This is a genomic window from Olsenella phocaeensis (assembly GCF_900120385.1).
GTDB lineage: Bacteria > Actinomycetota > Coriobacteriia > Coriobacteriales > Atopobiaceae > Olsenella_I > Olsenella_I phocaeensis.
Genome location: NZ_LT635494.1, coordinates 1,383,466 through 1,439,840, shown reverse-complemented (window position 1 = coordinate 1,439,840; position 56,375 = coordinate 1,383,466). Strand labels below are relative to the sequence as shown.

The window sequence follows — 56,375 nt, the reverse complement described above, 5'->3', positions numbered from 1 at the left end:
GCGCGGCTCGAGCGCCGCTCCTTGGCGCAGCAGATGACAGTGATCGTCGAGGAGCACTTCGCAGAGGGGCGTGTCCTCCGTGAGCGGAACCGCCACATCGAGACCCCCGAGCTCGAGAGCCTAGGAATCCGCATCGAGGGGAATCGCGAGGAGCGCAGGGCGAGGCGCCGGCTTGTTCTCGAGAGGATTCGCTCGCGCGTCTGCTTCGAGCTCCCGGATGGCTTTCCCAACGCTGCGGAACTCGTGAGAGAGGACCGTGATACCCGATGATCGTGCTGGATTGCTCGGCGGCCGTGGAGATTGCCCGAGACAGTGCTGAGGGCAGGGCGCTTGCGGGACTGATGCATGAGGACGAGACCATTGTCGCGCCCTCCCTCCTGCTGGTAGAGGCGAGCAACGTCGCCTTCAAGTATTTCCGGGCGGGGCTGCTTGACAGGGCTGGTGCCCTGGCGCTTCTCGAAGACTCTCTCGCGCTCGTGGATGGCTTCGCGGACATGGCGGTGCTCGCCCGTGAGGCGCTGGGCGAGTCCATGAGGCTGGGCCATCCCGCCTACGACCTCTTTTACCTGGTGCTCGCTCGTAGGCTCGGGGCAACGCTCTTCACCTTGGACAAGGGGCTCCTGTCACTTTGCGAGGAGTGTGGCGTCGACACTGTGCACGAGCTGCCGACTGACGGGGAATGAGGCCAACCGTGCGGATTGGGCATGGGGTTTGCCAATGTGTCCGGGGCGGGGGTTAGACTCTTACGGACGCCACCGACCTCAGGAGTGCAATGCCCAGCTTCGACGAGTTCCAGACCAGCCTCTTTGGCAGTGACCTTACGACCGCGCCCGTGCCCACGATGCCGGCGCATCCCGCCCGGCCCGATGCTGCGACAGCCCCCGTGGCTGCCGATGCGGCCCGTGCCGCGGAAGAGCCCGCCTGGGTCCCGCCCGCGAACCCCCGCGCCGCGCAAGGCGGCGTGGACCTCGCGGGCCTCAACCCCGCCCAGCGCAGGGCGGCGGAGTGCACGAAGGGGCCCCTGCTGGTGCTCGCTGGTGCGGGGTCGGGCAAGACGCGCGTCCTCACCTTCCGCATCGCCCACATGATCCAGGACGAGGGGGTGCGACCCTGGCAGGTCCTGGCCATCACCTTCACCAACAAGGCTGCGGCCGAGATGCGCGAGCGCCTGGGCAAGCTCCTGCCTGGTGGTACCCGCGGCATGTGGGTCTGCACCTTCCACGCCATGTGCGTGCGCATGCTCCGCGAGGACGGCGAGCGCCTGGGCTACCGGGGCAACTTCAGCATCTACGACGACGACGACTCGAAGCGCCTGGTCAAGTCCATCATGTCGGACCTCGACATAGACCAGAAGCAATGCCCGCTCCCCGCCATCCGCTCGCTCATCAGCAAGGCGAAGAACGCGCTCGTCTCGCCCGACGAGATGGAGGCGCAGGCCAAGTCGCCCGTCGAGCGCGCGGCCGCTCGCGTGTACCACTCCCTCGAGCGCCGCCTCGCCCGGGCCAACGCCATGGACTTCGACGACCTCCTGGTCAAGACCTTCGAGCTCCTCTCCAAGTATCCCGAGGTGCTCGACTCCTACCAGGAGCGCTTCCGCCAGATCAGCGTGGACGAGTACCAGGACACCAACGGCGTGCAGTACGCCATCACCAACCTCCTGGCGCGCAAGTACAAGAATCTCATGGTCGTGGGCGACGACGACCAGTCCATCTACTCCTGGCGCGGCGCCGACATCCAGAACATCCTGAGCTTCCGCAAGGACTACCCGGGGGCCACGGTGGTGAAGCTCGAGCAGAACTACCGCTCCTGCGGCCACATCCTGAGCGCCGCCAACGCCGTGGTGCGCAACAACTCGCGTCGCGAGGCGAAGCGCCTGTTCACGGATGGTGGCGATGGCGAGAAGATCGAGGTCTTCCAGGCCTCCGACGAGCGCGACGAGGGACGTTGGATCGGCTCCGAGATAGAGAAGCTGCACGACCAGGGCACCAGCTACGACGACGTGGCAGTCTTCTACCGGACCAACGCGCAGTCGCGCATCCTCGAGGACATGTTCCTGCGCGCGGGCGTGCCCTACAAGATCGTGGGTGGCACGCGCTTCTTCGACCGCGCAGAGATCCGTGACGTGATGGCATACCTCAAGCTCGTCGTGAACCCCAACGACGACGTGAGCGCCCTGCGCGTGGTCAACACGCCGAGGCGCGGCATCGGCAGCACCTCGATCCGCAAGATCCAGCAGTACGCCGCCGAGGAGGGCATCTCGTTCTTCGCCGCCGCGGAGGCCTGCGTGGACGAGCCTGGCATCGTGGGCGCAAAGGCCCGAGGCGGCCTCGCCCAGTTTACCGGTGCCATCGAGGTCGCCCGTCACTTCTCGGGCGACCTGGGCGACGTGGTCCAGATGATCGTGGAGCGCTCGGGCCTCATAAAGGCGCTCGAGGCGGAGCAGACGGTCGAGGCGGACAGCCGCGTAGAGAACATCAAGGAGTTCTTCGGTGTCGCGCAGGAGTTCGACGAGACTCACGACGACGTCACCGAGACGTTGGAGAGCCTGCGCCAGCTTCGCGAGGCCGGCGCCCTCGACCTCGCCGGTGCCCCTGACGTGTCGGCGGACCAAGCTCCCGCAGCTGCCGTCTCTCTGTCCTCTGACAGTGAGTCGCCTTGGCGAGCGAGCGAAGCGAACGTCGAACTGCCAGAAGACAGAGAGATGCCACCTGCAGCCGCGGAGAAGCTTCCCGTCCTCATGGAGTGGCTCGCCCTGCGCTCCGACCTCGACTCCCTGGCGGGCCAGTCCAGCGCCGTCACCATGATGACCGTGCACTCCGCCAAGGGACTGGAGTTCCCCGTCGTCTTCGTGGCCGGCCTCGAGGAGGGCATCTTCCCGCACCGTGCCCATGAGGGGGACCCCGAGAGCATCGAGGAGGAGAGGAGGCTCGCCTACGTCGCCATCACGCGTGCGGAGAGGCGGCTCTATCTCACCTATGCCGCGACGCGCAGGACCTTTGGCTCGGTCTCGACGAACCCACGCAGCCGCTTCCTGAACGAAATTCCCGCGGAGGACGTCCATGCCACCGGTGTGGGCTCCTCGGGCTTCAGCGGCGTGGGCTGGGAGAAACGTGGCGACCGCCATGGAACCTACGGTTCCGGACGTGGCTCGGAGGTCTACGGAGGGCACGTCTTCGGCTCGCGGACCCGTTCGACCGGAGGCTCTCCCGCGGCCCGTCCCACGGGTCCTGTGCCGATCCAGCGCGACCGCGCGAAGGCGGCCGAGAGCTTTGCCCCCGGGGACCGCGTCTCTCACAAGACCTTTGGTCCCGGCGTCGTGAAGTCCGCCTCGGGGGACACGATCGAGGTCTTCTTCAGCCGGACGGGCAAGACAAAGAAGCTGATGAAGGGCTTCGCTCCCATCGTCAAGATCGAGGGCTAGCAGCTCAGGCGCCCAGCAGCTCAGGCGCCCAGCAGCTCGAGGGTCTTTCGCACGATTGCCGCGCAGTCGTGGGCGGCCTTGCGCTCGAAGCTGGGGTAGTCCTGCTGTGCCGAGCCGTCCGCCTTGTCGCTGATCGCACGCACGATGGCAAAGGGGATGCCGTTCAGCCAGCAGGCATGCGCGATGGACGCGCCCTCCATCTCGCAGCAGTCGGCCTGGAACTCTTGGACGATGTGGTCCTTCTGGCTTTGGCCGCTCACGAACTGGTCGCCCGAGGCGACTCGTCCCTCTATGCAAGAGATGCCCAGGTCAAGTTTGCTTACGGCGCGAGCCACGGCAGAGACGAGCCCCTCGCTTGCCGGGAAGGCCACGACGGGGAGGCCGGGCACCTCTCCCTTGGCGTATCCCAGCGCGCTCACGTCCATGTCGTGGTGGACGGCGTCGTGCGAGACGAGGATGTCTCCGATGTCGAGGCGGGCGTTGAGCGAGCCGGCGACGCCGGTGTTGATGACGTGCGTGACGTCGAAGCGGACCGCCAGGGCCTCCGCACAGACGGCTGCGTTGACCTTGCCCACGCCGCAGCGCACCACCACGACGGGAACACCTTCGAGAGTGCCCTCGTGGAACTCCATACCCGCGAGACTCGTGACCTCGTCGTCCGCGATGCCCGCGACGAGACTCTCGACCTCGACCTCCATGGCGCCGATGATTCCGACCTTCATGTGCGGCTCCTCCCTGCCATGCCGTGCGATTTGGCTTTCTTGTGCTCCATTCGTCGACGTCACGGATTCTAGGCCTTCGAGCGGAGTTTCGTACGAGCGTCCGGGGCTGCCGGGAGCGCCCAGTGCGTGTTGGCAGTCACCGACGACGTCCGACGCGCGCCATGCGCTACTGGTTACGCCCGACGCGCGCCATGCGCCATCGGCGGCGTCCGGTGCGTGCGAATTTCGCTCGACAACGTCGAACGCGCTTTGCGGCAATCGCCCAACTGGGCAAACGTGACGCTCTCGGGCGCATTGGACGCTTTCGGCTGCATTCGGCACACGTTGGGCGCCGTCGGCGGTACACGGCACGCATCGGGCGCCGTCGGCGGTACACGACACGCGTTGGACGTCGTGGGGAGAAACTCGCGCGTGTCCGACGTTACGGAACGACGCTCGTGCGCGCTGGGCGTCGTCACCCGTGCTGGAAGCCCGGACGTCGTGGTATGCGAAACGAATCCAGGAGGCGCTCGAAGTAGTCTGCGTTGCAGACGTCCGCGAACGAGAAGCGAACGACCCTTGCCGACCGCGTGAGCCTCGACTCCCTCAGCCTCTCTGCCGAGAGCAGCTCGACGGCGTCTCGTCCCTGCGTCATGGCCGGATCGACGTACTTCTGCCGTCCGTCGAGTTCACCGACGACCATGCTTCCGTCCGAGAGCCTCCACAGGAAGTCGACGCGGCTACCTTTGCCAGTGAGAGGGTCGACGAACTCCACCTGCAGTTCAGGTACGACGAAGCCGAGCTCTATCATCCGCGCACGGGCGATTGACTCGCCACCACTCTCGGAACGGGGGTCGGCATGCGAGAGGGTGAGACGCGCCTGCCTGATGCCGCGCCGTCCGGCGCCAAGCCGGCCGAGGGCCTTGTCGAGTGAGTCCGTATGCGATTCCAGGCGCCGCAGCGTCGCGTCAGCTACCGCCAGACCGTCTCCGAAGTCCATCGAGAGAAGGCAGTCGACGGCACTTCGCTCCAGGGAGGTCACCCTGATGCCCGAGGCGAACGTCGTTTCTCCAGCATCGGTGGCGTGCCATCGCACGAGGCCGCGGGAGTGACGCCCGCTGCCAAGGTGGCAGACGTGTACGTGGGAGAGCTGTCGGTGGGACACGGGGAGGCCGTGAGCGAGTGCGGCGGTCGCGTCGCAGAAAGTCCAGTCAGGGTGCATTGCGCCGAGGGAGCGTGCGAGCCTCAGCTGTTGCTCCCCGATTCCAAGGGACTGCCATAGCTCGCTGCGGACGAAGACCCCCGGATAGGGGCTGTGCAACATGCCACTGTGCACGAGCCGTCCCATTGCCTCCCTGTCGGTTCTGCCGAGCATGCAGGCGAAGCGTCCGTCGCGATCCGCCTCGTCGAGCCGCGCGTCGATCCTGTTGAGGAAGTCCTCTCTCCTCGGCATGGCCCGTGTCCCCTTCACAACGTGTGATGCCTTTTTCTGGTCGGTCAGGCCCTGGGACTTGCCATAGGACCGTAACAACCACCGTACGTGGGGCACGCGCGGATTTAGGATACGGAATAAAACGTGCTTGCACGAGACTTGCATGCAGCTTGCACCAGACTGGTGTGCGACTTCGTGAGCTGCGGAAAGGCCAGGCTGAATGATGCGTGGCGTTCCTTGGCAAGGGAGGGTGGCGAGAATTCCGTGACGCCCGCCGTCCAAAGACGACCGCTGACGGTGCCCGGCGCTCGCCGTGGTGCCGTCGGCATGTTGTGAGTGTTTGCCACCTGCGCTTTCATGTGTCGTTCGGTCAAAAAGTGTCAGTCATCGTCGGCGCTCGGTGCGCATGAGGCAACTGACTGTGCTCAACGCGCGCCGCGCGCCGCCGAAAACGCCCGACGCGCGCCGCCCCCAACCGAGAGCGTCCAGCGCGTCTTATGTTCCACTGACGGCGCCCGATGCGTGCCGTGTACCGCCGACGGCGCCCAACGTGTGCCGAATGCAGCCGAAAGCGTCCAATGCGCCCGAGAGCGTCACGTTTGCCCAGTTGGGCGATTGCCGCAAAGCGCGTTCGACGTTGTCGAGCGAAATTCGCACGCGCTCGACGTTATTGGTGACGTATGGCGCGCGTCGGGCGCAGTCGGGTGATGCTTACGCGTGCTGGACGTAGTCGATGCAGCGAGGCACGCATTTGACGTTGCGAGGGCGATGCTCGCGCGCGTTTGACGTAGTGGCGGATGAGAGGCGCGCGCCGGACGTAGTGGCAGCCGAGAAGTGCGCACTGGGCGTCCTGGGAGGCATGACTTGAGCGCAGGAGACGGTCGAGTGCGCAATCTCCGGTGGCGCCAGGTCCTACGCTCCGGTGGGATAGCTCATGTGAGCCTCGTCGATGCCGCGCAGCGTCCCCTCAAGGTAGCGCCGTGCCCACCAGTGCGCCTGTGCGAGGTCGCTGTCGTGCCAGTTGCCGCACTCCTCGGGTCGGGCGCCGGGCACCTCGCCCTCGAAGCCCTCGATGAACTCGAAGAGCCTCGTCACCAGGCCAATCACGTCCTTGGACTCGAGCAGGCCAAAGAGCAGCAGGTAGAAGCCAGTGCGGCAGCCCATGGGCCCGAAGTAGACCACGCGGTCGGACCACTCGGGATCGTTGCGCAGGAAGGTCGCGGCGAGGTGCTCGACCGCGTGCGCCGCGGCGGTGTCCATCGGCGGTTCCCGGTTGGGCGCGGTGAGGCGCAGGTCGAAGGTGGTCACGTCCACGCCCTGCCACGAGTCCACGCGCGACACGTAGACGCCCGGCTCGAGCGTGAGGTGGTCGATCTGGAAGCTGGCGATCTTCTCCATGCTTGTCCTCCTTGCCGGGGTCGCGCCCACGGCTGCGATGTCGTTTCCAGCAGATGATATGCCAGGTGAGAGCGACGCGTCAGGCAAGGGCAGAACATCAGGCGAGAGTGGCGTGCGGCCTTCGCCGCGGCCTCCTGCCTACGTCATGCGTCGCGGGCGTCAACATCACCATGGCTCACAACGCCTAGGCCTGCCCGACCTCGGCCCGCGCGAGCCAGGCACGCCTCGCCAGCGCCCGCGCCAGGGTGTCCACGGCGGCCGCGGGCACAACGTCGTCGCGCACGTGGAGGTGCACCACGCCCCGTGCGCCAAACGGCGTGAGCTCCCCGAAGGTCAGCTCCACGTCGAACTCCGGGTCGAGCTGCCCTGCGAGCAGCGTTTGGGCCAGCCCGCGCACCTCCTCCGTCACGGCGTCCAGGTCCGCGCCCGGCGCGACCACGAGCGGCAGGTCGGCCACGGTCACCTGCCAGCGGGTCCTGCGCGTCAGCGCCGTCTTGTTGAGCACCGAGTTGGGGATGAGCTGGAGCTTGCCGTCCCGCGCGCGGACCATGGTGGACCTCCAGGTCACGTCCACCACCTCGCCCGAGATGTCACCGACGGTCACCTGGTCCCCGGGCCTCACCACGCGCGCCACCATGAGCCCCNTGCCCGCGGCCATTTACCTGGCCCTCAACTGGGGCGGCGCGCACCACGGCTGGGCCATACCCATCGCCACGGACATCGCCTTCGCCCTGGGCGTCATGTCGCTTCTGGGAGACCGCGTCGCGCCCGAGACCAAGGTCTTCTTCCAGACCCTGGCCATCGCCGACGACATCCTGGCCATCGTGGTCCTTGCGCTCTTCTACGGCCAGGCGATCGACGTGGGCTGGTGCGCGGCCGCGCTGCTCATGGTGCTCCTGCTCGCCGCGCTCAGCGGCATGAGGGTCTACTCCGCCAAGCCCTACCTGGTCGTGGGCGTGGGCCTCTGGCTCTGCATGTACAACTCGGGCATCCACGCGACCCTTGCCGGCGTGGTCCTGGCCTTCTTCCTCCCCGCCAAGTCCGACGTCAGGCTCTCGGGCCTCAGGGACTGGCTGGGCCACCAGGCGGGCAGCCTGGACGAGCGCTACGACGACTCGAGCCACGTTCTGGGCCAGCACGACTTCACCGAGGCGGCCGTCCGCGTGGAGAAGGTCATGCACCACGTGACCCCGCCCCTGCAGCGCGTCGAGCGGCTCATCTCGGTCCCGGTGAACTTCCTCATCCTGCCCCTCTTCGCCTTCGCCAACGCCCAGGTGCGCCTGGTGGGCACCGACCTCGGCCTGGTGCTGGGCGACCACGTGGCGCAGGGCGTCTTCCTGGGGGCCGTCCTGGGCAAGCCCCTGGGCATCATCCTGGTCACCTGGGTCCTGGTGAGGGTGGGCTTCGCCCGGCTGCCACGCCGCGTGAGCTGGGACCAGATCTTCGCTGTGGGCATCATGGGAGGCATGGGCTTCACCATGTCCATCCTCATTGCCGGGCTGGCCTTCCCCGACCCCGAGGAGGTCGTGGCCGCCAAGTGCGCCATCCTGGCGGGCTCCTTCGCGGCAGCGCTCCTGGGCATCGCCTTCGTGCGGGTGAGCGAGCGGGTGCTGGCGGCGCGCGACGAGAGNGACCATGGTGGACCTCCAGGTCACGTCCACCACCTCGCCCGAGATGTCACCGACGGTCACCTGGTCCCCGGGCCTCACCACGCGCGCCACCATGAGCCCCAGGCCACCCACCAGGTTGGATATGGTGTCCTGCAGGCCGAGCGAGACCACGAGCGAGGTGACGCCCAGCGCCGTGACGAAGGCGGTGGGCTCCACGCCGAAGACGGGCTTGAGCACTCCCAGGAGGGCGAAGGACCACACCAGCGCCCTCAGGAGGTTGACGAAGATCGACGCGGAGGGCACGTTGGAGCCGTCAAGCGCCTTGCGCGCGGCACGCACCACGAAGTGCTGCACCACTAGGGCGATGCCCAGCACCACGACCAGGAAGCCCGCCCTCGTGGCGAACTCCCCCAGGCCGAGGCCCAGCACGCTCGTCTCATCCAGAGCCGTCACGCCCGTCGCCTACGCCTCCTGCGCGCCCATGCCCACGAGATCCGGGCCGGTATGGACCAGAAGGTCGGCCGAGAGCTCGTAGCGCTGGACGGAGGCGACGTTGGGCACCTTCTCGCGGATGCGCGCCTCGAGGTCATCGAGCAGGTCCTTGGTGTTGATGGAGGCGCAGAGCCCGATGTGGCAGCGCTCGTAGCGGCCCGCCTTCTCGGCGCAGAGCTCGACCATGGTCGAGAGGGCCTTCTCCCATCCGCGGGCCTTCTTGGCCATGACGTAGTAGCCACCCTCGTCGCAGGTGAGCACCGGCTTGATGTTGAGCATGCTGCCTATGCGGTAGATGTGCTTGTTGATACGCCCGCCCTTGTAGAGGTACTCGAGCGACTTGACGGCAAAGAACACGTCGGTCTTCTCGGCCACGTCGGCGAGGCGGTCCCCCAGCTCCTCGTAGGGCGCGCCGGCCTCGATCATCTCGACCGCGCGCTCCACCACGAAGCCGGCCATCATGCCGATGGACTTCGTGTCGACCACGGTGACGGGGAAGTCCATGGACTCCGCGACCATGTGTGCCGTCTGGTTGGTGGCCGAGAGCGCGCTCGCGATGGTCACCACGACGGCGCTTTGGTAGCCGTCGTCGCGCGCCTGCTCGATCGTGGCCTGGATCTGCTTGGGCGACGGCAGCGAGGTGGTGGGAATCTCTTCGGCGAGCCGCCTCACGACCTCGTCGGGGCTTATGTCCACGCCGCTCTGGAAGGTCGAGCCGTCCGAGTAGATGATGCGCAGAGGCACCACCCGGACGTCGTGCACCCGGGCGAACGTCGCGTCGACGTCGGCTCCGGAATCGGTGATTACGGCGATGCGTTGATCGTTCATGGCGCCTGCGCCCTCCCGGGTCTGCGGCCTGCTGGGATGGGGCGAAGGAGACGTCGCCCTACGTCGATGGTAGGGCATGGGCGCGCCTCCTGCATGCCGCGGCGGCAGAGGGTTCCTCGCCTTGGGCGAGTGATGGAAACGGCCCCAGGCCCATCCGAAGGCGAGAGGGGCATGGGTAAGCTATAGGGACGGCCCCGCACGGGAGGTCGGCGCCAGCGGGCGCCGGGCCACGGGTTCAGACACGAACCAGACACGAACCAGACACGAACACGCATGCAGGGAGCGCAATGACCGACAAGAGGGAAGCGTCCGGCAAGAGGCACAGCGCAGCGGCGCTGCGTCGCCATCCGGGGATCATCAGGGAGCCGGCGGTGGTGAGGCGCCTCTCCCGCTCGAGCTCGATAGAGCGCATCACCAGCAACGGGACCATCGCCGCCGCCGTCATGGTCGCGGCGGCGCTGCTCGCCGTCGCCGTGGCAAACTCCCCGGCCTACCTGCTGGTGCACGAGTTCCTCGAGGCGCCGCTCGTCCTCGGGCTGGGCCCCGTCGTCGCCTCCATGAGCGTCGAGGCCTTCGTGAACGACTTCCTCATGGCCATCTTCTTCCTCCTCGTGGGCATCCACGACGTAGTCAACATTCCTGAGGTAAAGGGTATTCCTTTGCTGGCGGTCCTCAACCACATTGACGCCAAGGGCCCCCGTACCAGACGTATAGGCCGCCTTCGCCGCTCTATACGAAACCTTTGACGCAACCTCATTACGACGGATNCCTCGCCGAGGTCGTCGAGCTCATGCCCAGCGGGAGCTACACCCGCCCCAGGCTCTGCGACCAGATGAACTCGATCATCACCGCGCACGGCTGGGGGTCGGTCTACGGGACGGTCCAGTAGGGACGGCCCCCCGGGCCATCTTGGCCCCGGCCCAGGGTACGGGCGAGGGCCGCCTCCTTGGCCGCCGTCTCCGCGGCCGCGAAGGTTTCGCCTCCCTTGCCGATTTCCCGGCGCGTCCCGTGGCCCCGCCGGGCGGGGATATACTTCTTGCGCAGACCAGAGCCGAGGAGGAAGCCATGGCAAACGCCTACGAGCAGCTGATGGACGCAGAGCTGGATGCCGAGCTCGCACGCCTGGAGACGCAGGCGGACGAGACGGCCGCGCAGGGACTCAAGCTGGACATGGCCCGCGGGAAGCCCTCGCCGGAGCAGACCGCGCTCTCGCGTCCCATGCTCGACCTCGTCAGCTCCTCCACGCCCCTCGTGGACGGTGACGCCATCGTCGACAACTACGGCACGCCCGAGGGCCTGCCCTCCGCACGTCGCCTCGCGGCCCAGATCCTGGGCGTCGACGCCAAGAACGTCGTGGTCTCCGGCTCCTCGAGCCTCAACCTCATGCACGACCTCGTGGCCCACGCCTTCGTCCATGGCGTGGGCGGCTGCGAGCCCCTCTGCCGCCAGGGCGAGGTCAAGTGGCTCTGCCCCAGCCCGGGCTATGACCGACACTTCGCCGTCACGGCGAGCTTCGGCATCAAGAACGTCCCGGTGCCCATGGGCGAGGACGGGCCCGACATGGACCTGGTCCAGGACCTCGTGGAGGGCGACCCCACGGTCAAGGGCATCTGGTGCGTCCCCAAGTACGCCAACCCCACGGGCGTCACCTACTCCGATGAGGTCGTCCGCCGCTTCGCGGGCCTGAGGCCCGCCGCGCCCGACTTCCGCATCTACTGGGACAACGCCTACGTCGTCCACTGCTTCGAGGGCCGGGACGACGCGCTCCTCGACATCTTCGCGGCCATCGGGAAGGCGGGCGGGTCGCGCCTCGCCTATGAGTTCGGCTCCACGGCGAAGGTCACCTTCCCCAGCTCGGGCATGGCCTTCGTCGCCGCAGACGACGAGGACATCGCCGAGGTCAGGGCCGCCTTCGCGGTCGAGCGCGTGAGCTCCGAGAAGTTCTCGCAGCTGGCGCACCCCCTCTTCCTGCACGACCTCGAGGGAGTGAGGGAGCACATGGCCAGGCATGCGGCTATCGTGGGCCCGCGCTTCGCGCTGGTGGAGCAAAAGCTCCAGGAGGGCCTGGGCGGCATGGGCCTCGCCAGCTGGACCCACCCGCACGGCGGCTACTTCGTCTCGTTCGACGGCCCGGAGGGGTCGGCGAGGCGCATCGTCGCCCTCATGGGCGAGCTGGGCGTGAAGCTCACGCCCGCGGGGGCCACCTGGCCCTACGGCAGGGACCCCCGAGACTCCAACATCCGCATAGCCCCCACCTACCCCTCGCTCGAGGACCTCGGCCGCGCGCTCGACGTCTTCGTGCTCGCGGTGCGCCTCGTCTGTGCCCGGATGGAGGGCGAGAGGCGCGCCCGCTGATTGGGATTTGGGTCCATCTCAGGGTTTTGGGTAGAATCATGCGACATGCGTGTGGTCCCTTGGGGCCGCGCGCTAACCTCTTGTAGCAAGAATCCACCCGTTGGTCCCGGTCCCGAGGAAGGTCGCGCACATGGCACGCAAGCCAGGCCCCACAAGCAAGAAGCGCCTCGCCAAGGCGAAGCCTGCCGCCTCCACGGTCGGCGGTGGGGGCAAGGCCGGTGTCGCGGGCTCCCGTGAGCGCCGCGAGGCCCGCAAGAGGCGTGTCACCGCCATAGTGGTGGGGGCCTTCGCGGTGCTCATGGCCCTTTCCATGATGTTGCCCTCGCTCGCCGCGATCTTCTCGCCCGCGTCGTCCTCGAAGACCGCCGACGCCAGCCAGAGCCAGGCGAGCTCCGACTCCAGCTCCCAGGACCAGTCCTCGGGCGACTCCGCGACGGACTCCGCCGCCACCGGCATCGACGCCGTCAACGCCCGGTACCAGAAGGACGTGGACGAGCTCAAGGCCAGGCTCGACTCCGACCCCAAGGGCCTCGCCACCCTCCTCAACCTGGGCAACGACTACATGAGCTGGGCCTACGCCTCCAGCTCCTACGCCACGAGCGACGACCAGAAGGCGCAGGTCGCGGAGCTCTGGAAGAGCGCCATCTCCTACTATGACCAGTACCTCGAGCAGAAGGACTCCAACGTCGTGCGCGTCAACCGAGCCCTCTGCCAGCTTTACTCGGGCGACACGGACGCGGCCAGGGCCGCCCTCGAGGAGCTGACCGCCGCGCAGCCCGACTACGGTCCCGCCTGGGCCAACCTCGGCATGGTCTACGAGGCGGCCGGCGAGTCCGACTCCGCCAGGGAGGCCTACCAGAAGGCGGAGGAGAAGGACGCCAACGACGAGTACGGGGCCAAGAGCTACGCCCACAGGCGGCTTGCGGCCATGGATGCCGCGGCGAAGGCGGCCGACTCCGGCAGCACGTCCGGCAGCGGCACGTCCGGCCAGACCGGCGCGACGGGGACGAGCTCGGGCACCACGACCCAGGGCCTCTCCGACGTGCTCGCGAGCAGGTCAGGAACCAGCCTGTAGGACCACGAGCAGGGGCTTGCGGTCCCGCATCGACGAAGGAGCAGAGATGGGAATCTCCATTAGCAACAGCAGGAGGGGAGAGACGAGCGTGCTCTCCGTCGTCGGCGAGGTGGACGTGTCCAACGCCAACGAGCTGCGCGACGCGCTCGACCGCGCCATCGAGGAGGGCCCCGCGTCCATCGAGGTCGACTTCTCCGAGGTGCCCTACATAGACTCGACCGGCATTGGCGTGCTGGTCGGTGCCGCGCACCGCAGCGCCGACGCCAATGCGACGCTCAGCGTGACCAACCTTCAGAAGAACATAGCCCGCGTGCTCGCGCTCCTCGGCGTCGACAAGGAGCTCGGAGCGGGAACCCAGGAGTAGGGGGCCATCTTGTTTGGCATAGGAGAGACCGAGCTCGCGATCATCGTGCTCTTTGCGTTCCTGCTCTTCGGCCCCGACAAGCTGCCGGGCATGGGACGAACCATCGGCCGCGCCATCAGGCAGTTCCGCGAGGCGCAGGAGGGCTTCACCTCCGTGGTCCAGGCAGAGGTCATCGATCCCCTTAACGAGGCCATGGGCGACCCGTCCCAGGCGAGCAAGGCGCGCGACGCCCGCCGCTCCGCCCTCGACGAGGACTCCGACCTCGACGAGGACGCGGACGTCCCCTCCCGTCGCAGCACCGAGACCTTCGCCCAGCGCAAGGCCCGCCTTGAGGCGGAGCGCGCCGCGGCCCAGAAGGGGGCCGCGTCGGCTCAGGAGGAGCCCGTGCCCTCGGAGCCCGCGCCCGTCTCGCCAGCGGACGGGACCAAGGGCGAGGGCGCGACGGTCACCGGCGCCGACGAGGCGACGGCCACGTCCGAGGACGCTCCGGCCGTGCCCGAGGAGGCGCCCGCGAAGCCGGACACCTCCGCCGCCGCCCTCTATGCCATGAGGCCCCGAAAGCGCAGGGACGCTGACTCCAGCACGACCGTTCCCGTCCCCGATTCGGACGCAGGCTCCGACGCCGACGCGGCGGAACCCAAGGAGGTCTAGAGATGCCTATCGGACCAGCGCGCATGCCGCTCATGGACCACCTGGGCGAGCTCAGGCGCCGCCTCACCATCGTCGTGGTGTCGGTCCTCGTGACCGCCGTCGTGGTCTATGCCGCCACGCCCACGCTCATCGACATGATGATGGACCCCATCCGCTCCTCGCTCCCCGAGGGGACGACGCTCACCGTCCTCACCGTCCTGGGCGGCTTCACCATCCGCTTCAAGGTGGCCATGTTCTTCGGCGTGATCGTCTGCACGCCCATCATCGTCTGGGAGGCCATGGGCTTCTTCCTGCCCGCCCTCAAGGAGAACGAGCGCAAGTGGGTCGTGCCCACGGTGGGCGCCATGGTCGTCCTCTTCTTCCTGGGCATGCTCTTCTGCTACTTCGTGATCCAGAAGGCGGCCATCGGGTGGATGGTCGACCAGGCCATAGACTTCGCGGGCGTGATCGCGGACGCCGAGGACTACCTCAACATCATGATGCTGCTCGAGATCGGCTTCGGCCTCGCCTTCCAGCTTCCGCTCGTGATCTTCTACCTCTCGGTCCTGCACCTGGTCCCCTACAAGACCCTGCGCGAGCAGTGGCGCACCATCTACGTGGCGTTGCTCGTGCTCTCGGGCGTCGTCACCCCCGACGCCTCGCCCGTCACCATGGTCCTGATGTTCGCCGCGCTCATCGGCCTGTACGAGGTCGCGCTGGCCGTCGCCCGCTACGTGCTCATCGCGCGCGACGGCAAGGAGTCGCTCAAGTGGAGCCGCGAGGAGTACCAGGAACACAAGCTCGAGGAAGAGGACGCCTAGTTGAAGCTCGTAGTCACCGAGAAGAACGACGCCGCTCAGCAGATCGCACGCCTGCTCTGCACCACGGGGAAGCCCAAGGCCGACAAGGTCTACGACACGCCCGTCTATCGCTTCTCGCATGACGGGGAGGACTGGGTGACCATCGGCCTGCGCGGCCACATCATGCGCCCCGACTTCCCCGTGGAGCTCAGGTACAGCAAGAAGGACGGCTGGGTGGGCGTCACCAAGGAGGGCGAGGTCCTTCCCGCCCGGATTCCCGACAACCTGGCCCGCCCCCCCTACGAGAAGGTGCGCAAGCCCTTCACCAAGGAGGGCGTCGACGTCAAGGGCTGGAAGGTTGCCAGCCTGCCGTACCTGGTGTGGACCCCCATCCAGAAGGAGCCGGCCGAGAAGGGCATCATCCGCGCCCTCAAGAACCTGGCCAAGAAGGCCGACTCCATCGTGATCGGCACCGACTTCGACCGCGAGGGCGAGCTCATCGGGTCGGACGCCCTGCGCCAGATGCGCGAGGTGGCGCCCGACACGCCCGTGAGCCGCGCGCGCTACTCCGCCTTCACCAAGGCCGAGATAGACCACGCCTTCGAGAACCTCGTGGAGCTGGACCAGGACCTCGCGGACGCCGGCGAGAGCCGCCAGTACATCGACCTCATCTGGGGCGCCGTCCTGACGCGCTACCTCACGATGGCCCGCTTCGGTGGCTTTGGCAACGTGCGCTCCGCCGGCCGCGTCCAGACGCCCACGCTGGCGCTGGTCGTGGAGAAGGAGCGCGAGCGCGAGGCCTTCGTCCCCGAGGACTACTGGGTGATCTCGGGGCAGCTCGCGCCCCAGGGTAGCGCGGACGAGGGCGCCCGCTTCAAGGTGTCGCACGCCACGGCCCGCTTCAAGGACGAGGCGGCGGCAAAGGCCGCCTTCGAACGCGTCCGCGACGCCCGCGAGGCGACGGTGACCAAGGTGGAGAAGAAGAGCCACACCACCCGGCCGCCCGCGCCCTTCAACACCACCTCGCTCCAGGCCGCGGCCGCGGCGGAGGGCATCTCTCCCGCGCGCACCATGCGTCTGGCCGAGAGCCTCTACATGGACGGCCTCATCTCGTACCCGCGCGTGGACAACACGGTCTACCCCAAGTCACTGGACCTCAAGGAGGTCGTGAAGGCGCTGAGCGCCGTGCCACAGTATCGCCCCACCTGCACGAAGCTCCTGGCCGGAGGTCCCCTTCATCCGACCCGCGGCAAGCAGGAGACCACCGACCACCCGCCCATCTATCCCACCGCGGCGGCAGACCCCGACCGCCTGGAGGGCCCGGCGTGGAGGCTCTACAACCTCATCGCGCGGCGCTTCCTGGCCACGCTCGAGGACCCCGCGCTGAGCGAGAGCACCAAGCTGGGCTTCGACGTCGCCGGCGAGCCCTTCCAGGCTAGCGGCACCGTGATCGTGAAGCCGGGCTTCCGCGCCATCTACCCCTTCGGCTCGCGCAAGGACGAGCAGCTGCCCGCCCTCGCGCAGGGCGACGTCTGCGACGTGGTCGGGATGGGCCTCGACGCCAAGCAGACCGAGCCCCCCGCCCGCTACAGCCAGGGCCGGCTCATCCAGGAGATGGAGAAGCGCGGGCTGGGCACCAAGTCCACGCGCGCCTCGATCATCCAGCGTCTCTACGACGTGAAGTACCTCAAGAACGACCCCGTCGAGCCCAGCCAGCTGGGCATGGCGGTCATCGAGGCCCTGACCCAGTACGCGCCGCACGTGACGAGCCCCGACATGACGGCGGAGCTCGAGGCCGACATGACCAAGGTGGCCGAGGGCAGCGACACCCAGGAGGGCGTGGTCACGCACTCCAGGGCGCTGCTCGCGGGCATGATCGACGCCCTGATCGAGCACAAGGACGACCTGGGCGACGCCATCGCCGACGCGGTCACCGCCGACGCCAAGGTGGGCACCTGCCCCAAGTGCGGCCGCGACCTGGTCATGAAGAGCTCGGCCAAGACCCGCGGCAGCTTCATCGGCTGCATGGGCTGGCCCGACTGCGACGTGACCTATCCCGTGCCCTCAAACGTGAAGGTGGCGCCCATCGAGGGGGAGGCCGGCGTCTGCCCCAAGTGCGGCGCGCCGCGCATCAGGTGCACGCCCTTCCGCTCCAAGTCCTACGAGGTCTGCGTCAACCCCGCCTGCGAGACCAACCGCGAGCCCGACCTGGTGGTGGGGGAGTGCGCGACCTGCAAGGCTGCGGGCACCCACGGCGACCTGATCGCCCACAAGAGCGAGCGCACGGGCAAGCGCTTCATCCGCTGCAGCAACTACGACGTCTGCGGGACGAGCTACCCGCTGCCCCAACGCGGAGAGCTCCATGCCACCGGCGAGGTCTGCGAGCACTGCGGCGCGCCCATCGTCGAGGTGGTCACCCAGCGCGGCCCCTGGCGCATCTGCGTCAACATGGACTGCCCGGGCAAGGAGAAGAAGCCCGCCCGTGGCAGGGGCGCCAAGCGTGGCTCGGGAACGACGCGCGGCTCGGGCGCGCGCGGGAGCAGGGCCAAGAAGGGCTAGGAGAGAGGGACGACGAGGGGCGTGACGACGGCAGGACGGGAGGGGAGCCTCATGAGCCAAGCAACTTACGGGTCCGCGAAGGCCCCTGCCGTACCCGCGCGAGGCGCCTTCGTCAGCCTCGAGGGAATCGACGGGAGCGGCAAGTCCACCCAGGCGGCGCTCCTCGCCCGCCTCATGGAGGGGGTCGGCCTGGAGGTCGTGAGCCTGCGCGAGCCCGGCGGGACCCAGGTCTCGGAGAAGGTCCGCTCCATCCTCCTCGACCCCGCCAACGACATGATGGCGGACGAATGCGAGCTTCTGCTCTACGAGGCCTCGCGGGCGCAGCTCGTGCGCCAGGTCATCGTGCCCGCCCTCGCGCGGGGGGCCGTGGTGCTCTGCGACCGCTACTACGACTCCACCTATGCCTACCAGCACGGCGGGCGCGGATTGGACGAGGGCCTGGTCAGGCGCTGCAACGAGTTGGGGAGCTGCGGCCTTTCGCCTGACCTCACCCTGCTTCTGGACATCGACCCCGCTCTGGGCTTCGAGCGCGCGACCCGTGGCGGCGTCGACCGCATGGAGGAGGCGGGCCTCGCCTTCCAGAGGAGGACGCGCGACGCCTACCTGCGCCTTGCCACGGAGGAACCCGCGCGCGTGCGCGTGATTGACGCGCGAGGCAGCCAGCGCGAGGTCCTGGGACGGCTCGTGGGCGAGCTCGTCGCGCTCCTGCCCGCGCTTTCGGGGCGGGACCTGGAGGACCTGAACGTCCCCCTCCCCAAGGGAGGAGAGTAGCTTGGCCGCCCAGGGCAGGGACCCGCTGCAGCCGGCCGTCCCCCCCGCGCTGGAGGGGCTGGGCCAGCAGCCCCGCGTGCGCGCGTTCCTCTCCACCGCCCTCGCCGAGGGACGGCTGAGCCAGGCCTACCTCTTCCTGGGAGCCCCCGGCTCCGGCATGGAGGAGGCGGCCCTCTCCCTCGCGCAGTGCCTCGTCTGCCCCAACGGCGGCGACGCCAGCTGCGACGAGTGCATCCGCGTGGCCCATCACACCCATCCCGACGTGCGGCTGGTCTCTCCGGGAAGCGCCGGCGGCTACCTGGTGTCTCAGGTGCGCGAGCTCCTGGACGACGTCTGTCTGGCGCCGGTGCGGGCGAAGGCGAAGGTCTACATCGTCCAGAATGCCGGCCTCCTGCGTGACGCTGCAGCAAACGCCCTGCTCAAGACCATAGAGGAACCGCCCTCGGGCGTGTACTTCATCCTCATCGCGCGTTCTGCCGCGGCGGTCCTGCCCACCATCGTCTCGCGCTGCCAGCAGGTGCCGTTCCGCATCTTGGGCGAGGACGACGCCCTCCAGGCGCTCGCGGCGATTGACGGCGCCAGCGGTGCCGAGGCGAGGATAGCCCTCTCCGTCGCCGGGACCCCCGACCGCGCCGCCGAGTTCCTGGCCTCGCCCGAGCGCCGCCAGCTGCGTCGCCTCGTGGTGCGCAGCCTCGGCGAGCTGGGGCGCGATGACTCCTGGGACGTGCTCGTCGCCGCTCGCAGGATAGTGGCCGAGGTCGGAGCCCCCTTGGACGGCCTGCGCGTGGAGCAGGAGGAGTCGCTCAGGGAGGGCAGCGACTACCTGAGCACCGCCGCCCTGCGCCAGCTCGAGCTCGACCAGCGCCGAGAGCTCACCGCCAAGGAGCGTTCGGGTATGATGGAGGCCCTGGCAGCCGCAGAATCCCTGCTCAGGGACGTGCTCTTGCGCTGCGAGGGCGCCCGGGAGGCAATCGTGAACGAAGACGCGGCCGACGTGGTGGACCGCATCGCGAGCGGCGCGGGTACCGAGGGCGTCATCCGGGCCCTCGACGCGGTCCTCGAGGCGAGGCACCAGCTCGCCCGCAACGTAAACCCCCAGCTGGCCCTTGAGGCCATGCTTCTCTCTGCCAAGGAGGCACTCGCATGCCCACCGTCATCCCGGTGAAGTTCAAGTATGCGTCCAGGGACCTTTGGTTCGACCCCGCGGGCACCGGTGCCCAGGAGGGCGACCACGTGATCTGCGCCACCGAGCGCGGACAGGAGATCGGGCTCGCCACCATGGACGCGCGCGAGCTGGGCGAGGAGGAGCTCGCCCAGACCATCGGCGAGTCCCGCCTCAAGTCGGTCCTGCGCATCGCCACGCAGGAGGACCTCAACCACGCCTCCCGCCTGGCGGACCAGGGCGAGAGGGACCTCGTCACCTTCAGACGACTCGTCCACGAGTCCGGGCTGGACATGAAGCCCGTGGGTGTGGAGCACCTCTTCGGCGGCGACAAGGTGGTGTGCTACTTCTCGGCCGACGAGCGCGTGGACTTCAGGCAGCTCATCCGCGATCTGGCCCGCGAGCTGCACGGTCGCATCGATATGAGGCAGATCGGCGTGCGCGAGGAGGCGGCGATCGTGGGCGGCTACGCCCACTGCGGCCAGGAGCTCTGCTGCGCGCGCTTCGGCCACCAGTTCGAGCCCGTCTCGATTCGCATGGCCAAGGAGCAGGACCTGCCCCTCAACTCCACCAAGATCAGCGGCGCCTGCGGGCGCCTCATGTGCTGCCTGCGCTACGAGTTCGAGGCCTACCGCGACTTCAAGTCACGCGCGCCCAAGCGCAACGCCGTCATTGACACGCCGCTGGGCAAGGCGAAGATTGTGGAGTACGACACGCCCAAGGAGCAGATCGCCCTCAGGCTCGAGAACGGCAAGCAGATCCGCGTGCCGCTCTCGGGCATGCAGGCGAGCGAGGCCGCGGTGCGCAAGAGCGAGGAGCTCCACTGCCCCTGCAGGCCCGACACCGTGACTCGCGAGGCGCTTGACAGGCTCGAGTCTCCCGACGTGCAGATGGCGCTCGCCGAGCTCGACCGCGCCAACGGCGTGGGCGTCGAGCAGGGCTTCGACTCGTCGGACATCTTCGTGAAGACCAGGCATCGCCGCAGTCACGGCAGGCAGGAGCCTGGCGCGGGGGAGTCCGGAAGCGGCGCCAGGGGTGCTGCGGGCCCGCGCTCGTCGGCACAGNCCTCGCGCAGTGCCTCGTCTGCCCCAACGGCGGCGACGCCAGCTGCGACGAGTGCATCCGCGTGGCCCATCACACCCATCCCGACGTGCGGCTGGTCTCTCCGGGAAGCGCCGGCGGCTACCTGGTGTCTCAGGTGCGCGAGCTCCTGGACGACGTCTGTCTGGCGCCGGTGCGGGCGAAGGCGAAGGTCTACATCGTCCAGAATGCCGGCCTCCTGCGTGACGCTGCAGCAAACGCCCTGCTCAAGACCATAGAGGAACCGCCCTCGGGCGTGTACTTCATCCTCATCGCGCGTTCTGCCGCGGCGGTCCTGCCCACCATCGTCTCGCGCTGCCAGCAGGTGCCGTTCCGCATCTTGGGCGAGGACGACGCCCTCCAGGCGCTCGCGGCGATTGACGGCGCCAGCGGTGCCGAGGCGAGGATAGCCCTCTCCGTCGCCGGGACCCCCGACCGCGCCGCCGAGTTCCTGGCCTCGCCCGAGCGCCGCCAGCTGCGTCGCCTCGTGGTGCGCAGCCTCGGCGAGCTGGGGCGCGATGACTCCTGGGACGTGCTCGTCGCCGCTCGCAGGATAGTGGCCGAGGTCGGAGCCCCCTTGGACGGCCTGCGCGTGGAGCAGGAGGAGTCGCTCAGGGAGGGCAGCGACTACCTGAGCACCGCCGCCCTGCGCCAGCTCGAGCTCGACCAGCGCCGAGAGCTCACCGCCAAGGAGCGTTCGGGTATGATGGAGGCCCTGGCAGCCGCAGAATCCCTGCTCAGGGACGTGCTCTTGCGCTGCGAGGGCGCCCGGGAGGCAATCGTGAACGAAGACGCGGCCGACGTGGTGGACCGCATCGCGAGCGGCGCGGGTACCGAGGGCGTCATCCGGGCCCTCGACGCGGTCCTCGANGTGAGGGGTGGCCGTCCTAGCAGGCGCTTACCCCTCTCAACTTGTTGCGCCTATTCATTCTCTACCGCTTAATTTTGCATATGTATGGCATATTATCTGTGAATAGATGGTTAGGTGAGAGAAAATATTCCTACTTAGGAGGGTGTCATGCAGCACTCGTGCTAGGATGCCCGCAGTGGCAAGACATCAGGTGCGCCGCCGCCCGGCCGCGCAGAAGGAGGGACGCATGAAGAAGTTCGTCGCCGAGGACTCGTTCTGGGAGCTCTTCCCCGAAGCATCCATCGGCATCGTTGCCGTGGACGGCATCCTGCCCACCGACCAGGTGAGCGAGGAGGCGGCGAAGAAGGCAGTGCGCCTGCTCGACCGCGCCAACCTCAAGGCAAGCGACTGGCTCACCAGCAACACCATCAGCGAGAACGAGGTCGTGGCCGTGTGGCGCGACGCCTACCGCAGGTTCAAGACCAAGAAGGGCGCCCGTTGCTCGGTCGAGAACCTGCTCAAGCGCGTGCTGAAGGACAACCCCGTTGGCCACATCAATCCCTCCGTCGACCTCTCCAACGCCATCTCGCTCAAGTACGCGCTGCCCATCGGCGCCGAGAACATAGACGCCCTCGAGGGCACCTTTCGCCTGGCCGTGACCGAGGGCGGCGACGAGTACCTGCCCATCGGCGAGGACGAGTCGGACCCCACGCTGCCGGGCGAGCTTGCCTACGTCGATGATGCGGGCGCCGTGTGCCGCTGCTGGAACTGGCGTGACGGCCAGCGCACCGAGGTGACGGACCAGACCCCGCACTGCGTCTTCATCATGGAGAACCTGCAGCCGGAGCGCGCGGGCGACCTGAGGGCCGCCATCGACGAGCTTGCCCAGCAGCTGGAGGAGCTCCTGGGCGCAACGGTCCAGAACAAGGGCATCGTCACCCGAGACAACCCGGAGTTCGTGCTCGAGGCATAGGGCCTGAGCAGGGGGCTGGGCGAGAATGGCGGGGGGGGCACGCGAAGGTCGTCCGCCCCCCCNGTTACTTCGCTGACCGCCTCCTGGAGGAGGGCATGCCGGTGAGTCAGGTCGACGTGTACGAGACCCCGCTCAACTGCGCCTCCTACTTCGTGGAGTAGGGTTTCGGCTCGGGTAGCGCGTCTCTCTCGCCTGGCACTTCGTTCGGTCTTCCCGCCTGGAATCCCCGCCGAGTGCGCAAGCTTAAAGGCTTGCAGCTTCGCGAGTGCGCAAGCTTAAAGGCCGGAATTGCGCACTCGACGGCGAAGACCGCCCCTCTCGCCACGAAGGGCCAGGTGGCCGGAAGCCGAGTGCGCAAGCTGAAGCCTTCAGACTGCGCACTCGACGCTTGCCTGTGGGGGAGAGGGGCTGTGGCTGGGTTGGCTGCGGACCCTGAAAGCGAAAGACACCGCAGCTGACCCCAGCCGGGCTAACCCCTGGCTTGTCCTAGCTGTTGTGCGCCATGACGTTGTTTACGCTGACGACGAGTGGCATAGACGGGAGGCCTCGGCGACCCGCTGTCCCGACTCGACGTGCTCGACCAGAGTCCGTCGCACCCTCGGGGCCGGCCTTGCGCTGGGATGCCGCGACACGGGAGGCCCCTTCCTCGCCGCAGGCCTCGACAGTCCACTGCTTGGCGGGAGCCTCCCTATTTGTCGCTACCGGGGCGCAAACTTTGTCGGTACCGAGGCGTAAACAACCCCTTGGCACCAAACGGCTAGGACCTCGCGCGCTCGGCGACCGCGGCGGCGACCACGTCTGCCACGCGCCTGTCCAGCGCGCTGGGGATGATGAACTCCGCGCTGAGCTCCTCGTCCGTCACCAGGCCGGCGATGGCGTGCACCGCGGCGACCTCCATCTCCTCCGTGATCCTGGGCGCGCGGGCAGCGAGGGCGCCCTTGAAGATGCCGGGGAAGACCAGCACGTTGTTGATCTGGTTGGGGAAGTCGGACCTGCCGGTTGCCACGACCCTCGCACCTCCCGCAAGCGCCTCGGCGGGCATGATCTCGGGCGTGGGGTTGGCGCAGGCGAAGACGATGCCCTCGTTCATGGTCGCGACCATCTGGCTCGTGAGGAGCCCTGGCTGCGACACGCCGATGAAGGCGTCTGCCCTGCGCAGGACGTCCGCGAGCGATCCGGACTCGCGTGCGCGATTGGAGATGCGGGCGACCTCATCCTTGGCGGGGTTGAGCCCGTCGCGCCCCTCGTAGATGGCACCCTGGCGGTCGCAGAGTATGACGTCGCCGAAGCCCATGTGGATGAGAAGGGTGGCGATGGCGATGCCCGCCGCCCCCGCGCCGCTCATGACGATCCTGAGCTCGCCCATGCGCTTGCCCGTCAGGCGCACGGCGTTGAGTAAGCCTGCGGCCGTGACGATGGCGGTTCCGTGCTGGTCGTCGTGAAAAACGGGGATGTCGCAGAGCTCCTGGAGCCTGCGCTCGATCTGGAAGCAGCGCGGCGCGGCGATGTCCTCGAGGTTGATGCCACCGAAGCTCTTGCTGATGAGCTGCACCGTGCGGACGAACTCGTCCACGTCGTGCGTGTCTACGCAGAGGGGGATGGCGTCGACGTCGCCGAACTCCTTGAAGAGCAGGCATTTGCCCTCCATCACGGGCATGCCTGCGGCGGGACCGATGTCCCCCAGGCCCAGGACGGCCGTGCCGTCGGTGATGACGGCCACCAGGTTGCCGCGGCGCGTGAGCTCCCAGCTCCTCTGGTAGTCCCTCTGGATCTGGCGACAGGGCTCTGCCACGCCCGGCGTGTACAGGAGCGCGAGGTCCTCCGCCGTCCGCGCCTCGGCGCGCGCGATGACCTCGATCTTGCCGTGAAGCTCCTCATGCAGCCTCAGACTGCGCTCGCTCGTCTCGTTCATCTGCTAGACCATCTCCTCTGGCTTGAACACCCGGTCGAACTCCTCCGCGCTGAGGAAGCCCAGCGCCACGCAGGCCTCGCGCAGGCTCGTCCCCTCCTCGTACGCCTTGTGCGCCACCTGTGCGGCCCGCTCGTAGCCGATGTGCGGGTTGAGGCAGGTGACGAGCATCAGCGAGTCGTGGAGGTTGCGCTCCATGCGCTCGCGGTTGGCCTTGAGGCCGCTCAGGCAGTGCTCGTCGAAGGACGCCATCGCGTCCGAGAGCAGCCGCACGCTCTGCAGGAAGTCGTGGGCGATCACGGGCATGAAGACGTTGAGCTCGAAGTTGCCCTGGCTCGCGGCGAAGCCGATTGCGGCATCGTTGCCCATGACCTGCACGGCGACCATGGTGAGCGCCTCGCACTGGGTGGGGTTGACCTTGCCCGGCATGATGGAGCTGCCGGGCTCGTTGGCCGGGATGCTTATCTCGCCCAGGCCCAGCCGCGGGCCCGAGGCCAGCCAGCGCACGTCGTTGGCCAGCTTCATGAGGTTCGCCGCCAGTGCCTTGACGGCGCCATGCGAGAAGACCACGGCGTCCTTGGCGGTGAGCGCGTGGAACTTGTTGGGGTCGGTCTGGAAGGGCTCGCCGGTGAGCTCGGCGAGCCTGGCCGCTACGAGCCTGTCGAAGCCCGCCGGTGCGTTGAGACCCGTGCCGACGGCGGTCCCGCCCAGGGCGAGGCGGCGCAGGCCCGGGAGGCTCGCGCGCAGCTCCTCGACGGCGGACTCCACGAGCCCGCGCCAGCCAAATATCTCCTGGCTGAAGGCTATGGGCACGGCGTCCTGAAGGTGGGTGCGGCCGCACTTGACGATGCCCTCGTTCTGGCGCTCGAGCCGCGCGAGGGTCGCCACCAGGCGCTCGGCGGCGGGGATGAGGCGCTGCGTCACGGCCAGGTCGGCCGCCACGTGCAGGGCGGTGGGGAAGGTGTCGTTGGAGCTCTGGCTGCGGTTGACGGAGTCGTTGGGGTGCAGCGGGACCGAGAGGGCGAGGCCCCTCTCGCCTGCGATCTGGTTGCCGCGTCGGGCGAGGACCTCGTTGAGGTTCATGTTGGTCTGGGTGCCGGACCCCGTCTGCCAGACCTTGAGTGGGAAGGCGTCCGCGTGACGGCCCTCGAGCAGCTCGTCGCAGGCGGCCTCGATCGCGGTGGCGGCGCTGGGCTCGAGGCAGCCAAGCTCGACGTTGGCCTGGGCTGCCGCCTTCTTGATCAGCGCGAAGGCATGGATGAGCTCGGGGGGCATGGTCTCGGTCCCGATGCGGAAGTTCTGGTACGAGCGCTGTGTCTGGGCGCCCCAGAGCGCGTCCGTGGGAACCCGCACCTCTCCCATGGAGTCGTGCTCGATGCGATATCCGTCCACGTTCCTCCCTCTGCCCGTCTTGCTTGTCCGTTGTCGCGTGCTGGCGGCCTGCCCCACGGAGCGGCGCCTCGCCGTGCGTCCGCCCCCCTCGCCGTGCCCGTTCGTGTCGGTGCTAGTCCATCGAAACGGCCGAGACGATCTCTTCCAACGCCCGGTTTGCCTCGGGGATGGGATACAGCGGGTAGTTCGCGTTGAGGCCCGAGCCCACATGGAGCTCGGAGTGGATGCCCGCCGCGTTGACGCGCTGGTGGAAGAGGACTGCGTCCGGGTGGAAGAGCTCCCTCGTGCCCGTGAAGACCATCACGTTGCGAAGCATGCGCACGCCGCCGTTGATGGGGCTCACGCGCGGGTCGTTGATGTCCAGTCCCTTGGCCCAGGTGTGGGCGATGCGCCGCAGGCCCTGGAGGGCGAACATGGGGTCTGCCGCCTCATAGGCGGCGACGTCGGGGTTGGCCAGGCTGGCGTCCACCCAGGGCGAGATGAGCACGAGCCGCTCCGGCTGGGGCAGCCCGAGCTCGGGGAGCAGCTGGCAGAAGGAGGCGGCGATGCCCGCGCCGGAGGCGTCCCCCATGAGGGTCACCGAGTCAGCGCCGTACTTCTCGACCATGGAGCGGTAGAGCCCCTCGATGGCGGCGAAGGCCTCGTCGTGGCCGTGGACGGGCGCAAGCGGGTAGATGGGCGCCACGACCTCGGCGCGCGTGCGGCGGGCCAGGCTGTCGAGGAAGCGCCNGCGGGGACCTTGAGCCGGCTCAGGTCGACGCCCTCGTGCTCGAGCAGCCACGTCTTGCGCCAGATGCCGCCCGCGTAGCCGGTGAGGCTGCCCGTCGAGCCGATCACCCTGTGGCAGGGTACGATGACGCTTATGGGGTTGTGGCCGACTGCCGCGCCCACTGCCCGGGCTGAGACCCTCGTCCTGTCGTCCCTCCTGGCAGCAATCGCTCGTGCGACGTCGCCGTAGGTGGTCAGCGTCCCGCATGGTATGACCTCGAGCTCGCGCCAGACCTCCTCCTGGAACGGGGTCCCTCTCAGGGCCAAGGGAGGCAGCGTGGGGGAAGGGGTGCCGTCGAAGTACGCGTCGAGCCAGTCACAAGCGGCGGAGATGCCCGGTGTGCGCCGGGCCTGCGGGCCTCGTATGACGTCCCTCTCGCCCAGATGCTCCCCTGGATGTCCCAGCCGCACGTCGAGCTTGTCTTGGAAATATCTCTGTCCCTCGAACCAGAGGCCGCACAGGCGCTCGCCGTCGCTTGCGAGCACGACTGTCCCGATGGGCGACTCGTATTCGAGCAGGTATGTCAACGACATGGCCCTCTCCTTCCCTGTGCGATCTTCTCCGACAGCAAACAGGCGTACTCGTCGGGCTTGACGCACTGGAGGCCGCAGTGGTTGTAGCCCTCTGCGTCAATGAACTCCGCATCCGGGTACGTACTTTGGACCCTCTTGCGCGATGCGCGTGCCGACTCCTTGCTGCCCCAGACGAACACGCTACGGCGCACCACGTCGGGCGGCAGCTCAGGCAGCCTGCACTCGCAGAAGGTCCTGCACTCGTTGGTCAGCGTGGCGTCCGAGACGAACGTGCACACCTCCGCACAGTTGCCGAGAATCTCCCGGTACATCGGTGCGTCATCTCCCAGGAAGTGCCTGAGCACGCTGCCCCCCAGCACCTTGTCGACGTCGATCTTCCATGGCGTGCCGTCCGGCCTCCTCCTCCCGATTCCCAGCACGCGGCGGAACAGCCGTCGCATGAGGGTCTCGACCGGCCTTGGCAGGTCGAAGAAGGGTCCGCCGTCGTAGAACCAGACGTCGGCAGAGACCGAGCCCTCCCGAGCGACGTCAAGCACGTTGATCGCGCCCATCGAGGTCCCGTGCGCCATGGCAAGGTGGTCGATGCCTCGTCTGTGCAGCCACGAGACCATGCCTTCGGTCGATGCCTCCTTCGAGAGGTAGTCCCCTCCGCCCTTCACGTGCCCGTCGAGGGTCACGGTGACGACGTGGAAGCGGTCGCACAGCCGACGAGCGATGGGCAGCTCCGAATCGCCCGTGCAGAACGAACCGGGCACCATGAGTATCGTCGGTGCCTTGGGGTCTCCCAGTTCGTCGAGCCTCACGTGACTCTCCCCTCGGGACCTGCTGGCAACTGCGGACTGGGCGTGGTGCCCGTGGCGTGCCCCCTCGTCGTCCCAGTGCTACTCCAGGACATAGCTGTCGACTATCTCGCCGTAGTAGATCTCGTGGTAGTAGCAGCTCCCGCTCGCATCGACGTCGGTGACGTCTGCGGGGTAGAAGCGCTCGCGCGTAGCCTCGGACACGGCGCCCCTGTCCATCATCTGCCTATAGACGACCTTGCACTCCAGGGTGATAGGCGCCTCGGCGATCGCGGGGACGTCCACCTTGCCCCCATTCGCGAGCGTGAGCCCGAGCAGCGCTGCCTTGTCCACATGACGGCCGCTCTTGGTGCCGGCGACGGCGAAGATGCGCTTGCCCAGGCGGTCGAGGGGGACGTTGATGGTGAACTGGGGGTTCTTCTCGAGCAGGGCATGGGTGTGGCGGCTCGTGCGGACGAAGGCGGGGAAGGTGGGCTTGCCCCAGAGGGTTCCGATGAGCCCCCAGCCTATGACCATCGTGTCCACTTCGCCCTCGGCCTTGGTGGTGAGCAGGATGCCATGGGCGTTGGCCTTCGTGATGGCGCTCGCGTATTCGTAGGGGTCGATGTGGCGCTTCTCCATGATGGCTCCAATCGCCGGGCTGTGGCCCCGCGACCCTCGTGGGGCGGGGTGGTCGTTCCTTGGGAGGAGTGTACGCCTCGAACGTTGCGAGTCCGCATGCGTTTTGCGGCAGCTGGCGGGGCGGCGGAGTCGCCGCGCCGCGACCCTGGGCTACGCCCTGCGACGAGGGGGCCAGGGCACGACCCTGTTAACCCGCCTGCAGTAGTCCAGGTACGTGCTGCCGTGCAGCTCGGCAAGCCAGCGCTCCTCCGTGCGCCGCATGAGCAGGGTCAGCGCGAGCCAGTGGATGGGTGTCAGGACGAGGAGCCAGAGGTTCCCGGCGACGAGGATCGCGCCGAGGCAGGCGATGAGGAAGGCGGAGTAGATGGGATTTCTCACCCAGGCGTAGACGCCCGTGGTCACGAGCTCGTTTCTCTCCACGTGGGCGTCGATCTTGGACACGACGGCTCCCATGACCCATACGGCCACGGCAAGCGCTGCGAGGATGGCACCCGCGACCACGAGCGGCAGCTCGAGTTCGAGGACGCTTGCGCGTGGCAGCATGCCGAGCCTGGTCGCCGCGATTCCCGCAGCCGTCGTCAGGAGGATGCACGCCACGTATGCCGGCCCCACCCCGAACAGGGGCAGGTGGTCCCTCTCGCCCATGTGTCTCCCTTGCCCGCTTGCCACTAATTAGCTTTGGCTAACTGTTTTCTGACGACATCGTAGCACGGGCCGTCGGGGTATACCTTTTGGCAGACTGACTACCATGCAAATGGGCACGACTGCGCACGGCAAGAGGGGAGAGCGCCATGGAGTTCAAGATGGTACGTGCGAAGAGGGAGCTGGGCCGCGAGGAGGCACTCGCGCTCTTCGCGTCCGCGTCGAACGCGGTGCTCTCGACCGTGGACCCCGACGGCGAGCCCTATGGCGTGCCCATCAGCTTCGCGCTCGAGGGCGGCCGCATCTACCTGCACGGCTCCATGAAGGGCGGCCATCGCCTGACCAACCTGGGCGCAGGCTGCAGGGCATGCATCACCGTGGTCGCCCAGGACGACGTCCAGCCTGCGGAGTTCACCACGAGGTACGCCTCCGCCATGGCGTTCGGGCGTCTGCGTCCCGCCGCGGACGACGACGAGAAGCGCGCGGGGCTCATGGCCCTGCTGCGCAAGTACGCGCCCGGCCACATGGAGGCGGGCATCCGCTACATCGCCGCGGCGCTGCCCAAGACCTCGGTGACCGTGCTCGAGATCGAGCGCGTGAGCGGCAAGAGCAACGTGCGCGGCTAGCGCGCGCAGCTTTCCAGCGCCTGCGCGACCAGCTCGAGTCCGCGGGCGTCCTCGGGAAGGAAGCGGCCGCGCATCGGGCTGTCTATGTCGAGCACGCCGACGACCCGGCCGTCCGCGTGNTTGAGGTTGCGGCGGTTGAGGACGAAGGTCTGCATGCCCTCGAAGTCGCTGTCCTCCACCGAGACGTGCAGCCCCACGAGGGGTGGCAGGGAGTAGCGCTGCTCGTTGCTCTCGGCGTGGGCGAGTATGTAGTTGTCCCAGGCTATGGGGTCTGCCATGCGGTTCTTGTCGGAGGTCACGCGGTTGTAGACCTCTGAGGCGGTGGCGATGTTGGACCTGCGATAGTAGAGGTGCGAGACCGCCGAGTAGGCGGCGAACAGCGCGACGGGCGTTGCTGCCGCGACGGCAAGGGCCTTGGTCGCCGTGCCGCTGAGTTGCTTGGACATGCTGCCTCCTGCCTTGCCCGGTAAGTGGGCCTCGGCCTTCGCCTGCGCGGGTGGGGCCGCGTCGCCCCGCCCGGGGCGCGGGCCTGCCCTGGGCACCATTCTAGTGCCGGCACCCGCCTTGGTGTCCGCGCCAGCCTGGGTCCTGCGACCAATATGCAGCTTTTGGGCCTGGGAGGACCCTTCCTTGCGTCACGTCCGTGAGGGGTGGCCGTCCTAGCAGGCGCTTACCCCTCTCAACTTGTTGCGCCTATTCATTCTCTACCGCTTAATTTTGCATATGTATGGCATATTATCTGTGAATAGATGGTTAGGTGAGAGAAAATATTCCTACTTAGGAGGGTGTCATGCAGCACTCGTGCTAGGATGCCCGCAGTGGCAAGACATCAGGTGCGCCGCCGCCCGGCCGCGCAGAAGGAGGGACGCATGAAGAAGTTCGTCGCCGAGGACTCGTTCTGGGAGCTCTTCCCCGAAGCATCCATCGGCATCGTTGCCGTGGACGGCATCCTGCCCACCGACCAGGTGAGCGAGGAGGCGGCGAAGAAGGCAGTGCGCCTGCTCGACCGCGCCAACCTCAAGGCAAGCGACTGGCTCACCAGCAACACCATCAGCGAGAACGAGGTCGTGGCCGTGTGGCGCGACGCCTACCGCAGGTTCAAGACCAAGAAGGGCGCCCGTTGCTCGGTCGAGAACCTGCTCAAGCGCGTGCTGAAGGACAACCCCGTTGGCCACATCAATCCCTCCGTCGACCTCTCCAACGCCATCTCGCTCAAGTACGCGCTGCCCATCGGCGCCGAGAACATAGACGCCCTCGAGGGCACCTTTCGCCTGGCCGTGACCGAGGGCGGCGACGAGTACCTGCCCATCGGCGAGGACGAGTCGGACCCCACGCTGCCGGGCGAGCTTGCCTACGTCGATGATGCGGGCGCCGTGTGCCGCTGCTGGAACTGGCGTGACGGCCAGCGCACCGAGGTGACGGACCAGACCCCGCACTGCGTCTTCATCATGGAGAACCTGCAGCCGGAGCGCGCGGGCGACCTGAGGGCCGCCATCGACGAGCTTGCCCAGCAGCTGGAGGAGCTCCTGGGCGCAACGGTCCAGAACAAGGGCATCGTCACCCGAGACAACCCGGAGTTCGTGCTCGAGGCATAGGGCCTGAGCAGGGGGCTGGGCGAGAATGGCGGGGTGGACGCGCGAATGTCGTCCGCCCCGCCTGTCTGTGCGCGCGTGCTATGGTCGCGCCGCCTGGCATCGCCTTTCGAGCCCCCTCAGGAGCCCCCTCGGCGGCTGCTCTGGGCCGTCTGTCCGTCTCATGTCGCGGGGACCTTGAGCCGGCTCAGGTCGACGCCCTCGTGCTCGAGCAGCCACGTCTTGCGCCAGATGCCGCCCGCGTAGCCGGTGAGGCTGCCCGTCGAGCCGATCACCCTGTGGCAGGGTACGATGACGCTTATGGGGTTGTGGCCGACTGCCGCGCCCACTGCCCGGGCTGAGACCCTCGTCCTGTCGTCCCTCCTGGCAGCAATCGCTCGTGCGACGTCGCCGTAGGTGGTCAGCGTCCCGCATGGTATGACCTCGNGCGACCTTCCCCTGGAAGGGCCCCAGGACGAGCCTGCCCTCACCTTCCGGGATGAGGTAGAAGCCCGCCCAGTTGACGTCGGGCAGCGCCTCGTAGATGAGCGCCGACGCGTTGGAGAGCAGCGGCATCCAGCGCGGGTCCTCCTCCGCGAGGGCCCTGACCTGCTCGGCGAGTAGCCCGTAGTCGGGTCGCTCCGCGTGGCTCACGTGTTCCATGGTGGTCCTCCGTCCTGATGGGCCTTTGTCGTGGCGGCCCGTGCCCCGCGTGCGTGCGGCTCCACTTGCGATACAGTCAATGGGTTGACGCGTCCGGCGCCTCTCCCACAGGCGTCCGTCACCAAGCTACTTATCGCACAACCCAAGGGGGAAGCTCGTGAGGCGCACAAAGATCGCAACGCTCTACGCAGACATGGACCGCCTGGGCGGCCAGGAGCTGACGGTCGCCGGGTGGGTCCGCTCCATCCGCGACATGAAGAACTTCGGCTTTGTGACCCTCAACGACGGCAGCTGCTTCAAGGACCTGCAGGTCGTCCTCAACCGCGAGTCCCTGGGCGAGCGCTACGACGAGCTCGTGGGCCAGAGCGTCGGCTCCGCCCTCGTCGTGCGCGGCACGCTGAGCCTGACGCCCGACCGCCCCCAGCCCTTCGAGCTCCAGGCCTCCGAGGTCGTGGTGGAGGGCCCCTCCGCCCCCGACTATCCCATGCAGAAGAAGCGCCAGACCCGCGAGTACCTGCGCACCCAGCAGCATCTGCGCAGCCGCACCAACCTCTTCCGGGCAATCTTCCGCGTGCGCAGCGTGGCGGCCTACGCCATCCACAGCTTCTTTCAGGAGAACGGCTTCGTCTACGTCAACACGCCCATCATCACCGCGAGCGACGCCGAGGGTGCGGGGGAGATGTTCCGCGTCACCACCCTGGACCCCAAGAACCCGCCCTTGCTCGAGGATGGCAGCGTCGACTGGAGCCAGGACTTCTTCGGCAAGATGACCAGCCTCACCGTCTCGGGCCAGCTCCAGGCCGAGAACTTCGCCCTGAGCTTCGGCGACGTCTACACCTTTGGTCCCACCTTCCGCGCCGAGAACTCCAACACCCGCCGCCACGCCGCCGAGTTCTGGATGGTCGAGCCCGAGATGGCCTTCTGCGACCTCGACCAGGACATGGACGTGGCCGAGCAGATGCTCAAGTACGTGATCAACTACGTGCGACAGACCTGCCCCGACGAGCTGGACATGTTCAACCGCTTCGTGGACAAGGGCCTGCTCGAGCGCCTCGAGCACGTGGCCACGAGCGACTTCGCGCGCGTGAGCTACACCGACGCGATCAAGATCCTGGAGGATGCCCAGGCCGCCGGCACGAAGTTCGAGTATCCCGTGAGCTGGGGCGCCGACCTCCAGACCGAGCACGAGCGCTACCTCACCGAGCAGCACTTCAAGAGGCCGACCTTCGTGACCGACTACCCCGTTGCCATCAAGGCCTTCTACATGCGCATCAACGACGACGGCAGGACCGTGGCCGCTGCGGACTGCCTGGTTCCCGGCATCGGCGAGATCATCGGCGGATCCCAGCGAGAGGAGCGCCTCGACGTCCTCGAGGGCCGCATCCGCGAGCTGGGCATGGACCCCGAGCAGTACCGCTACTACTGCGACCTGCGCCGCTATGGCGGCTGCCACCACTCCGGCTTCGGCTTGGGCTTCGAGCGCCTGGTCATGTACCTCACCGGCGTGGACAACATCCGCGACGTCCTGCCGCACCCCCGCACGGTGGGCAACGCGGAGTTCTAAGGCTCCCGTCCCCCACGCGCGAATAGACCGGCATTCGAGCGGCCCCGCCCTGCGGCAACGTGGACGGGGCCGCTCGACCATTTGGACGGGAGCCTTCGCCCCGCCCTTGCCATGCAAGGCAGGGGCCGGGCGTTTCAGAGGCCGAAGAGCTCGGCGTGCGATCCGGTGCGAACGGCGGTCAGTATGAGGCGCGTATCGTCGATGCGATAGACGAGCAGCCAGTCCGGGCCTATGTGGCACTCACGGTGCCCGCCAAGCCTGCCGGCGAGGGCGTGGTCACGAAAGCGCTCCCCAAGCACCTCTCCCTTGCGCAGGAGGGTGATCACCTCGCCGAGCCTCTCTAGGTCCGCGCCTTGCCTGCGTCTGCGACGAACGTCCTTCTTGAACTGGGAGGTATAGGCCAGGCTCAGCACGGCTACTCTCCGTCGTCGAAGATGGAGGCCCACATCTCCTCGTTTGACTCGAACGGGCCCGTGACGCGTCCCTGCTCGGCGTCTTCCATCGCCCTGAGCGTGGTGCGGGGAAGGCCGTAGGGGTTGGAGGGGTCGAAGGGGAATCCTCCCCTGCGGTTGAAGGCCGAGACGAACATCCTGAGCGCGTTGCTGGGGGAGGTCCCGATGGAGTCGCATATCTGGGTGAAGAGCGTCTTCTCGTCAGACGTGACCTTGGTGGAGAGTGCCGCATTGGCCAAAGTTCCTGCCATATTCCTCACTCCTTATAAGCCAATGTCATCTATTAAATTCGATTGTACTCCACACAAAGGCATTTATCGATATCTGAAGAAAATGGTTAGGATTGGAGTTCACAACGCCACGACCCATCGTCCCTCTCGCCGGAGGCCGACCTGCACTGACGAGGGGCCGTGCGTCGGTGGCAGCCGCAAAAAGGACGCAAAGTGTCCAACTGGTTACGTATCAAGAAACTTTTCTTCTCAAAATCGCCATTTTAATCACTCCCTTGCATTTCTGATGCAAACATACGCACAGGCCGCTACGCCGCAGCCACAGCCGCGAGGGGCGGCGGCTCGGTGGGCCAAGACGCCATATCAGGCTTTGTGCATCAGAGAGGGAGTACACATGGCTAGCACCAAGGCACAGATCTCCAGAAGGAACTTCGTCAAGGCCATGGCGGCCGTCAGCGCGGGCAGCGCCTTCGCCCTCGCCGGCTGCGGCAGCCAGCGCGCCGGCGGCTCCTCCAAGTCCGCCAACGGCGACTTCACCATCACCTTCGCCCAGGCCTCCGACCCCCGCGGCCTCGACCCGGCCATGGTCGACGACGGCGAGTCCGCCATGGTCATGGTCCAGGTCTACGAGAACCTCCTGCAGTACGAGGACGACTCCTGCGCCGTCAAGCCAGGCCTCGCCGAGTCCTACGAGGTCTCTGACGACGGTCTCACCTACACCTTCAAGATCCGCACCGGCGTGAAGTACCACGACGGCACCGACTTCAACGCCGCTGCGGCCAAGGCCTCCATCGAGCGCCAGCTCGAGCCCCAGCGTACCGAGGACATGCCCTACGCCGCCTTCACCTTTGGCTCCGAGGCCGACGGCAACGGCATCGCCTCCATCGACGCCCCCGACGACACCACCCTCGTCATCAAGCTGCGCGCCGCCTCCACCGCCTTCCTGGCCAACCTCGCCATGTGCATGGCCTCGCCCATCGTGAGCCCCACCGCCGCCGAGGGCGGCAAGCTCAACGAGAGCCCCGTCGGCACCGGTCCCTACAAGTTCGTGAGCTGGACCAAGAACTCCGACATCAAGCTCGAGCGCAACGAGGACTACTGGGACAAGGACAACGCCGGCAAGGCCAAGAACATCGTCTTCCGCTTCATCGCCGAGAGCGCCTCGCGCGTCACCGCCCTGGCCAACGGCGAGGCCGACATCATCAGCGGCATCGACGAGGCCGTGGTGAGCCAGGTCGAGAACAACGGCGACAAGGTCTACAAGACCGACGGCATGAACATCAACTACCTCGCCTTCAACACCCAGAGCGAGATCTTCAAGACCGCCGACGCCCGCAAGGCCTTCGCCAAGGCAGTCAACGTCCAGGAGCTCGTGGACAGCCTCTACAACGGCTACGCCACCTACGCCAACTCCGTCATGCCCCTGTGGATGGCCCCCTACGACTCCGACATCCAGCAGGCCCAATACGACCCAGACGCGGCCAAGTCCGAGCTCGCCGCCCTGGGCATCACCAAGGTCAAGTGCATCACCTACTCGGTGTCGCGTCCCTACAACGGCAAGGGAGGCACCGCGCTCGCAGAGTCCGTCCAGGGCTACCTGAGCAAGGTCGGCGTCGACATGACCATCGACCAGTTCGACTGGACCTCCTACAAGGACGCCGTCCAGGCGGGCAACTACGACGTCTGCTTCTATGGCTGGAACGGCGACAACGGCGACCCCGACAACTTCATGAACCTCCTCTCGGTCGACGACACCGCCATGAACGTCGCACGCTACTCCAACGACGAGTACAAGGCGCTCATCGCCAAGGGCCTCTCGACTCCGGCGGGCTCCGAGCGTGACGACGTCTACCACCAGTGCGAGCAGATCGTGGCCGAGGACCAGGTCTGGCTGCCCATCTCGCACTCTCAGAACCTCCTGGGCCACAAGGCCAACGTCGAGGGCTACGTCTACCACCCGACGGCGGTCGTGTTCCTGAGGAACTGCACCAAGTCTGCCTAGCCCTGGACGGGGGAGAGACGCCCCCATCCAAGGCCGAGGGACATCCCGAGGCAACGCTGCGACTCGGGCCGGACGCGAGCCCGGTCCGAGTCGCGCTTCTGGTGGCGCGCGCGGAGGGGCGCATGTCGCCGGACCCGACAAGAGCGAACAGATGAGAAGAGAGAGGAGGAAGACACGTGCTGAGATATGTGATCAAGCGCGTCCTGCAGGCGATTCCCGTCCTGTTGGGCCTCTCGATCGTGGTCTTCCTGATCATGCGCGTCTTCTCGGCCGACCCTGCCAGCGTCGTGCTCGGCGAGCATGCCACGCAGGAGCAGATGCAGGCCTGGCGAGAGGCGAACGGGCTTACGGCCTCCATCGTGGTGCAGTACCTCAACTTCCTGGGATCGGCCCTCCGCGGCGACCTGGGGACCTCGTACTACACCCACACCTCCGTCACGACCGAGATCATGAGCCGCTTCCCGGCCACCGTCGAGCTCGCCATCGTCGCCATCATCGTGGCGTCCGTGCTCGGCATCGTGCTCGGCGTGCTCGCGGCGGTCCACAAGGGCTCCTTCGTGGACGGCCTCAGCACCTTCGTGGCGCTGGTGGGCGTCTCGATGCCCATCTTCTGGTCCGGCGTGCTCATGATCATCCTCTTCGCCGGCACCCTGCACGTCCTGCCCTCGGGCGGGCGCATCGACCCGCTTCTGGCGCCGGTGGGCGGCACGGGCCTCTTCATCCTTGACACGCTGCTCTCCGGCGACTTCGAGGCCCTGGGTAACGCCCTGCAGCACATCGTGCTGCCGGCCCTCGCACTCTCGCTCTACTCGATGGCCATCATCACGCGCATGACGCGCTCCAGCATGCTCGAGACCCTGGGCGAGGACTACGTCCGCACCGCCCGCGCCAAGGGCCTGCCCAAGGGCAGCGTCGACCGCCATCACGCCTTGCGCAACGCCATGCTGCCGGTCACCACCGTCATCGGCCTGCAGTTCGGTAGCCTCCTGGGCGGCGCCCTCCTCACCGAGACCGTCTTCGCCTGGCCCGGCATCGGCAAGTACGTGGTCGACTCCATCCTGAAGTCCGACTTCCCGGTGGTCCAGGGCACCGTGCTTCTCATCGGCGTGATCTTCGTTGTCATCAACCTGATTGTGGACATCGTGTACGCCTACCTTGACCCGCGCATCAAGTACTCGCAGGAAGAGGGGTGATCTTGGTGGAGAAGACACTCGACTCCGGGCAGGAGCCCATGGGGCCCACGAAGGGCGTCGACGCCGCCAGGCCGCAGAAGGCGGAGTCCATCTGGAAGGACGTCTGGTACTCGCTGAGCCACAACGGCCCGGCCATGGCCAGCCTGGTCTTCATCGGCCTCGTCGTGCTCATAGCCGTCGTCACGGCCATCGCCCCCGGCGTGCTCCCGTACGACCCCTACGAGCAGGACCTGACCCAGTCCTTCGCCGCCCCCAGCGCCACGCACTGGTTTGGCTGCGACCAGCAGGGCCGCGACATCCTTGCCCGCATGATGGTGGGCGCGCAGGTCTCGCTCACCGTGGGCGTCATCTCCGTCGCGCTCTCTCTGGTCGTGGGCGTCACCCTGGGCGCCATCGCCGGCTACAAGGGCGGCAAGGCCGACACCGCGATCATGCGCCTCATGGACATCATGCTGGCCGTGCCCTCGATCCTCCTGGCCATCACCTTCATGGCGGCGCTCGGGAAGGGCATCGACAAGGCGGTCATCGCCATCGGCCTGGTGTCCATCCCCGAGTACGCGCGCATCGTGCGCAGCCAGGTGCTCTCGGTCAAGGCCAACGACTACGTCAGCGCCGCCCGCGTCATCGGTGACTCCGACGCCAAGATCATCTTCCGCCACATCCTCCCCAACGTCGCCCCCTCGATCATCGTCCGCGCGACTCTGGGCATCTCGGGAGCGATCCTCGACGCCGCGGCCCTGGGCTTCCTGGGCCTGGGCGTCCAGCCACCCCAGGCCGAGTGGGGCGACATGCTGGGCCGCGGCCGCGACTACATCTTCCAGGCTCCCCACGTCATGATCTTCCCGGGCCTCGCCATCACCCTCACCGTCCTCGCGTTCAACCTGCTGGGAGACGGCATCCGCGACGCCTTCGACCCCAAGAGCAGGAGGCGCTAGCATGGCACTTCTCGAAGTGAGGGACCTCGTCACCGAGTTCCCCACCCGCAAGGGCACCGTCCGTGCCGTGGACGGCGTGAGCTTCTCCATAGACCGCGGAGAGATACTGGCCGTGGTGGGCGAGTCCGGCTCCGGCAAGAGCGTGACCTCCCTCAGTATCATGGGGCTCCTGCAGAAGCCGGGACACGTGGCCTCCGGCAGCATCAGCTTCGACGGCACCGACCTCCTGTCACTCAGCGACAAGGAGATGGAGCAGGTCCGAGGCCAGAGGATCTCGATGATCTTCCAGGAGCCCATGACCTCGCTCAATCCCGTCTACCGCGTGGGCGACCAGATCGTCGAGGCCATCCAGACGCACACGCCCATGAAGAAGGACCAGGCCTGGGAGCGTGCGGTCGAGATGCTGCGCGTGGTGGGCATCCCCTCTCCCGCGGACCGCGCTCGCGACTACCCGCACCAGATGTCGGGCGGCATGCGCCAGCGCGTCATGATCGCCATGGCGCTGGCCTGCAACCCCCAGCTGCTCATCGCCGACGAGCCCACCACGGCCCTCGACGTGACCATCCAGGCGCAGATCCTTGACCTCATCTACCAGCTGCGCGACGAGTTCGACATGGCCGTGCTCTTCATCACCCACGACCTGGGAGTCGTCTCGGAGGTGGCCGACCGCGTGGTGGTCATGTACTGCGGCGAGGTGGTCGAGGAGGCAGAGAAGGTCGCGTTGTTTGAGAGGCCCCTGCACCCCTACACGCTGGGCCTCCTGAACTCGATTCCGCGCCTCGAGGACGACGACTCCAAGCGCCTCTACACCATCAAGGGCACCGTGCCCAACCCGCTGGACATGCCCTCGGGCTGCCCGTTCTCGGACCGCTGCGACCGCTGCATGGAGCGCTGCCGTCGCGAGCGCCCCGAGCTCAGGCCCTACCCCGGCGACCCCAGCCGCAGCGTCCGCTGCTTCCTGTACGAAGAGGGGGAGGAGTAGCCCATGGCAGACCCCAAGAGCGATTCCACGCGCGACGACGTGCTGGTCGAGGTGAAGAACCTCTCCAAGAGCTTCGTAGCCGAGACCAACTTCTTCGGGCGTCCCACCTCCTACGTGCGCGCGGTCGAGGACGTGTCGTTCAAGATCCACCGCGGCGAGGCCTTCGGCCTGGTGGGCGAGTCGGGCTGCGGCAAGACGACCATCGGCAAGATGCTGGTGGGCCTGCTCAAGCCCTCGGGTGGCAAGATCTACTTCGAGGGCGAGGACGTCACGGACGCCAGCAAGCAGCGTCGCCGCGAGCTCTGCCGCGACGTCCAGCTGATCTTCCAGGACCCCTACGCCTCGCTCAACCCGCGCATGACCGTCGAGCAGATCGTGAGCGAGCCCATCCTGACCAACAAGATCCTGCCGGCGGAGGCCGTGGACGGGCGCGTGGACGAGCTGCTCGAGCGCGTGGGCATCCGGCCCGACCTCAAGAGGCGCTATCCCCATGAGTTCAGCGGCGGGCAGCGCCAGCGCGTGGGCATCGCGCGCGCCCTGGCCGTGAATCCCAAGCTCATCGTCTGCGACGAGCCCGTGAGCGCGCTGGACGTCTCCATCCAGGCGCAGGTGCTCAACCTCCTGGACGACCTCAAGGAGGACCTGGGACTCACCTACCTCTTCATCGCGCACGGCCTCAACGTGGTGAAGCACGTGTCCGACCGCGTGGGCGTCATGTACCTGGGCAAGCTCATGGAGGTCGCCCAGAAGAACGACCTCTACCACGATCCGCTCTGCCCCTACACGCAGGCGCTGCTCTCAGCCATCCCGTCGCCCGACCCGCACCTCTCGCGCAAGCGCATCATCCTGCAGGGAGACGTGCCCAGCCCCATCGACCCGCCGGCGGGCTGCCGCTTCGCGAGCCGCTGCTTCGCCAAGGTGGGAGCCTGCGACGTGGCCGCGCCGGAGCTTCGCGAGGTCGTTGCGGGGCACCGCTGCGCCTGCCACCGCTACGACAACATGCCCGAGGCCGACGTGCGCAGGACCGCGCGCAAGATCCAGTACGAGGCGGCGCGCCCCACCTACGGCATGGGCGGCGCGGATGCCAACGCCGACCCGGTCTCGTTCGACCCGGACACTCCGGAGGAGGCGGCCGCCAAGGGAGAGAAGCTCCCGGAGAGGTGGCTGTAGGTCGCTGCCGGGACGCCCTTGGCCGGAGTGTGGCTGGGTGACGAGGTGATTAGTGCGGGCGGGCTGGCGATGTGCCGGCCCGNCAGACGCGTTTGGCGTTCTCACGTGTCACCCAGACGCGTGCGACGTACTGGCGTGTCGTTTAGACGTATTGGACGTTCTTGCTTGTCATTCAGACGCGTTGGACGCACTCGTGTCGACCAGTTACTCCGGCGTGTTCTTTACTCGGGCGAATCGAAGCGTCGTGGCTTTGATGCGGGCGATAAAGAACACGCCGCCGCAGCTCATGTGGGCAAATGCAGCGGTCGGCGTTCTTTTCTCGCCTTGGATGGCGAGATTTCGTCGCTGAGAGCCAGTAGGGAACACGACGCCCGCAAGCAAAGCCAGCAAAGAACGCGCCACCCGCAGGCCGCCGCACCATGCGATGTGCCGCGTTCTTTACTGCTAAGGTTTTCTCTCGTTGGGGAAACTCCCACCAGTAAAGAACGGCCCGACGGCACGCCACCCCGCAACGGCCCGACGGCACGCCACCCCGCAACGGCCCGACGGCACGCCCATCCGTCGCCCTCCTCAGCACCGCCAGCGAGCCGGCGCAGGAGCAGAAGAACGGCGGGCAGGCGCACAGCGCGACCGAGAGGGCGCCGGTGTCCAGCGAGGACGCGACCACGCCCACCATGAGGGCTACTGCTAGCGATGACGAGCAGCCCAGCACGATCAGGCGCGCCACCATCACGCTCGCCGCGTTGTTGGGGCACGAGTACTCCAGCTCGGCCACGCCGTGCAGCTTGCTCGCATGCACGGTGGGAACGCCGACGAGCGCGGTAGCGGCGGAGAGGATGCCGACGGCGAGCTTTGCGACGTTCGCGTCCGCGGTGCTGTTCGCCACGGCGAGCATGAGCGCGACGATTCCCAGCTGCGCGGCCCACGTCCACAGGGGGATGAAGCGTACTTGGGCCGCGACGAACGAGACAAAGCCCATTCGTCGGCGTTGGGCCTTTCTCATCCGCGCGTCCTCGGCGACCATGGCCTGGGCGAGCAAATCGATGGCATCCGGGTCCGCCTTCTCGCGTTGGGCGGAATAGTGCCGGGAGAGCTCGGCCTCGAGCCTTGCGCGTTCCACCTCAACCATAAAGACCACCTTCCTTCAAGTCCTCTTCGAGCTTCTTCAGCGCTGCGTTGATGCGCCTGCGCGCAGCGAAACGGCTTATCCCGAGCGCCCGGGCGACTTCGCCCACCCCGAGCTCCGAGCCGAAGCGCAGTTCCACGACCTCGCGCAGTTCGCGAGGCAGCTGTGCCAGCATGAGGTCGAGATCCGCCTCGCGTCCGGTGCAATCGCCGTCGGCTACCTCGAACTCGAGGCTCACCGTCTCCAGCCGCTTCTCGCGGCTGGCGTCGACGCATACGCTCCTCGCTATCCGCATGAGGTAGGCGATGGGCTTGCCGCGCTCGCGGTACCCTTGGGCACGCACGAAGCGAAGGAACGTCTCCTGTGCGAGGTCGGCCGCCTCGTGCCCGGCGGGCGCGTGGCGCCTGCAGTATGCCAGCACGTCGTCGTAGCACTCGTCGGCTATCTTCCGCGCCCGGTCCGGGTCCAGGCTGCCGGTCTCCTTTTTGGACAAGCCAAATCGCCTCCTCTACCTACTACAACGTGAGATCCGCCCGATATGTGCGGCTCTCCGCGAAATTCCTCCCAGATTCTCTCCCATGGCCGCGCGGGCATCGCTCGAAGGTCGGGGCTCATGGCGTCCCGTGCGCCGGCATGCGTTTTCCGGTAGACGCGTCGTGCTGCTTCCAAAGCGCTCGCCACCTGCGCCCGCTGCAGGTACTTCTCGAACGCCTCGCGGTTGACGCGGATGGTCTTGCTGCCGAGCCTCGCGGCCGGTATCCCGCCGGCGTGGATGAGCTTGTAGATCGACGTGAGCGAGATCTGCGGGCAGAGCTGCACGCTCCTCACGCCGAGCCACGCGTCCGGGCCGTCGCCCGGCATGTTTAGGAGCTCCGTTCGCTGCGCGTCGCCGGGGCCCGCGGGCAGGGAGGCGGGAGGCTAGGCGCCGCCGTTGATGCGCTCCTCCAGCTCGGACATGGAGGCTACGATGTCGCCGAACGCGGGCACTTCGCCGAATATCATGGGGCGCATGCGCTCGTAGTCGGCGGCGAGCTCCTCGAGACGCTCTGGCTGCGGTGCAAGCCTCAGGGTGCCGGGCTTGGCGTCTGCTANTCTCCGCGAAATTCCTCCCAGATTCTCTCCCATGGCCGCGCGGGCATCGCTCGAAGGTCGGGGCTCATGGCGTCCCGTGCGCCGGCATGCGTTTTCCGGTAGACGCGTCGTGCTGCTTCCAAAGCGCTCGCCACCTGCGCCCGCTGCAGGTACTTCTCGAACGCCTCGCGGTTGACGCGGATGGTCTTGCTGCCGAGCCTCGCGGCCGGTATCCCGCCGGCGTGGATGAGCTTGTAGATCGACGTGAGCGAGATCTGCGGGCAGAGCTGCACGCTCCTCACGCCGAGCCACGCGTCCGGGCCGTCGCCCGGCATGTTTAGGAGCTCCGTTCGCTGCGCGTCGCCGGGGCCCGCGGGCAGGGAGGCGGGAGGCTAGGCGCCGCCGTTGATGCGCTCCTCCAGCTCGGACATGGAGGCTACGATGTCGCCGAACGCGGGCACTTCGCCGAATATCATGGGGCGCATGCGCTCGTAGTCGGCGGCGAGCTCCTCGAGACGCTCTGGCTGCGGTGCAAGCCTCAGGGTGCCGGGCTTGGCGTCTGCTAGCTTCGACCAGGGCGTGCGGTAGAACTTCTCCTTGAAGGCGACCACGCGCGCGAGCAGCTCTGGCTGGGAGATCGCTCGTTCCGCGACGTCCGAGCGCCCGAGGCGGTACATGTCGTAGTAGTGGCGCGCGTAGCGCTTGGGCATGGCCTTGCCGGCGGGGCGGTTCGCCTCCTGGTGCAGGATCGTCGCCTTCTCCCAGAACGTGCGCTCGGCCACGGCTGTGCGCACGGTGGTGGCGGGCTGCGAGAACGCCTCCGGGTGCAGCTCCGCGACGTACGGGGTGATCTCCGCCTGCGCAGAGGGCGTCCATGCGGCCAGGGGGCCTATCTCGAGCTTCACGACGTCGAGCGTCGCCTCCGACGAGAAGAGCCGCGGGTAGGCGAAGATCACGGTCTCCTCATCCGATCCCGCTCGCACGTCCGCCTCGCGCCCGAGCTCCTCGGACAGGCCGGCCCTGAGCGAGGGGGCGAACACGTCTTCGAGGTAGCGGTCCGTCCGCTCGATGGTCTCGAGCCTGAACCTGTCCTGCCTGGTGTTGGAGCGCTCCTCCCAGGGCTCGTCCAGGCGATACCCGATGAGCCGCCAGTCGAGTATGAGGTCGATGTCCTCCGAGAAGCGCTCGATGAGGTGGTATGCCTTCGAGAGGCTCGTGCCGCCCTTGAACACGATCGAGTCGGCGAACTCGCTGCGGTGGAACAGGTAGTCCAGCAGGTAGCACACCCACAGGTCCTTCTCGACGATGGCGGGCTGCAGTGCCATCTCGCCGGCGGTGATCCTGACGAGCGCAGCCCTCTCCTCGTCGTTAGCCCTTGCGATGTCGATCATCTTCGCATCCTTTCGCGATCTCGGCGATGGCGTCGCGCACCCAGGCGGTCGCGCGCTCGGTCTCGGCGAGAAGCGCCCCTTTCTCCCCGGTGCTGAGACGGCCCGACAGGCGGTTGATGACCTTGTCGTCGACGCCCTCGCGACCGAGGGCCTTGAGCGCCTGGACGACGAGGGCTGTCAGCGGGGACATGCCCACTATGTTTCGGTTGGCCGCGTGACTGAACCTCACCTCGAAGGGTGCCACCAGGACGCTGGCGTACGGGCCGGTGCTGATGTATGAGTAGACGGCGGGAACCTGGGTGTCCAGCCCCAGCATGTTCAACGCATGGTCTCCCGACGGGACGATCTCCCAGCCCCGGGCCCTAGCGATCGCGTGCGCGACCGCGTCGATGTCGGGCGGGACTGGCCTGCCCAGAAGCTCGCTGTAGCGCGGCTTGTAGTAGACGCCCCGCGCCGCGCGCGCTATCGCGCCCGAGTCAGCCAGCCCCTTGAGCGCCTGCCTCGCGTTGGCGGAACCGGACACGTCGGCGAAGTCGCTGGCGGTGAAAGCGGCGTCGTCCGGGAGGGATTCGACCCTCCGCCGTATAGCCCCCCTTATGCCCTTGTCGTTCATCGCGCTCCCCTCAAAATCACGAATACAATATAGTATACGTGAATTTAACCAAACGGCAAGCGCCTGGCAGCCCCGTCTGAGCTTTGGCACGCCATCACCGTCCCCGACCTTTCTGCAAACCCAGCAGGTCGAGCACGCTCACGTCCGGGCGTACCGCCGAGATGGCGGCTTCCAGCGATGCGCCGTCGGCCATGCGCTGCGCTATCGCAGCCCTGTCGGCGTCGCTGAGCGTTGGCTTCTGCGGCGCGTCCTCCGACCCTGACGGCTCGGTCAGGATCTCGCCGATGGTGTTCGCGGCCTGACGGTCGTTCTGGGCGATGAAATGCGCGTAGATGTCCATGGTCAGGCTCGCGGAGGAGTGACCGAGCCGCTGCTGCACCGTCTTAATGTCCGCGCCGGAGCCGATGAGGAGCGTGGCCTGGGTGTGCCGCAGCTCGTGCAGGTTGTAGCCGACGTAGGCGCCCTTGCGCCAGCGCTTGCGCCCCGTCGAGTCCGTGTACTGGACGGCTGGGCCGAACTCGCCCAGCCCGTGGTCGGCGAAGTACTGCCGGCGCCAGCGGTTGAACGTGTTGGGGTCCATGAACTTGAAGACGGCGTTGGTGCAAACGGGGGTCTCGCCGGCCTGGTCCCTGCCGGCGACCTCCATTGCGCGCGCCTGTTTCTGCCTCCACTCCGCCAGGAACGCCACAGTGCCGTCGTCCAGGCCGAGCCAGCGGTGTGACTTCTCGCTCTTGGGGTCCCGGATCCTGTGGTCGGCGGCGTACTGCTGGCCCACGTAGACGCGCTTGCGGTCGAAGTCGACGTTTCGCCACACGANGCGCGCGCCAGCTGGCCCTTGTGCCAGGGCTGGTCCGGCACCGCCTCGAGGAGGCCCGCCTCGGCCTCGAGGCAGAGGTCGCGAGCGCGACGGCGGTCCCTCTCGCCCCCTCGCCCGTACTCGAAGCAGCCGGCGAGCCTCGGGGCCGCGCTTCCCCAGACGGCACCGTCCCCCTCGTCCTTCGCGCGCTTGTAGGCCATCTGGTAGTAGAAGTAGGCCTGCTCGTCGTCGCGTCTCCCGCCGCGCCCCGCCACAGCAGGCCGCCGTACTTGCACGCGGCCTCGGCGTTGCCCAGCACCGCCGCCTTGCGGAACCACTTCGCGGCCACGTCGAAGTCCTTCTCGCCCAGCCGACCGTGCGAGCAGACGTGGCCCAGGTTGCACATGGCCCGTGCGTTCCCACGCTCGGCCGACGCCTGGTAGAAGTGCTCCGCGAGCTCGAAGCAGACCACGCGGTGAATCCCCTCGCTGACCATGCCCTCCTGGCAGTAGCGCGCGCCGATGGCAAGCGAGAGCTCGCCGCCCTCTCTCGCGTCGACCTCAGGGTCGTAGTCCTCTGCGCCGAGGTCCTGGGCCTCGGACGCGTAGAGGCCCAGGACCTCGCCGTCCTCCTCCGCGCGGGCGATGCCCAGCCACAGCCTGCTTCCCGGCCGGGGGAGGTCGGGGCCGGCCTGTAGGTCGCCGTCAGCGGTCCCGACGCCTTCCGCGGCTCCCGGTTCCGTGGCCCCCTCCTCGTCCGGGAGCGGCACCACGGCGGCGAGCGTCGCCTCCCAGTGCGGCGCGTCGGGCTCGTCCGGGTCGACAGCGCAACGCTCGACGCGCGCGAAGACGCGCCAGGGATGTGCGTCCGCGTCGCCCCCACCCTCGGACGGGAAGAGCACGGCGCTCACGACGTCGGGGTACAGCGGGTCGCGCCAGCGGTCGAGCCGCTCGTCGCCGCGCGCCTCCTCGACGCCCGGGGACTCCTCGAATAGCTCGCCGATCCATCGCGTGCGCGCCTTGAGCATTTCGGGCATGTCCTCCCGGCTCAGGATGTCGATGACCTCGCAGTCGGGGGCGTCCTGGTCGACGATGCGCTCCGGCGTCAGCCCAAAGCCGCCGAAGAGGTCGTACTGGGGCATGGTCTGGTGGTCGGCGGTGCTGCACGGGCACAGCAGGTAGAGGCAGACGCCGTTTTCGTGGTCGACGCGCGGCCAGGCCAGGCTGGCGTCGGCATCGAAGTCCCAGTGGCCGGGCAGCGCCTCGAGGGCCTCGGGAGGGAGCTGCGGCTCCGGCGCGGATGCGATCTGCCGCGCCAGCTCCCCAAGGTCGTGGCGGGCGAGCCTGAGGTCGACGATGACGGGGTGGCCCAGGTATGCGCGGAGCGGCAGCTCGGACAGGTTTTGCATGGGGCCTCCTGCATGCGCGAGGGCGGGCGGTCGGCGAGTCGGTTCCGCGGGCGGGCGACGGCTCGGCGCGTGCACCCATTCTAGGGGAGGGGCGCATGGCTGGGGGAGGGGTGCGCATTTCATTTCTAGAATGTACGCCGTCTCCTGCTGACCTGGGAAAACGTAGGCAGCCGTGCATTTCATTTTTGAAATGCACGGCTCGGTCGTCGGCCGCCGCCAGCAGTCAGCCGCCAGCCGGCTGCCGTCCGTAACTGTCGTCAGCTCGCTCACAGACGGCTTGCTGCCCCCCCCGGCTAGTTAGCTGCCAGCTAGCGACTGCCGCCTCCCAGGCTAGCAAGATGGGCAATGCGGGCAACGCCCGCGCATCTGCAGCCGAGAGATGGGGGGGTCACATGAGCGAGAGGGAAGAGACGTTCGAGGAGGCTTCGGGCCCCGTGCCGGAAGATGCAATGACGGCCGCGGAGCTTGCTCCGGCGTTCGCCAATGACATTGCCAGGGCGGCCGAGGAAACGCTGGCGGAGGCCCCTTCCGAGGCGGGGCGCCTGAGCCGCCGCGTCGCAGGCATGGAGCTGGGTGGCCTTCTGATGGTCGCTGCCGCACTGGTTGCCGCCATCGTCTCGGCGACGGTGCTGGCCGACCACTTCTCGAGTCCCGACGCCTGGACTTCGCAGATTGCCTCCCTCAACGCCCGCGCCGAGACGGCGACCGGACTGGTCACGGTGGCCACGGCGCTCTCGGCCGGCATCTCGCTCATCCCGGGGGACTTCGGTGCCCCGATCGCGGAGAAGCTCGTCGAGCTCAGCGTGGANCAGAGGTCGCGAGCGCGACGGCGGTCCCTCTCGCCCCCTCGCCCGTACTCGAAGCAGCCGGCGAGCCTCGGGGCCGCGCTTCCCCAGACGGCACCGTCCCCCTCGTCCTTCGCGCGCTTGTAGGCCATCTGGTAGTAGAAGTAGGCCTGCTCGTCGTCGCGTCTCACGCCGCGCCCCGCCACAGCAGGCCGCCGTACTTGCACGCGGCCTCGGCGTTGCCCAGCACCGCCGCCTTGCGGAACCACTTCGCGGCCACGTCGAAGTCCTTCTCGCCCAGCCGACCGTGCGAGCAGACGTGGCCCAGGTTGCACATGGCCCGTGCGTTCCCACGCTCGGCCGACGCCTGGTAGAAGTGCTCCGCGAGCTCGAAGCAGACCACGCGGTGAATCCCCTCGCTGACCATGCCCTCCTGGCAGTAGCGCGCGCCGATGGCAAGCGAGAGCTCGCCGCCCTCTCTCGCGTCGACCTCAGGGTCGTAGTCCTCTGCGCCGAGGTCCTGGGCCTCGGACGCGTAGAGGCCCAGGACCTCGCCGTCCTCCTCCGCGCGGGCGATGCCCAGCCACAGCCTGCTTCCCGGCCGGGGGAGGTCGGGGCCGGCCTGTAGGTCGCCGTCAGCGGTCCCGACGCCTTCCGCGGCTCCCGGTTCCGTGGCCCCCTCCTCGTCCGGGAGCGGCACCACGGCGGCGAGCGTCGCCTCCCAGTGCGGCGCGTCGGGCTCGTCCGGGTCGACAGCGCAACGCTCGACGCGCGCGAAGACGCGCCAGGGATGTGCGTCCGCGTCGCCCCCACCCTCGGACGGGAAGAGCACGGCGCTCACGACGTCGGGGTACAGCGGGTCGCGCCAGCGGTCGAGCCGCTCGTCGCCGCGCGCCTCCTCGACGCCCGGGGACTCCTCGAATAGCTCGCCGATCCATCGCGTGCGCGCCTTGAGCATTTCGGGCATGTCCTCCCGGCTCAGGATGTCGATGACCTCGCAGTCGGGGGCGTCCTGGTCGACGATGCGCTCCGGCGTCAGCCCAAAGCCGCCGAAGAGGTCGTACTGGGGCATGGTCTGGTGGTCGGCGGTNAAGTGCCTCCTCACCATCTTCAGCCTGGCGGCGTTCAGGCTGCTCGTCCCCCTGAGCTGCGCCCTCGCCGTCGCCGCCGTGGTCGCGAGCGGCCGCCTGCGCTGGGACCAGAACGCCGGCATGCAGGCGCTGCTGCGCAGCTTCGCACTGCGTCTGGCCGTCTTTGCGGTCGCGGGGTTCCTGGTGGTCCCGGCGAGCGTGATGGTGTCGGACGTCGTGCAGGCGACCTACAGGGCGGACGTCGAGACGGTGACGGCCGCCGTGGCGTCGGCTCCGGAGGAGTCTCCCATCGAGGAGCCCAAGGCGGAGGAGGCGACCCCGGAGCCCGAGGCGAGCGAGCAGACCCAGGAGGACAGGAACGTCCTGGACAGCTTCCTCGGCTGGGTGAGCGACCGTGCGGCCGACGCGTCCAGCGTCGCGAGCGACGTCGTGGATGCCGCCGGCAACGCGGTCCAGACGGTGACGGATGGCGCGAAGTCGTTCATCGAGTCCGCGAAGAACGTCCTCAACCGCATGATCGAGGCCTTCGCCGTCATGGTGGCGACCTGCTGCGTGATCCCCATCGTGACGCTGCTGTTCTTCGTGTGGCTCGCCAACACCGTGCTCGGGCTGGGCATCAGCATGCCTGACGCCCGCGGCCTGCGCAGGCCCGGGCAGCCTGTCGCCTCCAAGCTGCTGCGCCGCAAGGGCTCCGCTGCGGGAGAGGGGGAGCTGGCCGCGCGGTGGGTGGCCGGGGTCACCTGCGAGTTGGGAGTTGGCGCCGCGTGGCCGAGGGGCTGCGCGGCACCTTCTGGTTCGGCACGCGGGCAGCGAGGTTTTGGGGGTGGCGCGCGCGTGCGGCGAGCACGCGGTTGCGCACGCCCCTGGCGGCGGGCACGCTGTTGCGCACATTGGCGGCCCCCATTAACTGGGCAAACGCGAGCTGCGTCGTGCGTTCGCGCGTGGTGGACGAAAAGCGCGTGCGCTCGCGCGTGCTCGTTGCTCTGGGTCCGCAATCCTGCCGGCCGCGTTAGCGGACGGCAAAAAGCCACCCGCTGTGCGGGTGGATGACAGCAGGCGCTAAGCGAAATCGCCTTCCTCCCTACAATGTCGGTTGCTCGGGCCGACACCGCGTCGGAAGAAAGGCGACCACATGGCGCAACAAGCGCACGGCCTGTCGCACACGAAGTGGCTCTGCAAGTACCGCGTCGTGTTCATACCGAAGTATAGGCGAAAGATCGTCTACAACCAGTACAGGAAGGACCTCGGGGAGATCCTGAGGAGGCTCTGCTCCTACAAGGGGGTGGAGATAATAGAAGGGCACCTGATGCCCGACCACGTGCACATGCTCGTGAGCATCCCGCCCAAGGCGAGCGTCTCGAGCTTCATGGGGTACCTGAAGGGGAAGAGCTCGCTCATGATGTTCGAGCAGCACGGGAACCTCAGGTACAAGTTCGGGAACAGGAAGTTCTGGGCGGAGGGCTACTACGTGTCCACCGTCGGGCTCAACGAGGCCACGATAGCGAAGTACATACGCGAGCAGGAGAGGGCGGACCAGGCCCTGGACCGGCTGAGCGTCAAGGAGTACGAGGGCCCGTTCGCCCGATAGGGCGGCGGTAGGCCGCTTCCAGCGGCCCGCCAGGGAGGCAAGGGCGGTGTGGCCTGGGCGAAGCGCAGGCCAGCGCCTTGAGACGCTGGCCTGCGACCAGAGGGTTATACCCTAAGAGCAAACCACCCGCTATGCGGGTGGTTCTGATTGCTTCCACCGTCGATTATTCGCGCTGGCGGATCCGCGCCATGTCGCAGTGGACGTAGTTGTTGACGTTCCAGGAGAAGTCGCCGTCTCGGCCGTACATGGCCACGTAGGGCAGGTTCGGGTAGATGACGTCCCTCCTGTCGCCGTGCGTGTCGACTGTCACCGCGACGCGGTTGGACTCCGGCTTGCCGAAGCCGACGACCGGGTACGCCTTCCAGGCGTCGCCGACGGTGAACATCCAGACCTCGTCGCCGACCCGCAGCTCCGAGACCGGGACCTCGACGGAGCCCAGGAACTCGCCCAGGCGCTCCTTCTCGGGCATCGCGGCGTCGAAGGCCCGCAGCATCTTGCCGAAGCCGTGCCCCCGCTGCTCTTCGAAGCCCTCCCAGGGCAGCACGCGGTCGACGATCTTCCAGCCCTCGATGACGTAGACGCCGTTGTCACCTGGGTCCATGCGCTCGTCCGTCGAGTAGGGAATGACGCCGAGCGAGGTGGAGCCGCCGAAGAAGTTGCCGAGGACCTGGCACATCCTCGCCCAGCCGTAGTCGTCCGACGCAGGGTCGCGGTAGCCCTTGAGCTCGCAGTAGCGCAGCAGCGGCTCGACGGTGTCCCTCCCGCCGTTCCAGTGCAGGTAGACCCCGAGCTTGCGCTGCGGCGTGGTGATGACTGCTCTGTTTCCCATGATGGCCTCCTAATGTTCCGGCCCGCCCCTTGGCGAGCCTTGCGGCCCGCATGCCATCGGGGTTCGCGGAGGGCGCAAGGGGGGAAGCAAAACCGGCAGGCCCGAGTTTCCGCCGAGATGGACAGCGAATCATGCGGCGGAAAGTTTTTGCGGCCCTTGCGCACGCAGCGGCCCCCGATGAAGGTGCAGGGTCGAAGGAGAGCACGGAGGCGGGCGGATATGTCCGGGCATCCGGGAACAGAGTCCGGAACGGGTCGAGGTGGAATAGAATCGGGAAAAACGAAAACGATGCGGAAAGGGACTCGCACGGCGGCGAGCAGCGCTCAGAGGCCCGAGACACTGCACCTGAGGGTATACTGACAGCGGAGACCGATTCGGACCATGGCTGACCATGCCGCAGCTGATCGAACGACTTGCGATGCGCGGCATCGACGCTGAGAGCAAGGGGCTCTACCGCGATATCGAGAGGCTGCACGAGTTCGGCGTGGACGTGTGACAGCTGAAGAGATGGCCGATCCAACACACCCGTGCGAGCAGGGCTTCGAGCCCCCATAGTTCACGCTGCCCGTCGACGCGGTGCAATCGAGCAGGCTCATCTACAACTGGGTCCCGAACGCACTGTCCTCGGCATGCGCGAGGGCGCGCGTGGTTGTCACCATCAAGGTTAACGCCGACCTGATGAACGTGGTGGCGGGTCGCTTCGGGCGCGACGTGGACGCCATGCCCTCCGATGGCGGGAAGACGGCGGCGTAGTTATTCCAGTGTGCGAGAGTCCCGTATCCTACGGCTGGCCCGAGCGAATATCGAAGGACTACAGTAGATAAAGCGTCGGTTCAGCTCGGCAACCGCCACTATTCGTCCCCCTCGGCCCCGTCTAAGGCAAGCTGCGGCTTTAGAGAACGAGGCGACGCCCGCATCGCTTGATGCGGGCGTCGCCGATTCGCATCCGACGGCGATTGGAAGAACGCGCTACGTCCCCTATCCCTATGCCACCTGATGCCTTGTGAAGACTCGCATCGCAAGCGGCACGCAAACCACGAGGAGACATGCGTAAAGCATCGTCAGCGCAGTGGGAAGGTCGACCACCACAGGCCCCGCCGCGTAGCTGACCATACGGGCGAACGCGTTGCTCAAGCCCACCATGGGCGTGAGGGACCCAATCTTAGCGAGCGGCGTGATGAAGAGGGCGAACATCCCGAGGAAGACCACCGCCATCGGGATCACGGCCACCGGCATCGTGGAGCGCATCTTCGAAGACAAGAGCAGCGTGAGCCCGGCCATGCCGAGCGCGACGAGGTAGCCCAGGCCGTAGACGGCGAGCAAGGCCTGCCCTGCGGTGAGTGGGTACGGGTTGTCGAACCCGAAGACCACCTGCACCGGCAGGTCCCATCCGTCGGCACCGCATACGGCCACGTCGATCCCAACGACGGCACCCGCGCAGAGCCACCAGTAGACCGTGGCGAACACGAGCGCGGCGATGACCTTGGCGGCTGGGAGGGAGCGCTTGCCGCGCCTCGTGGGAAGCGCAACGGCGGCGATGCGGTTCTGGTACTCGCCCGCGAACACGCCCGACAGCGCGATGCACAGCGCCACGATTGCAAGGGCAAGGAAGCTCGCCCAATCCAGAGCGTTCTTCCAGGCGCCGGCGTATCCGTACTCCGCCGGCCACCGAATCTGGTCGAACTTGCCGTGCCAATAGGACATCTCGGCGTCGCTGTAGGTGAAGTAGTGGTCGAAGCCGTCGGACAATGTGGCGTCAACCCTCGCGAGAGACCCCTCTTTCAGGCTCGTCGCACGCGGGTCTGTGCTATCGAGCGAGCCCACGATCTCGGGGTAGTAGTTGTCGGAGATGACGACCATCGTCTGCTGCCAGAACTCGAGGCCGTACCGGGAGAGTATCTCGCTGCTTGGCAGGTCGTAGAAATCGGGGGTCTCTTTCACGAGCTCGTTGGCGCGGTCCAGCGTCGCGGCGTCCTCTGCGACCCGGGCGTCGTCGAGCAGGCCAGCGTGCGATTCCTCCAGATGGCGGTAGGAGTCCTGGGCGGCGAAGCCCTCCACCCATTCGCCTGTTGCAACGTCGCGGGTACCCATGGTCGCAATGTTCATGAAGGCCATGCCAGAGATCAGCGCGAGCGCAATCAGGCACGTCACCATGCCCGCGCGGTTGCCGAGAATCTTTCTGAGCTCGTACTTGATGAGTGTTCCCATTGCGTGCTCCTAACGCGTGTCAGCGTCGCGGAATGCGAGCAGGTACAGGTCTTCCAGGGTTGGCTCGACGGCCTGCGCCCCCTCCATCGGCGGATCGTCCGCCACCACGCGCACCACGGCGTTTCCGTCTGCGGCATAACGTACGTTTGTCACGGACATGCGCGCCGACATCTCCTCGGCGCGGCGCGCCTCCACGTGGCACTCCCACACCTTGCCCGCGGCACGTGCGACCACCTGCTCGGGCGTGCCGTCCATGATGAAGCCGCCACCACGCATCACGAGGATGCGATTGGCGACGAACTCCACGTCGCTGACGATGTGGGTGGAGAGGATGACAACCTTGTCCCGCGCGAAGCCCGCGATGAGGTTGCGGAAGCGCACGCGCTCCTTCGGGTCGAGGCCCGCCGTGGGCTCGTCGAGCACCAGGATGGCCGGTTCGTTGAGCATGGCCTGGGCGATGCCGAGGCGCTGCTTCATGCCACCGGAGAAGGTCTTCACCTTCCGCCGCGCGTCATCGGCTAGCCCGACCTCCTCCAGCAGCTGCATGCTGCGGGCACGGCCGTCGCGGCTGGAGAAGCCCTTGAGCGTGGCCATGTAGCGCATGAAGTCGAGCGCCGAGAAGTCGGGATAGTAGCCGAAGTCCTGCGGCAGGCAGCCGAGCAGCGCCCGGTAGCCGTCGCCCATCGACAAGGCGTCGCGCCCGTCGAGCAGCACCTGCCCGCTTGAGGGGCGCAGCACGTCGCAGACCATGCGCATGAGCGTGGTCTTACCCGCGCCGTTGGCGCCCAGAAGCCCCGTCACACCGGGGACGAGCGTGGCCGACACACGGTCCACGGCGATTCTCGCCCCGAACTGCTTGGTCAGCCGGTCCAATGTGAGTTCCATAACAACATCCTTTGTCTATTCATGGGTTTTTGCCATGCTCGGGGAGAAGACGTCCAGCCCTGCGGAAACGGCGCGGAAGGTCATCNGCGGCGCATGCCTGTGGCGAGCGCTATCCACACTGCCACGGTGCACCCGGCCTGCTCCTCGGTGCGCAGCGCCACGGCCAGTTCGAGCGCCTGCTCGTCGGAGAGCGCCCTGCGCTCCTTGGCCCTGGGCCGCGGCGCCTTCACGTGCTCGCACGGGTTCGATCCGACGAGCTCGTTGGCGACCGCCTCGTCCATCACCTGCGAGAGTGCACCGTTGAGCTTGTGGATGGCGTTCCTGCTGGCCTTCTTCTGGGCGAGCAGTTTGTCGTAGGCGTCGGATATCTTCTTCATCGTTAAATCTTGCAGCAGCGTTGTGCCCCAGAGATCCTCGATCTTGCGGACCTGCAGCTCGTCGTCCTTGAGCGTGAGCGGCGAATAGCGGCCGGAGTTCACGCGGCGCTCGTACCACGCGCGCGCATAGGCACCTACGGCGAGCTCCTCGGCGTTCTTCACGCCGCGCTCGAGTTCTAGGCGGTATTCCTCGAGCGCACGGCGCGCGTCCGCCTTGGTGCCGTGGACGGTCTTCTTGGGCGACCTGATGTAGCGCCCGGTCTTCAGGTCGCGGCCGAGGTGGTGCCGGATTCGGTACACCTTGCCTTTGACGACCTCTTCGATCTCGCCCGAACCGGTGATCTTCATAGAACCCAGAGGTCGTAGGTTCAAATCCTGTCCCCGCGACCATGAACTCAAAACCCGACCTACAAAACGTAGGTCGGGTTTTTTGATTACGCATGTCCGGAATCCGTCCGAAAAACACGGAATCTTGCCTTACCTCAAGATTCCGTGACAGTCGACGGGCACCAGAGTCCCCATTGCGGCCTCCTGCGCTCCCTCGGAGCTTTTCCAGGGCGCCCGCGCTCGATCGCTCGATTCCTCCCGAGTCCGCACGGGTGCTGGCGTCGACGGGCAACCCTGTTTGGCGTGACTACATCCGCACGATGTTGGCTGTGTTTCCGTGCCTCTCGATGAGTCCGACCAGGTCCTGCGCCCTGAGCCAGACCGTAGCGATGTTGTCGTTGGGGTGCACGCCGATCAGGCCACTGCCCTGTGTGAAGTCCTCGTCTAGGAACCACGTCACCCTGCACTCGAAGTCGTTGAGCAGCCCGAGCGGCGTCACCGCGCCGGGCACGAGTCCCATGACGGCCATCAGGTCGTCCGCCGACGCGAAGGAGAGGGCCCTCGTACCGTTGGCCCTGCAGAACCCCTTCAGGTCGATTCGCTTGTCCCTCTTGACCGAGATGAGGTAATAGTTGCGCTTCTTGTCGTCGCGGACGAAGAGGTTCTTCGCGTCGTCCTCGCGGTGTGGCAACTCGATGTTGTCAAGATCGACCATGTTGTAGACGGCTGCATGTTCGGTGACCTCGTGCCAGACTCCCATTTGCTCGAGGTAATCATAGATTTGCTGCTTGTCCACGTCCTCATCGCTCCCGTGACACGCCCTTTGAGGGCATTTTGACTTTTCCCGCGTCTCCTGACCAGTGCTGTTTCCGTTACTCTCTCGCCAGCCGCTCCAGTCCCTCGCGAGCGCGCGCCAGCTGGCCCTTGTGCCAGGGCTGGTCCGGCACCGCCTCGAGGAGGCCCGCCTCGGCCTCGAGGCAGAGGTCGCGAGCGCGACGGCGGTCCCTCTCGCCCCCTCGCCCGTACTCGAAGCAGCCGGCGAGCCTCGGGGCCGCGCTTCCCCAGACGGCACCGTCCCCCTCGTCCTTCGCGCGCTTGTAGGCCATCTGGTAGTAGAAGTAGGCCTGCTCGTCGTCGCGTCTCACGCCGCGCCCCGCCACAGCAGGCCGCCGTACTTGCACGCGGCCTCGGCGTTGCCCAGCACCGCCGCCTTGCGGAACCACTTCGCGGCCACGTCGAAGTCCTTCTCGCCCAGCCGACCGTGCGAGCAGACGTGGCCCAGGTTGCACATGGCCCGTGCGTTCCCACGCTCGGCCGACGCCTGG

50 protein-coding genes and 8 pseudogenes (1 of these 58 running past the window's edge) are annotated in these 56,375 nt (G+C 67.4%); 28 read left to right on the top strand and 30 right to left on the bottom strand.

Annotation, left to right across the window (positions count from 1 at the left end; all coding sequences use genetic code 11):
• The 3 genes from BQ7388_RS07005 to BQ7388_RS06995 all read left to right on the top strand — a co-directional run.
• Nucleotides 1-270, top strand: the 3' portion of a protein-coding gene (locus BQ7388_RS07005; protein ID WP_062530603.1) for a hypothetical protein. 60 nt of this gene lie to the left of the window's left edge; only the last 270 of its 330 coding nucleotides appear in the window; its start codon lies off the left edge, out of view; its stop codon occupies nt 268-270.
• Entirely contained in the window at nt 267-683 is a 417-nt protein-coding gene (locus BQ7388_RS07000) for a type II toxin-antitoxin system VapC family toxin (RefSeq protein ID WP_072500111.1), read from the top strand. Before BQ7388_RS07005 ends, BQ7388_RS07000 begins: the two co-directional genes overlap by 4 nt.
• 89 nt (nt 684-772) lie before the next feature.
• Nucleotides 773-3,421 carry an ATP-dependent helicase gene (locus BQ7388_RS06995; protein WP_082719515.1) on the top strand — a complete coding sequence of 883 codons (2,649 nt, stop codon included), beginning with the start codon at nt 773-775 and terminating at the stop codon, nt 3,419-3,421.
• A 20-nt stretch (nt 3,422-3,441) separates the two neighbouring features.
• Here BQ7388_RS06995 and BQ7388_RS06990 read toward each other — a convergent pair whose 3' ends face one another.
• The 4 genes from BQ7388_RS06990 to BQ7388_RS06975 all read right to left on the bottom strand — a co-directional run bounded on the left by BQ7388_RS06990 (nt 3,442) and on the right by BQ7388_RS06975 (nt 7,589).
• Nucleotides 3,442-4,143 carry a 5'-methylthioadenosine/adenosylhomocysteine nucleosidase gene (locus tag BQ7388_RS06990; RefSeq protein WP_062530605.1) on the bottom strand — a complete coding sequence of 234 codons (702 nt, stop codon included), beginning with the start codon at nt 4,141-4,143 and terminating at the stop codon, nt 3,442-3,444.
• Between the two features lie 454 nt (nt 4,144-4,597).
• A complete protein-coding gene (locus BQ7388_RS06985; protein ID WP_072500110.1) occupies nt 4,598-5,575 on the bottom strand; it encodes an acyl-CoA synthetase family protein in 978 nt (325 codons plus the stop codon).
• An 891-nt stretch (nt 5,576-6,466) separates the two neighbouring features.
• Nucleotides 6,467-6,952 (bottom strand): S-ribosylhomocysteine lyase, encoded by a 486-nt coding sequence (locus BQ7388_RS06980; protein WP_072500109.1) that lies wholly within the window; start codon nt 6,950-6,952, stop codon nt 6,467-6,469.
• A 184-nt stretch (nt 6,953-7,136) separates the two neighbouring features.
• On the bottom strand, nt 7,137-7,589 hold the full coding sequence (locus BQ7388_RS06975) for a mechanosensitive ion channel domain-containing protein (RefSeq protein WP_234946938.1): 453 nt from the start codon (nt 7,587-7,589) through the stop codon (nt 7,137-7,139).
• A 10-nt stretch (nt 7,590-7,599) separates the two neighbouring features.
• Here BQ7388_RS06975 and nhaA point away from each other — a divergent pair.
• Nucleotides 7,600-8,568, top strand: a pseudogene (gene nhaA, locus BQ7388_RS06970) (Na+/H+ antiporter NhaA); the annotation flags it as partial.
• 69 nt (nt 8,569-8,637) lie between these two features.
• Here the strand turns inward: nhaA and BQ7388_RS13025 are convergent.
• Nucleotides 8,638-8,799, bottom strand: a pseudogene (locus BQ7388_RS13025) (mechanosensitive ion channel family protein); the annotation flags it as partial.
• Between the two features lie 225 nt (nt 8,800-9,024).
• Nucleotides 9,025-9,882 (bottom strand): DegV family protein, encoded by an 858-nt coding sequence (locus BQ7388_RS06960; RefSeq protein ID WP_062530611.1) that lies wholly within the window; start codon nt 9,880-9,882, stop codon nt 9,025-9,027.
• Between the two features lie 287 nt (nt 9,883-10,169).
• Here BQ7388_RS06960 and BQ7388_RS11615 point away from each other — a divergent pair, with 287 nt between their 5' ends.
• The 13 genes and pseudogenes from BQ7388_RS11615 to BQ7388_RS06890 all read left to right on the top strand — a co-directional run bounded on the left by BQ7388_RS11615 (nt 10,170) and on the right by BQ7388_RS06890 (nt 22,501).
• Entirely contained in the window at nt 10,170-10,628 is a 459-nt protein-coding gene (locus tag BQ7388_RS11615) for a Na+/H+ antiporter NhaA (RefSeq protein WP_083558309.1), read from the top strand.
• A 23-nt stretch (nt 10,629-10,651) separates the two neighbouring features.
• Nucleotides 10,652-10,771 (top strand): annotated as a pseudogene (locus BQ7388_RS06945) (3-demethylubiquinone-9 3-methyltransferase); the annotation flags it as partial.
• Nucleotides 10,772-10,947: 176 nt separating this feature from the next.
• A complete protein-coding gene (locus BQ7388_RS06940) occupies nt 10,948-12,237 on the top strand; it encodes an aspartate aminotransferase type Ic (RefSeq protein ID WP_062530615.1) in 1,290 nt (429 codons plus the stop codon).
• Nucleotides 12,238-12,367: 130 nt separating this feature from the next.
• Nucleotides 12,368-13,312: a tetratricopeptide repeat protein gene (locus BQ7388_RS06935; protein WP_062530617.1), complete on the top strand. Its 945-nt coding sequence runs from the start codon at nt 12,368-12,370 to the stop codon at nt 13,310-13,312.
• A gap of 46 nt (nt 13,313-13,358) precedes the next feature.
• A complete protein-coding gene (locus BQ7388_RS06930; protein WP_062530619.1) occupies nt 13,359-13,676 on the top strand; it encodes an STAS domain-containing protein in 318 nt (105 codons plus the stop codon).
• A 9-nt stretch (nt 13,677-13,685) separates the two neighbouring features.
• Entirely contained in the window at nt 13,686-14,327 is a 642-nt protein-coding gene (locus BQ7388_RS06925) for a Sec-independent protein translocase subunit TatA/TatB (protein WP_062530621.1), read from the top strand.
• Nucleotides 14,328-14,329: 2 nt separating this feature from the next.
• The gene (gene tatC / locus BQ7388_RS06920; RefSeq protein WP_062530623.1) at nt 14,330-15,127 is read left to right on the top strand and encodes a twin-arginine translocase subunit TatC; all 798 of its coding nucleotides are present in this window, start codon (nt 14,330-14,332) and stop codon (nt 15,125-15,127) included.
• Nucleotides 15,128-17,665 carry a DNA topoisomerase I gene (locus BQ7388_RS06915; RefSeq protein ID WP_062530625.1) on the top strand — a complete coding sequence of 846 codons (2,538 nt, stop codon included), beginning with the start codon at nt 15,128-15,130 and terminating at the stop codon, nt 17,663-17,665.
• 51 nt (nt 17,666-17,716) lie between these two features.
• On the top strand, nt 17,717-18,436 hold the full coding sequence (tmk, locus tag BQ7388_RS06910) for a dTMP kinase (RefSeq protein WP_009278773.1): 720 nt from the start codon (nt 17,717-17,719) through the stop codon (nt 18,434-18,436).
• Nucleotides 18,437-18,512: 76 nt separating this feature from the next.
• Nucleotides 18,513-19,601: a DNA polymerase III subunit gene (locus tag BQ7388_RS06905; RefSeq protein WP_009278774.1), complete on the top strand. Its 1,089-nt coding sequence runs from the start codon at nt 18,513-18,515 to the stop codon at nt 19,599-19,601.
• Nucleotides 19,580-20,251 (top strand): annotated as a pseudogene (locus BQ7388_RS06900) (PSP1 domain-containing protein); the annotation flags it as partial. The gene BQ7388_RS06905 and the pseudogene BQ7388_RS06900, both read left to right, overlap by 22 nt.
• 458 nt (nt 20,252-20,709) lie before the next feature.
• Nucleotides 20,710-21,621: pseudogene (locus BQ7388_RS06895) on the top strand (DNA polymerase III subunit delta'); the annotation flags it as partial.
• Between the two features lie 154 nt (nt 21,622-21,775).
• Nucleotides 21,776-22,501, top strand: coding sequence for a B3/B4 domain-containing protein (locus tag BQ7388_RS06890; RefSeq protein WP_072500100.1), 726 nt, complete (start codon nt 21,776-21,778; stop codon nt 22,499-22,501).
• A gap of 757 nt (nt 22,502-23,258) precedes the next feature.
• Here the strand turns inward: BQ7388_RS06890 and BQ7388_RS06880 are convergent.
• The 7 genes and pseudogenes from BQ7388_RS06880 to BQ7388_RS06850 form a co-directional block, all read right to left on the bottom strand.
• Entirely contained in the window at nt 23,259-24,413 is a 1,155-nt protein-coding gene (locus BQ7388_RS06880; protein ID WP_072500107.1) for an NAD(P)-dependent malic enzyme, read from the bottom strand.
• 3 nt (nt 24,414-24,416) lie between these two features.
• On the bottom strand, nt 24,417-25,802 hold the full coding sequence (gene fumC / locus BQ7388_RS06875) for a class II fumarate hydratase (protein WP_072500106.1): 1,386 nt from the start codon (nt 25,800-25,802) through the stop codon (nt 24,417-24,419).
• A gap of 112 nt (nt 25,803-25,914) precedes the next feature.
• Nucleotides 25,915-26,487, bottom strand: coding sequence for an alpha/beta hydrolase fold domain-containing protein (locus BQ7388_RS06870; protein ID WP_083558308.1), 573 nt, complete (start codon nt 26,485-26,487; stop codon nt 25,915-25,917).
• A 77-nt stretch (nt 26,488-26,564) separates the two neighbouring features.
• Nucleotides 26,565-27,098 (bottom strand): annotated as a pseudogene (locus BQ7388_RS06865) (methylated-DNA--[protein]-cysteine S-methyltransferase); the annotation flags it as partial.
• A complete protein-coding gene (locus tag BQ7388_RS06860; protein WP_072500103.1) occupies nt 27,095-27,907 on the bottom strand; it encodes an alpha/beta fold hydrolase in 813 nt (270 codons plus the stop codon). The gene BQ7388_RS06860 and the pseudogene BQ7388_RS06865, both read right to left, overlap by 4 nt.
• A gap of 78 nt (nt 27,908-27,985) precedes the next feature.
• Complete coding sequence (locus BQ7388_RS06855; protein WP_072500102.1) at nt 27,986-28,525, bottom strand: flavin reductase family protein; 540 nt, start codon at nt 28,523-28,525, stop codon at nt 27,986-27,988.
• A 150-nt stretch (nt 28,526-28,675) separates the two neighbouring features.
• A complete protein-coding gene (locus BQ7388_RS06850; protein WP_009278784.1) occupies nt 28,676-29,170 on the bottom strand; it encodes a methyltransferase family protein in 495 nt (164 codons plus the stop codon).
• Between the two features lie 146 nt (nt 29,171-29,316).
• On the opposite strand from BQ7388_RS06850, the gene BQ7388_RS06845 reads away from it, so the two are divergent.
• Nucleotides 29,317-29,793 (top strand): pyridoxamine 5'-phosphate oxidase family protein, encoded by a 477-nt coding sequence (locus tag BQ7388_RS06845; protein WP_009278785.1) that lies wholly within the window; start codon nt 29,317-29,319, stop codon nt 29,791-29,793.
• A gap of 869 nt (nt 29,794-30,662) precedes the next feature.
• Nucleotides 30,663-31,388 (top strand): B3/B4 domain-containing protein, encoded by a 726-nt coding sequence (locus BQ7388_RS06835; RefSeq protein WP_072500100.1) that lies wholly within the window; start codon nt 30,663-30,665, stop codon nt 31,386-31,388.
• 158 nt (nt 31,389-31,546) lie between these two features.
• Here the strand turns inward: BQ7388_RS06835 and BQ7388_RS06830 are convergent.
• Nucleotides 31,547-31,801: pseudogene (locus tag BQ7388_RS06830) on the bottom strand (methylated-DNA--[protein]-cysteine S-methyltransferase); the annotation flags it as partial.
• 383 nt (nt 31,802-32,184) lie between these two features.
• Between BQ7388_RS06830 and asnS the strand changes: the two are divergent.
• Complete coding sequence (gene asnS, locus BQ7388_RS06820; RefSeq protein WP_072500098.1) at nt 32,185-33,591, top strand: asparagine--tRNA ligase; 1,407 nt, start codon at nt 32,185-32,187, stop codon at nt 33,589-33,591.
• A gap of 134 nt (nt 33,592-33,725) precedes the next feature.
• On the opposite strand, the gene BQ7388_RS06815 is transcribed toward asnS, so the two are convergent.
• The gene (locus tag BQ7388_RS06815) at nt 33,726-34,004 is read right to left on the bottom strand and encodes a type II toxin-antitoxin system YafQ family toxin (protein WP_009278788.1); all 279 of its coding nucleotides are present in this window, start codon (nt 34,002-34,004) and stop codon (nt 33,726-33,728) included.
• A gap of 2 nt (nt 34,005-34,006) precedes the next feature.
• A complete protein-coding gene (locus tag BQ7388_RS06810) occupies nt 34,007-34,294 on the bottom strand; it encodes a type II toxin-antitoxin system RelB/DinJ family antitoxin (protein ID WP_009278789.1) in 288 nt (95 codons plus the stop codon).
• A 373-nt stretch (nt 34,295-34,667) separates the two neighbouring features.
• Here BQ7388_RS06810 and BQ7388_RS06805 point away from each other — a divergent pair, with 373 nt between their 5' ends.
• The 5 genes from BQ7388_RS06805 (at nt 34,668) to BQ7388_RS06785 (ending at nt 40,555) form a co-directional block, all read left to right on the top strand.
• On the top strand, nt 34,668-36,275 hold the full coding sequence (locus tag BQ7388_RS06805; protein WP_072500097.1) for an ABC transporter substrate-binding protein: 1,608 nt from the start codon (nt 34,668-34,670) through the stop codon (nt 36,273-36,275).
• 176 nt (nt 36,276-36,451) lie between these two features.
• The gene (locus BQ7388_RS06800) at nt 36,452-37,468 is read left to right on the top strand and encodes an ABC transporter permease (RefSeq protein WP_072500096.1); all 1,017 of its coding nucleotides are present in this window, start codon (nt 36,452-36,454) and stop codon (nt 37,466-37,468) included.
• Nucleotides 37,469-37,473: 5 nt separating this feature from the next.
• Nucleotides 37,474-38,403, top strand: coding sequence for a nickel transporter permease (nikC, locus tag BQ7388_RS06795; RefSeq protein WP_234946937.1), 930 nt, complete (start codon nt 37,474-37,476; stop codon nt 38,401-38,403).
• A 1-nt stretch (nt 38,404) separates the two neighbouring features.
• On the top strand, nt 38,405-39,385 hold the full coding sequence (locus BQ7388_RS06790; RefSeq protein ID WP_062530645.1) for an ABC transporter ATP-binding protein: 981 nt from the start codon (nt 38,405-38,407) through the stop codon (nt 39,383-39,385).
• 3 nt (nt 39,386-39,388) lie between these two features.
• A complete protein-coding gene (locus BQ7388_RS06785; protein ID WP_072500095.1) occupies nt 39,389-40,555 on the top strand; it encodes an ABC transporter ATP-binding protein in 1,167 nt (388 codons plus the stop codon).
• Nucleotides 40,556-40,727: 172 nt separating this feature from the next.
• Here BQ7388_RS06785 and BQ7388_RS12015 read toward each other — a convergent pair whose 3' ends face one another.
• From BQ7388_RS12015 to BQ7388_RS12330, 7 genes are all read right to left on the bottom strand, one after another.
• Complete coding sequence (locus BQ7388_RS12015; protein WP_072500094.1) at nt 40,728-41,684, bottom strand: hypothetical protein; 957 nt, start codon at nt 41,682-41,684, stop codon at nt 40,728-40,730.
• Nucleotides 41,677-42,174: an RNA polymerase sigma factor gene (locus tag BQ7388_RS06775; RefSeq protein ID WP_072500093.1), complete on the bottom strand. Its 498-nt coding sequence runs from the start codon at nt 42,172-42,174 to the stop codon at nt 41,677-41,679. Before BQ7388_RS06775 ends, BQ7388_RS12015 begins: the two co-directional genes overlap by 8 nt.
• On the bottom strand, nt 42,123-42,542 hold the full coding sequence (locus tag BQ7388_RS13505; RefSeq protein WP_200781445.1) for a helix-turn-helix domain-containing protein: 420 nt from the start codon (nt 42,540-42,542) through the stop codon (nt 42,123-42,125). Before BQ7388_RS13505 ends, BQ7388_RS06775 begins: the two co-directional genes overlap by 52 nt.
• A gap of 227 nt (nt 42,543-42,769) precedes the next feature.
• Nucleotides 42,770-43,087, bottom strand: coding sequence for a helix-turn-helix domain-containing protein (locus BQ7388_RS11600; protein ID WP_200781444.1), 318 nt, complete (start codon nt 43,085-43,087; stop codon nt 42,770-42,772).
• 57 nt (nt 43,088-43,144) lie between these two features.
• On the bottom strand, nt 43,145-44,143 hold the full coding sequence (locus tag BQ7388_RS06760) for a nucleotidyl transferase AbiEii/AbiGii toxin family protein (RefSeq protein ID WP_072500092.1): 999 nt from the start codon (nt 44,141-44,143) through the stop codon (nt 43,145-43,147).
• On the bottom strand, nt 44,121-44,756 hold the full coding sequence (locus tag BQ7388_RS06755) for a DUF6088 family protein (protein WP_072500091.1): 636 nt from the start codon (nt 44,754-44,756) through the stop codon (nt 44,121-44,123). The genes BQ7388_RS06760 and BQ7388_RS06755 overlap by 23 nt, the downstream gene beginning before the upstream one ends.
• Before the next feature lie 94 nt (nt 44,757-44,850).
• Nucleotides 44,851-45,570 carry a tyrosine-type recombinase/integrase gene (locus tag BQ7388_RS12330; protein WP_072500090.1) on the bottom strand — a complete coding sequence of 240 codons (720 nt, stop codon included), beginning with the start codon at nt 45,568-45,570 and terminating at the stop codon, nt 44,851-44,853.
• 457 nt (nt 45,571-46,027) lie between these two features.
• Between BQ7388_RS12330 and BQ7388_RS12010 the strand changes: the two genes are divergently transcribed.
• Nucleotides 46,028-46,249, top strand: a complete 222-nt coding sequence (locus BQ7388_RS12010; RefSeq protein ID WP_129583182.1) for a hypothetical protein — start codon at nt 46,028-46,030, stop codon at nt 46,247-46,249.
• 1,683 nt (nt 46,250-47,932) lie between these two features.
• Here the strand turns inward: BQ7388_RS12010 and BQ7388_RS06720 are convergent.
• Nucleotides 47,933-48,817, bottom strand: a complete 885-nt coding sequence (locus BQ7388_RS06720) for a tetratricopeptide repeat protein (protein ID WP_072500084.1) — start codon at nt 48,815-48,817, stop codon at nt 47,933-47,935.
• Between the two features lie 1,151 nt (nt 48,818-49,968).
• On the opposite strand from BQ7388_RS06720, the gene tnpA reads away from it, so the two are divergent.
• The gene (gene tnpA / locus BQ7388_RS06710) at nt 49,969-50,424 is read left to right on the top strand and encodes an IS200/IS605 family transposase (RefSeq protein ID WP_072500082.1); all 456 of its coding nucleotides are present in this window, start codon (nt 49,969-49,971) and stop codon (nt 50,422-50,424) included.
• A gap of 163 nt (nt 50,425-50,587) precedes the next feature.
• On the opposite strand, the gene BQ7388_RS06705 is transcribed toward tnpA, so the two are convergent.
• Nucleotides 50,588-51,253: a hypothetical protein gene (locus BQ7388_RS06705; RefSeq protein WP_072500081.1), complete on the bottom strand. Its 666-nt coding sequence runs from the start codon at nt 51,251-51,253 to the stop codon at nt 50,588-50,590.
• Nucleotides 51,254-51,829: 576 nt separating this feature from the next.
• Here BQ7388_RS06705 and BQ7388_RS12325 point away from each other — a divergent pair.
• The gene (locus BQ7388_RS12325) at nt 51,830-52,006 is read left to right on the top strand and encodes a hypothetical protein (RefSeq protein WP_159430808.1); all 177 of its coding nucleotides are present in this window, start codon (nt 51,830-51,832) and stop codon (nt 52,004-52,006) included.
• A 231-nt stretch (nt 52,007-52,237) separates the two neighbouring features.
• Here the strand turns inward: BQ7388_RS12325 and BQ7388_RS06700 are convergent, their stop codons facing one another.
• The 5 genes and pseudogenes from BQ7388_RS06700 to BQ7388_RS12320 form a co-directional block, all read right to left on the bottom strand.
• Complete coding sequence (locus BQ7388_RS06700) at nt 52,238-53,461, bottom strand: ABC transporter permease family protein (protein ID WP_072500080.1); 1,224 nt, start codon at nt 53,459-53,461, stop codon at nt 52,238-52,240.
• 9 nt (nt 53,462-53,470) lie between these two features.
• The gene (locus tag BQ7388_RS06695; protein WP_072500079.1) at nt 53,471-54,346 is read right to left on the bottom strand and encodes an ABC transporter ATP-binding protein; all 876 of its coding nucleotides are present in this window, start codon (nt 54,344-54,346) and stop codon (nt 53,471-53,473) included.
• 1,011 nt (nt 54,347-55,357) lie between these two features.
• A complete protein-coding gene (locus BQ7388_RS06685; protein ID WP_072500077.1) occupies nt 55,358-55,846 on the bottom strand; it encodes a prolyl-tRNA synthetase associated domain-containing protein in 489 nt (162 codons plus the stop codon).
• A 76-nt stretch (nt 55,847-55,922) separates the two neighbouring features.
• Entirely contained in the window at nt 55,923-56,195 is a 273-nt protein-coding gene (locus tag BQ7388_RS06680) for a hypothetical protein (protein WP_129583180.1), read from the bottom strand.
• A pseudogene (locus tag BQ7388_RS12320) lies at nt 56,192-56,375 on the bottom strand (hypothetical protein); the annotation flags it as partial. The pseudogene BQ7388_RS12320 and the gene BQ7388_RS06680, both read right to left, overlap by 4 nt.

Excerpts from the sequence above, each read along its gene's own strand:
- BQ7388_RS13505 (WP_200781445.1), bottom strand. The coding sequence starts at position 42,542 with ATGCCGGGCGACGGCCCGGACGCGTGGCTCGGCGTGAGGAGCGTGCAG.
- tatC (WP_062530623.1), top strand. The coding sequence starts at position 14,330 with ATGCCTATCGGACCAGCGCGCATGCCGCTCATGGACCACCTGGGCGAG.
- BQ7388_RS06850 (WP_009278784.1), bottom strand. The coding sequence starts at position 29,170 with ATGGGCGAGAGGGACCACCTGCCCCTGTTCGGGGTGGGGCCGGCATAC.
- BQ7388_RS06975 (WP_234946938.1), bottom strand. The coding sequence starts at position 7,589 with ATGGTGGCGCGCGTGGTGAGGCCCGGGGACCAGGTGACCGTCGGTGAC.
- BQ7388_RS06785 (WP_072500095.1), top strand. The coding sequence starts at position 39,389 with ATGGCAGACCCCAAGAGCGATTCCACGCGCGACGACGTGCTGGTCGAG.
- BQ7388_RS06855 (WP_072500102.1), bottom strand. The coding sequence starts at position 28,525 with ATGGAGAAGCGCCACATCGACCCCTACGAATACGCGAGCGCCATCACG.
- BQ7388_RS11615 (WP_083558309.1), top strand. The coding sequence starts at position 10,170 with ATGACCGACAAGAGGGAAGCGTCCGGCAAGAGGCACAGCGCAGCGGCG.
- BQ7388_RS06805 (WP_072500097.1), top strand. The coding sequence starts at position 34,668 with ATGGCTAGCACCAAGGCACAGATCTCCAGAAGGAACTTCGTCAAGGCC.
- BQ7388_RS06890 (WP_072500100.1), top strand. The coding sequence starts at position 21,776 with ATGAAGAAGTTCGTCGCCGAGGACTCGTTCTGGGAGCTCTTCCCCGAA.
- BQ7388_RS06835 (WP_072500100.1), top strand. The coding sequence starts at position 30,663 with ATGAAGAAGTTCGTCGCCGAGGACTCGTTCTGGGAGCTCTTCCCCGAA.
- BQ7388_RS06935 (WP_062530617.1), top strand. The coding sequence starts at position 12,368 with ATGGCACGCAAGCCAGGCCCCACAAGCAAGAAGCGCCTCGCCAAGGCG.
- tnpA (WP_072500082.1), top strand. The coding sequence starts at position 49,969 with ATGGCGCAACAAGCGCACGGCCTGTCGCACACGAAGTGGCTCTGCAAG.
- BQ7388_RS06980 (WP_072500109.1), bottom strand. The coding sequence starts at position 6,952 with ATGGAGAAGATCGCCAGCTTCCAGATCGACCACCTCACGCTCGAGCCG.
- BQ7388_RS06940 (WP_062530615.1), top strand. The coding sequence starts at position 10,948 with ATGGCAAACGCCTACGAGCAGCTGATGGACGCAGAGCTGGATGCCGAG.
- BQ7388_RS06810 (WP_009278789.1), bottom strand. The coding sequence starts at position 34,294 with ATGGCAGGAACTTTGGCCAATGCGGCACTCTCCACCAAGGTCACGTCT.
- BQ7388_RS06990 (WP_062530605.1), bottom strand. The coding sequence starts at position 4,143 with ATGAAGGTCGGAATCATCGGCGCCATGGAGGTCGAGGTCGAGAGTCTC.
- BQ7388_RS07000 (WP_072500111.1), top strand. The coding sequence starts at position 267 with ATGATCGTGCTGGATTGCTCGGCGGCCGTGGAGATTGCCCGAGACAGT.
- BQ7388_RS06720 (WP_072500084.1), bottom strand. The coding sequence starts at position 48,817 with ATGCCCCAGTACGACCTCTTCGGCGGCTTTGGGCTGACGCCGGAGCGC.
- BQ7388_RS06985 (WP_072500110.1), bottom strand. The coding sequence starts at position 5,575 with ATGCCGAGGAGAGAGGACTTCCTCAACAGGATCGACGCGCGGCTCGAC.
- BQ7388_RS06695 (WP_072500079.1), bottom strand. The coding sequence starts at position 54,346 with ATGGAACTCACATTGGACCGGCTGACCAAGCAGTTCGGGGCGAGAATC.
- tmk (WP_009278773.1), top strand. The coding sequence starts at position 17,717 with ATGAGCCAAGCAACTTACGGGTCCGCGAAGGCCCCTGCCGTACCCGCG.
- BQ7388_RS06755 (WP_072500091.1), bottom strand. The coding sequence starts at position 44,756 with ATGAACGACAAGGGCATAAGGGGGGCTATACGGCGGAGGGTCGAATCC.
- BQ7388_RS06930 (WP_062530619.1), top strand. The coding sequence starts at position 13,359 with ATGGGAATCTCCATTAGCAACAGCAGGAGGGGAGAGACGAGCGTGCTC.
- BQ7388_RS06705 (WP_072500081.1), bottom strand. The coding sequence starts at position 51,253 with ATGGGAAACAGAGCAGTCATCACCACGCCGCAGCGCAAGCTCGGGGTC.
- BQ7388_RS06960 (WP_062530611.1), bottom strand. The coding sequence starts at position 9,882 with ATGAACGATCAACGCATCGCCGTAATCACCGATTCCGGAGCCGACGTC.
- BQ7388_RS06790 (WP_062530645.1), top strand. The coding sequence starts at position 38,405 with ATGGCACTTCTCGAAGTGAGGGACCTCGTCACCGAGTTCCCCACCCGC.
- BQ7388_RS06880 (WP_072500107.1), bottom strand. The coding sequence starts at position 24,413 with ATGAACGAGACGAGCGAGCGCAGTCTGAGGCTGCATGAGGAGCTTCAC.
- BQ7388_RS06845 (WP_009278785.1), top strand. The coding sequence starts at position 29,317 with ATGGAGTTCAAGATGGTACGTGCGAAGAGGGAGCTGGGCCGCGAGGAG.
- BQ7388_RS06995 (WP_082719515.1), top strand. The coding sequence starts at position 773 with ATGCCCAGCTTCGACGAGTTCCAGACCAGCCTCTTTGGCAGTGACCTT.
- BQ7388_RS06760 (WP_072500092.1), bottom strand. The coding sequence starts at position 44,143 with ATGATCGACATCGCAAGGGCTAACGACGAGGAGAGGGCTGCGCTCGTC.
- BQ7388_RS06700 (WP_072500080.1), bottom strand. The coding sequence starts at position 53,461 with ATGGGAACACTCATCAAGTACGAGCTCAGAAAGATTCTCGGCAACCGC.
- BQ7388_RS12015 (WP_072500094.1), bottom strand. The coding sequence starts at position 41,684 with ATGGTTGAGGTGGAACGCGCAAGGCTCGAGGCCGAGCTCTCCCGGCAC.